General features: G+C 27.5%; 48 protein-coding genes, 3 riboswitches and 1 other annotated feature. Of the genes, 15 read left to right on the forward strand and 33 right to left on the reverse strand.

Annotated elements, in window-relative coordinates; genetic code table 11:
• Positions 1 to 241: 241 nt before the first annotated feature.
• Complete coding sequence (locus KGF42_RS11835) at positions 242 to 523, reverse strand: hypothetical protein (protein WP_003420428.1); 282 nt, start codon at positions 521 to 523, stop codon at positions 242 to 244.
• 314 nt (positions 524 to 837) lie between these two features.
• On the opposite strand from KGF42_RS11835, the gene KGF42_RS11840 reads away from it, so the two are divergent.
• The 5 genes from KGF42_RS11840 to KGF42_RS11860 all read left to right on the forward strand — a co-directional run bounded on the left by KGF42_RS11840 (position 838) and on the right by KGF42_RS11860 (position 4,019).
• On the forward strand, positions 838 to 1,647 hold the full coding sequence (locus KGF42_RS11840; RefSeq protein ID WP_227826390.1) for a response regulator transcription factor: 810 nt from the start codon (positions 838 to 840) through the stop codon (positions 1,645 to 1,647).
• Between the two features lie 41 nt (positions 1,648 to 1,688).
• The gene (locus KGF42_RS11845) at positions 1,689 to 1,955 is read left to right on the forward strand and encodes a DUF3795 domain-containing protein (protein ID WP_054273715.1); all 267 of its coding nucleotides are present in this window, start codon (positions 1,689 to 1,691) and stop codon (positions 1,953 to 1,955) included.
• 262 nt (positions 1,956 to 2,217) lie between these two features.
• Positions 2,218 to 2,982, forward strand: coding sequence for a lysophospholipid acyltransferase family protein (locus tag KGF42_RS11850; RefSeq protein ID WP_054273714.1), 765 nt, complete (start codon positions 2,218 to 2,220; stop codon positions 2,980 to 2,982).
• Between the two features lie 62 nt (positions 2,983 to 3,044).
• On the forward strand, positions 3,045 to 3,329 hold the full coding sequence (locus KGF42_RS11855) for a hypothetical protein (RefSeq protein ID WP_054273713.1): 285 nt from the start codon (positions 3,045 to 3,047) through the stop codon (positions 3,327 to 3,329).
• Between the two features lie 147 nt (positions 3,330 to 3,476).
• Complete coding sequence (locus KGF42_RS11860) at positions 3,477 to 4,019, forward strand: DUF1697 domain-containing protein (RefSeq protein WP_227826391.1); 543 nt, start codon at positions 3,477 to 3,479, stop codon at positions 4,017 to 4,019.
• A gap of 162 nt (positions 4,020 to 4,181) precedes the next feature.
• Here KGF42_RS11860 and KGF42_RS11865 read toward each other — a convergent pair whose 3' ends face one another.
• The 19 genes from KGF42_RS11865 to recQ form a co-directional block, all read right to left on the reverse strand.
• Complete coding sequence (locus tag KGF42_RS11865) at positions 4,182 to 5,726, reverse strand: hydantoinase/oxoprolinase family protein (RefSeq protein WP_227826392.1); 1,545 nt, start codon at positions 5,724 to 5,726, stop codon at positions 4,182 to 4,184.
• Positions 5,727 to 5,746: 20 nt separating this feature from the next.
• Positions 5,747 to 6,826 (reverse strand): DUF917 domain-containing protein, encoded by a 1,080-nt coding sequence (locus KGF42_RS11870; RefSeq protein WP_227826393.1) that lies wholly within the window; start codon positions 6,824 to 6,826, stop codon positions 5,747 to 5,749.
• A 53-nt stretch (positions 6,827 to 6,879) separates the two neighbouring features.
• Positions 6,880 to 8,169, reverse strand: a complete 1,290-nt coding sequence (locus KGF42_RS11875) for a cytosine permease (RefSeq protein ID WP_054273709.1) — start codon at positions 8,167 to 8,169, stop codon at positions 6,880 to 6,882.
• A gap of 162 nt (positions 8,170 to 8,331) precedes the next feature.
• Positions 8,332 to 8,543, reverse strand: a binding site (T-box leader).
• A 337-nt stretch (positions 8,544 to 8,880) separates the two neighbouring features.
• Positions 8,881 to 9,315, reverse strand: coding sequence for an MOSC domain-containing protein (locus KGF42_RS11880; protein WP_054273708.1), 435 nt, complete (start codon positions 9,313 to 9,315; stop codon positions 8,881 to 8,883).
• A gap of 34 nt (positions 9,316 to 9,349) precedes the next feature.
• Positions 9,350 to 9,820: a cyclic pyranopterin monophosphate synthase MoaC gene (gene moaC / locus KGF42_RS11885; protein WP_054273707.1), complete on the reverse strand. Its 471-nt coding sequence runs from the start codon at positions 9,818 to 9,820 to the stop codon at positions 9,350 to 9,352.
• Between the two features lie 3 nt (positions 9,821 to 9,823).
• On the reverse strand, positions 9,824 to 10,783 hold the full coding sequence (gene moaA / locus KGF42_RS11890; protein WP_054273706.1) for a GTP 3',8-cyclase MoaA: 960 nt from the start codon (positions 10,781 to 10,783) through the stop codon (positions 9,824 to 9,826).
• Positions 10,784 to 10,829: 46 nt separating this feature from the next.
• The gene (locus KGF42_RS11895; protein WP_054273705.1) at positions 10,830 to 11,333 is read right to left on the reverse strand and encodes a molybdenum cofactor biosynthesis protein B; all 504 of its coding nucleotides are present in this window, start codon (positions 11,331 to 11,333) and stop codon (positions 10,830 to 10,832) included.
• A gap of 470 nt (positions 11,334 to 11,803) precedes the next feature.
• A complete protein-coding gene (locus KGF42_RS11900) occupies positions 11,804 to 12,142 on the reverse strand; it encodes a heavy metal-binding domain-containing protein (protein WP_227826394.1) in 339 nt (112 codons plus the stop codon).
• Between the two features lie 158 nt (positions 12,143 to 12,300).
• Positions 12,301 to 12,672, reverse strand: coding sequence for a CoA-binding protein (locus KGF42_RS11905; protein ID WP_054273703.1), 372 nt, complete (start codon positions 12,670 to 12,672; stop codon positions 12,301 to 12,303).
• A 47-nt stretch (positions 12,673 to 12,719) separates the two neighbouring features.
• A complete protein-coding gene (locus tag KGF42_RS11910) occupies positions 12,720 to 13,337 on the reverse strand; it encodes a molybdenum cofactor guanylyltransferase (protein ID WP_227822163.1) in 618 nt (205 codons plus the stop codon).
• Positions 13,338 to 13,352: 15 nt separating this feature from the next.
• Complete coding sequence (locus tag KGF42_RS11915) at positions 13,353 to 14,720, reverse strand: GTP pyrophosphokinase (RefSeq protein ID WP_227822164.1); 1,368 nt, start codon at positions 14,718 to 14,720, stop codon at positions 13,353 to 13,355.
• A 662-nt stretch (positions 14,721 to 15,382) separates the two neighbouring features.
• Positions 15,383 to 16,777 (reverse strand): YfcC family protein, encoded by a 1,395-nt coding sequence (locus KGF42_RS11920; protein WP_009889640.1) that lies wholly within the window; start codon positions 16,775 to 16,777, stop codon positions 15,383 to 15,385.
• A 177-nt stretch (positions 16,778 to 16,954) separates the two neighbouring features.
• Positions 16,955 to 17,653: a thiamine phosphate synthase gene (locus KGF42_RS11925; protein WP_227822166.1), complete on the reverse strand. Its 699-nt coding sequence runs from the start codon at positions 17,651 to 17,653 to the stop codon at positions 16,955 to 16,957.
• Positions 17,654 to 18,757, reverse strand: a complete 1,104-nt coding sequence (thiH, locus tag KGF42_RS11930; RefSeq protein ID WP_227826395.1) for a 2-iminoacetate synthase ThiH — start codon at positions 18,755 to 18,757, stop codon at positions 17,654 to 17,656.
• A gap of 16 nt (positions 18,758 to 18,773) precedes the next feature.
• Positions 18,774 to 19,544: a thiazole synthase gene (locus tag KGF42_RS11935; RefSeq protein ID WP_227822168.1), complete on the reverse strand. Its 771-nt coding sequence runs from the start codon at positions 19,542 to 19,544 to the stop codon at positions 18,774 to 18,776.
• Positions 19,545 to 19,606: 62 nt separating this feature from the next.
• A complete protein-coding gene (gene thiF / locus KGF42_RS11940) occupies positions 19,607 to 20,410 on the reverse strand; it encodes a thiamine biosynthesis protein ThiF (RefSeq protein WP_227826396.1) in 804 nt (267 codons plus the stop codon).
• A complete protein-coding gene (gene thiS / locus KGF42_RS11945) occupies positions 20,403 to 20,597 on the reverse strand; it encodes a sulfur carrier protein ThiS (RefSeq protein WP_227822170.1) in 195 nt (64 codons plus the stop codon). The genes thiF and thiS overlap by 8 nt, the downstream gene beginning before the upstream one ends.
• 43 nt (positions 20,598 to 20,640) lie before the next feature.
• A complete protein-coding gene (gene thiC, locus KGF42_RS11950) occupies positions 20,641 to 21,942 on the reverse strand; it encodes a phosphomethylpyrimidine synthase ThiC (protein WP_054273695.1) in 1,302 nt (433 codons plus the stop codon).
• A 141-nt stretch (positions 21,943 to 22,083) separates the two neighbouring features.
• Positions 22,084 to 22,195: riboswitch (TPP riboswitch) on the reverse strand.
• A gap of 74 nt (positions 22,196 to 22,269) precedes the next feature.
• Positions 22,270 to 24,768, reverse strand: coding sequence for a DNA helicase RecQ (recQ, locus tag KGF42_RS11955; RefSeq protein WP_227826397.1), 2,499 nt, complete (start codon positions 24,766 to 24,768; stop codon positions 22,270 to 22,272).
• 187 nt (positions 24,769 to 24,955) lie between these two features.
• A riboswitch (FMN riboswitch) is annotated at positions 24,956 to 25,077 on the forward strand.
• Between the two features lie 130 nt (positions 25,078 to 25,207).
• On the opposite strand from recQ, the gene ribD reads away from it, so the two are divergent.
• From ribD to KGF42_RS11975, 4 genes are all read left to right on the forward strand, one after another.
• Positions 25,208 to 26,320 (forward strand): bifunctional diaminohydroxyphosphoribosylaminopyrimidine deaminase/5-amino-6-(5-phosphoribosylamino)uracil reductase RibD, encoded by a 1,113-nt coding sequence (ribD, locus tag KGF42_RS11960; protein ID WP_227826398.1) that lies wholly within the window; start codon positions 25,208 to 25,210, stop codon positions 26,318 to 26,320.
• Positions 26,321 to 26,352: 32 nt separating this feature from the next.
• Entirely contained in the window at positions 26,353 to 27,018 is a 666-nt protein-coding gene (locus KGF42_RS11965; protein ID WP_227822173.1) for a riboflavin synthase, read from the forward strand.
• Between the two features lie 22 nt (positions 27,019 to 27,040).
• Complete coding sequence (locus KGF42_RS11970; RefSeq protein WP_227826399.1) at positions 27,041 to 28,237, forward strand: bifunctional 3,4-dihydroxy-2-butanone-4-phosphate synthase/GTP cyclohydrolase II; 1,197 nt, start codon at positions 27,041 to 27,043, stop codon at positions 28,235 to 28,237.
• Positions 28,238 to 28,547: 310 nt separating this feature from the next.
• Positions 28,548 to 28,976, forward strand: a complete 429-nt coding sequence (locus KGF42_RS11975; protein WP_227822176.1) for a hypothetical protein — start codon at positions 28,548 to 28,550, stop codon at positions 28,974 to 28,976.
• 207 nt (positions 28,977 to 29,183) lie between these two features.
• On the opposite strand, the gene KGF42_RS11980 is transcribed toward KGF42_RS11975, so the two are convergent.
• Positions 29,184 to 30,635, reverse strand: coding sequence for an alanine/glycine:cation symporter family protein (locus tag KGF42_RS11980; protein WP_227822177.1), 1,452 nt, complete (start codon positions 30,633 to 30,635; stop codon positions 29,184 to 29,186).
• A gap of 467 nt (positions 30,636 to 31,102) precedes the next feature.
• On the opposite strand from KGF42_RS11980, the gene KGF42_RS11985 reads away from it, so the two are divergent.
• Together KGF42_RS11985 and KGF42_RS11990 are read left to right on the forward strand one after the other, a co-directional pair.
• Positions 31,103 to 32,368, forward strand: coding sequence for an ArsB/NhaD family transporter (locus tag KGF42_RS11985; protein ID WP_054273689.1), 1,266 nt, complete (start codon positions 31,103 to 31,105; stop codon positions 32,366 to 32,368).
• A gap of 38 nt (positions 32,369 to 32,406) precedes the next feature.
• Positions 32,407 to 32,862: a hypothetical protein gene (locus tag KGF42_RS11990; protein ID WP_227822178.1), complete on the forward strand. Its 456-nt coding sequence runs from the start codon at positions 32,407 to 32,409 to the stop codon at positions 32,860 to 32,862.
• 124 nt (positions 32,863 to 32,986) lie between these two features.
• Here KGF42_RS11990 and KGF42_RS11995 read toward each other — a convergent pair whose 3' ends face one another.
• The 12 genes from KGF42_RS11995 to KGF42_RS12050 form a co-directional block, all read right to left on the reverse strand.
• A complete protein-coding gene (locus tag KGF42_RS11995) occupies positions 32,987 to 33,358 on the reverse strand; it encodes a NifB/NifX family molybdenum-iron cluster-binding protein (RefSeq protein WP_227822179.1) in 372 nt (123 codons plus the stop codon).
• A 2-nt stretch (positions 33,359 to 33,360) separates the two neighbouring features.
• Positions 33,361 to 33,729 carry an ArsR/SmtB family transcription factor gene (locus KGF42_RS12000; RefSeq protein ID WP_227822180.1) on the reverse strand — a complete coding sequence of 123 codons (369 nt, stop codon included), beginning with the start codon at positions 33,727 to 33,729 and terminating at the stop codon, positions 33,361 to 33,363.
• A gap of 273 nt (positions 33,730 to 34,002) precedes the next feature.
• The gene (locus KGF42_RS12005) at positions 34,003 to 34,881 is read right to left on the reverse strand and encodes an NAD(P)/FAD-dependent oxidoreductase (RefSeq protein ID WP_054273685.1); all 879 of its coding nucleotides are present in this window, start codon (positions 34,879 to 34,881) and stop codon (positions 34,003 to 34,005) included.
• A gap of 16 nt (positions 34,882 to 34,897) precedes the next feature.
• Positions 34,898 to 35,215 carry a thioredoxin gene (gene trxA, locus KGF42_RS12010; RefSeq protein ID WP_054273684.1) on the reverse strand — a complete coding sequence of 106 codons (318 nt, stop codon included), beginning with the start codon at positions 35,213 to 35,215 and terminating at the stop codon, positions 34,898 to 34,900.
• Positions 35,216 to 35,369: 154 nt separating this feature from the next.
• Complete coding sequence (locus tag KGF42_RS12015) at positions 35,370 to 36,602, reverse strand: sensor histidine kinase (RefSeq protein ID WP_227822181.1); 1,233 nt, start codon at positions 36,600 to 36,602, stop codon at positions 35,370 to 35,372.
• Entirely contained in the window at positions 36,592 to 37,263 is a 672-nt protein-coding gene (locus KGF42_RS12020; RefSeq protein ID WP_227822182.1) for a response regulator transcription factor, read from the reverse strand. Before KGF42_RS12020 ends, KGF42_RS12015 begins: the two co-directional genes overlap by 11 nt.
• Positions 37,264 to 37,278: 15 nt before the next feature.
• Complete coding sequence (locus tag KGF42_RS12025; RefSeq protein ID WP_227826400.1) at positions 37,279 to 38,115, reverse strand: hypothetical protein; 837 nt, start codon at positions 38,113 to 38,115, stop codon at positions 37,279 to 37,281.
• Positions 38,116 to 38,141: 26 nt separating this feature from the next.
• Entirely contained in the window at positions 38,142 to 38,816 is a 675-nt protein-coding gene (locus KGF42_RS12030; protein ID WP_227822184.1) for a DNA-binding protein, read from the reverse strand.
• A 13-nt stretch (positions 38,817 to 38,829) separates the two neighbouring features.
• The gene (locus KGF42_RS12035) at positions 38,830 to 39,558 is read right to left on the reverse strand and encodes a DNA alkylation repair protein (RefSeq protein ID WP_227822185.1); all 729 of its coding nucleotides are present in this window, start codon (positions 39,556 to 39,558) and stop codon (positions 38,830 to 38,832) included.
• A 125-nt stretch (positions 39,559 to 39,683) separates the two neighbouring features.
• Entirely contained in the window at positions 39,684 to 40,373 is a 690-nt protein-coding gene (locus tag KGF42_RS12040; RefSeq protein ID WP_227826401.1) for a radical SAM protein, read from the reverse strand.
• An 8-nt stretch (positions 40,374 to 40,381) separates the two neighbouring features.
• Positions 40,382 to 40,945 carry an ECF transporter S component gene (locus KGF42_RS12045; RefSeq protein WP_107594065.1) on the reverse strand — a complete coding sequence of 188 codons (564 nt, stop codon included), beginning with the start codon at positions 40,943 to 40,945 and terminating at the stop codon, positions 40,382 to 40,384.
• A gap of 1 nt (position 40,946) precedes the next feature.
• A complete protein-coding gene (locus KGF42_RS12050) occupies positions 40,947 to 41,915 on the reverse strand; it encodes a nucleoside hydrolase (RefSeq protein ID WP_227822187.1) in 969 nt (322 codons plus the stop codon).
• A 100-nt stretch (positions 41,916 to 42,015) separates the two neighbouring features.
• Positions 42,016 to 42,059: riboswitch (PreQ1 riboswitch) on the reverse strand.
• A gap of 369 nt (positions 42,060 to 42,428) precedes the next feature.
• Between KGF42_RS12050 and KGF42_RS12055 the strand changes: the two genes are divergently transcribed.
• The 4 genes from KGF42_RS12055 to KGF42_RS12070 are packed head-to-tail and all read left to right on the forward strand — an operon-like array spanning position 42,429 to position 43,924.
• Positions 42,429 to 43,058 (forward strand): TetR/AcrR family transcriptional regulator, encoded by a 630-nt coding sequence (locus KGF42_RS12055; RefSeq protein WP_227826402.1) that lies wholly within the window; start codon positions 42,429 to 42,431, stop codon positions 43,056 to 43,058.
• Complete coding sequence (locus KGF42_RS12060; protein ID WP_227826403.1) at positions 43,033 to 43,362, forward strand: FMN-binding protein; 330 nt, start codon at positions 43,033 to 43,035, stop codon at positions 43,360 to 43,362. Before KGF42_RS12055 ends, KGF42_RS12060 begins: the two co-directional genes overlap by 26 nt.
• 11 nt (positions 43,363 to 43,373) lie before the next feature.
• Complete coding sequence (locus KGF42_RS12065; RefSeq protein ID WP_227826405.1) at positions 43,374 to 43,445, forward strand: hypothetical protein; 72 nt, start codon at positions 43,374 to 43,376, stop codon at positions 43,443 to 43,445.
• A 2-nt stretch (positions 43,446 to 43,447) separates the two neighbouring features.
• Entirely contained in the window at positions 43,448 to 43,924 is a 477-nt protein-coding gene (locus KGF42_RS12070; protein WP_227826404.1) for a flavodoxin domain-containing protein, read from the forward strand.
• Positions 43,925 to 44,117 lie beyond the last annotated feature (193 nt).

Below are 44,117 nucleotides of genomic sequence, written 5' to 3' on the forward strand. Positions count from 1 at the left end.
AATAAGTTTTTTTAATATTTCGTTTTTGTTAAACATAAAAAGTGTGCACCTTCCTTTATATAGTGATATTTAATATTTTAATTATCACCACTTTTTAGAAGAATACACACTTTATTTTAAAGACCCCACATCTATAAACTATAAATGTGTATTCTCTACTATTTTCAATAATAAGATGTACTTTTTTACTAATCTTCAGTTCTCTGTAACCATTCCAAAATAAAATTCATATAAATTAGTTCTACTGTACGATTGAAACTTTAATAATGTCTCCATTTTTTCTCTCCAAGTGAACTACTTCTCCAGTTAAATCATAATCAAATGCTTTTACTAATATTTCAGTCACCTTTTTACCATCAACTACATCATCTTTTCCATTAAATAAGTCCAAAGCATTATTCTCAATCATTCTCTTTGCAAAGTTTACAGGTAACTTTATATGTATTTTATCACCTGTATGTGATAAGACTCTTATTCTTAAAAACTTTTCTAAATTGTTTCTCGGTGTTTGTTTTGATGCCATGCTATTAAATCACTCTCCTTTATTTTTTATTTAATAATAAATTTTATTCTTAAAAATATCTTTATATGTATTTATTATGAAAGTAACACTATTATTTTCTAATTTTGGTTTACACCTATTCTTCTTTAATATATTTATTTGATGAATATCTATAATTTATAATAATTGTATATTTTGAGATTTTACTTTACAATTATTATATCTAAATTTAACAAAATATCTTATTAGAATATTTTAATTAAATCAAAATTTGTTTATTATATATCAAAAATAAATTAGTATATTTATTTTTGATATGTCAGGAGGATATATTTATGAATGAAATAATCAATAACATTTTAAACACTTGCAAACAGTATACATATATTTTGCCACATAAATTGTTAAAACCATATATAGCACACTATACAATATCCATTCCAGATACAAGTATTAAAGAAAATCTTACATTAATACCTGATGCTAGTGGATGTATGATATTTAAATTTGATAAAAAAGGTATGGAGAGTGAATTCTGGGGAGCTACAACAAAAACTACTATTGTAAAAAATGATATAGAAAATGTACTTTTTAGAGTATTTGTTGAGTTTAGTCCAGGTGGTGTATATTATTTGACAGGTCTTTCTCAAAGAGAATCTACAGATTTAAAAATTACACTTGAAGATTTTAATACGTTATTTAACTTAGAGATTAATTCCATTTTTGAAAGAACAGGTACTATAAAGGAATTAGTAGAACAATTAGATATGTTATTTTTATCATACTTATTGAAATCAAATATAGTAGATATGACTATACCAATTCTTGAAAATGCCAGAAAACAGAACTCTATTATGTCTGTCAAAAACATTTCCCAAATCAGTTGTTATAGTGAACGGCATTTAAACAGGATTTTTAATAATTCTCTTGGCATGAGTGTTAAATCCTATCTTAGATTACTTCGTATAAATATTGTGCTACAAGAAGTACAAAATAATAAAACACCATTTGCAACTTTAGCACAAGATATTGGTTATTATGACCAATCCCATTTTATAAATGATTTTAAATCTATCTGTGGTGTTAATCCAACAACCTATATAAAAAACTTGTCCGATTTTTACAATGAAAAGTATAAATTTTGATATACAATCATATAAAATTTATATTTAAGGAGTGACTTAGAATGATAGAATCAAGATGTGGAATTTTATGTTATGAATGTGAGTACAAGGAAAAAGTTAATTGTATAGGATGTACATGTATTGAGAAACCTTTTTGGGGTGAAGAATGCCCTATAAAATCCTGTTGTGAAGATAAAAACCTTACACATTGTGGTCTATGTGATACATTTCCATGTGAAATGCTTAATCAATTTGCATATGACAAAGAACAAGGTGATGATGGAAAAAGAATTGCTCAGTGCAAAAAATGGGCTGTTGTAGCCTTATAATATAATTATTATAAAGTAAGTCTTTTAAACTGTTGTAGAGCAATCTGCAACAGTTTTTATAATTAAATTTAAAGGTTATTTAATTAATTTAATAGAATAGTAATCTATTGATTCGGTCTGATTACTAAAATTAGAAGCATAAAACCTTAATATCTGTCTACTTAAAATACATGTTACAAAATGGAATTAAAATAGACTTAAATTTTGTTTTATGTTAAAATCTTTACAGTAATAAACAATTTTATTTTAAGGAGATAATTTTATGAATAATTACTTAAAATTTGCTACATATCAACTTATAGGCTTTACATCTTCTATACCTAGACTCATTAAAATTAAAAAGAATCCTGATAAATTTAGCTTAAAAGAAAAATTTGAATTTATGCAAAAACAAGCTAGAAAATCTTTAGATATAGTAAATATAGAACTTAATATAATTGGTAAGGAGACACTACCAAAAGAACCACTTCTATTTGTTGTAAATCATTCTAGTATGCTTGATAGCTTCATATTAACAGCAAGTGTAGAAAGACCAATTGGATGTGTAATTGCAGATGAACCAGTGTGGAGAAATATACCTATATTTAAAGAATGGGCAAAGTTACTAAGATGTGTATATGTAAACAGAAAAAACAATCGGGAAGGTATAAAAAGTATTGCTGAAGCCTCTCAAAATATACTTACAGGTCAAAGTATGGCAGTATTTCCAGAAGGAGATTTAACATGGATTAAAGAGCCAAATTCACTAGTTTCAGATTTTAGAAGTGGAGCTTTAAAAATAGCATATAAAGCAAAATGTCCTATTGTTCCACTAGTAATAAAAAATTCAAAAGATACTTATGAAGGATACCAACCTATTGGCAAAATTAATTCTGTTCCTGTTGAAGTCGAATTTTTAGAACCAATTTATGACCATATTGAAAATCCTAGACTAAAGTCTTCTGTACTAGGTGAAAATATAAAAAATAAGATGATAAAGACAATAGAAAGTTTTAGAAAATCAGATAAAACATTTAAAGAATTTTAATATTAAAATTTATTGACTAAAAAAAATTTTAATGTTAAAATTCTTTTTAAGAGGTGATTAAAGTGGCAAAAAATACAAAGCAAACAACGGTTCATATTGATGAAACGCTACTTAAAGAAGTTAAGAGAATAGGAATTAATGAAAATAAAAGTATATCCCAGATAATAAACGAATCAATAATAGATTATGTATTAGTATACAGAGAAAACGAAGATAAAGAAAAAAATGAACATGATAAGAATCTAAATGAAACAATAAATGCATTTAAAAAAGAAGAAGAAAAAAGAATTCAAGCAAAAAGTGCTGCTAGAGCTATAGCAGAAGCAAAAAAACGAGTTCTTTACTAAGAAAAACAAAAATCGGTACAAATTAAGCACCGATTTTTTTATATTAAAAAAATTACATATGAAGAAGTTTTGAAAGAATTATAAAAGATGCAAATTCCAGTTTGTACTACATAGAAAAATATGAATGTTTAGAGGTGAAATTATTATATGAAAAAGTATATCGCATTATTAAGAGGTATCAATATAAGTGGTAAGAACAAGATAATTATGTCTGAATTAAAAGCAAGCTTTGTAGAACTTGGTTATTCAGAAGTTTCTACATACCTTAATAGTGGTAATGTTGTCTTTTTAAGTGATGTAGATGACAGCAAGGTTATCTCAAATACAATAAGATTAATGATAAAAAAACAGTTTGAATTGGAAATACCAGTTTTTATTATTTTACAAGAGGAGTTAAAAGATATACTAAATAATGCTCCTAATTGGTGGGGAGATAACAACAAAGAAATATATGATAATCTTATTTTTATGTTTCCTGACTTATCTTATGACGAGTTTTATGATGAGGTTGGAAATCCTAAAGAAGAGTATGAAAAAGTATATCATTATAAAAATGCTATCTTTTGGTCTTTTAGTCGTAAAGATTATAAAAAGACAAATTGGTGGTCAAAGACTGCCAGTTCAAATGTAAGTGATAAGATTACAATTCGTACAGCAAATACGGTAAGAAAAATAGTTGGAATGCGATAAAAGATAACAAACAGCCGATAAACCTCAAAAAATAGGTATATATCGGCTGTTCGGAAACTTATAAGAATATAGTCAAAAGTTATGATGTTTTTATTGATAAAATAAATTTAAAAATGAGTCCAGAAATATTTATATGATTCTGGAAATACTTATATTTATTCTTTAAATTAAATCACCAACAACTTTTACTTTTATAAGAAGTGCATTACCAGGAAGGTATGCAAGCGGAACATCTTCTATATTTAATACTTCTACAGTTTCTTCTTTAGCACCTGCTTTTAGAGCTTTATTTACAGCCTCTTTTTTTGCATCTTCTATGGCATCTTCCCTAGACATTTTATCTAAACTGTATACTTTTTCTACATCTCCACTTATTTGTCCTAAAGCTGCACCAATAGCATTTGCAGCAGTATAGTGAGGAGGTCTTATAACATTACTTATACCTCTTAGTTTTTCAGGAACAATTATACTTCCTCCACCAGTTAAAACCAATTCAACATCATCTTGACTAGTCTTCATTTGGTCTACAGCATCTTCTAATTTTAAAATAACTTCCTTATATACCTCATCACAATACTCTTTATCTAAATTTTCAACATTACTTTTTCTATCTTCAAATGCCATATCTAACTTTGTAACAACATCTGATAAAGTTAAAGTATCTCCACCAAATATTATTGCATCTTCAGTTATTCTATATCCCACACTTTCAGGACCTATCTTTATATTGTCTTTTTCGCCTTTTACACATGTACCACCAGCAAGACCAATAGTTAAAACATCTGGCATTCTAAAATTTGTATGTACTCCCCCAATTGTAACTGGAATTGATGATTCTCTAGGGAATCCATTGTATAGTACACCTAAGTCACTTGTAGTTCCTCCAACATCTAGTACTATTGCATTTTTTACTTCTGATAAGAAAGAAGCCCCTCTTATAGAATTTGTTATTCCACATCCAATTGTAAAAATCGGGTATTTCATTGTATACTCTAAATTCATTAATGTTCCATCATTTTGACTGAAATATATTTGTGCATCTATACCTAAATCTTTAAGTGCTTTTTCAAAGCCTAAAGATACAGCTTTGCCTACTTGAGATAATGCAGAATTTAAGATAGCTCCATTTTCTCTTTCTAATATACCTATATTTCCTATTTCATTTGATAAAGATATAGGTATATCCCCTAAAATTTCTCTAACCCATTTTGCAACTTCTTCTTCTTGTTGTTTATTTACTGGAGCAAATACTCCACTTATTGCAACGCTTTCCACTTTATCTTTTATTCTATTGCAAAATTCTACAACTTCATCTTTACAAAGTTCATTTATCTTTCTACCATCGAACTCGTATCCACCAGATACCAATATTGAATCTAACTCTATTTTTTCTCTTAAATCTTCTGGCCAATCTATAAAAGGAGGAATGGCAGTAGTTGCTGGTTTCCCTATTCTTATCATAGCCACATTATTAAGTCTTTTTCTTTCTACAATAGCATTCGTACAATGAGTTGTACCAAGCATAGCATATTTTATTAATGAATGGTCAATTTTACTTTCATCTATAACTTTTTTTAAGGCATTGTAAACACCAGTTTCAACATCTTTTGTAGTTGCCACCTTAACTGAATGAATTACTTTTAATTCCCCATCCAGTATACAAGCATCTGTATTTGTTCCTCCAACGTCAATTCCTACACGATACATCAAAATTTCCTCCTAAACTTTTATTTTCCTTGTAATTCTTCTACTGTTTTATATTCAACATCATATCCAAAGTATCCAGGTCCAACTGTCTCAATTCCTTTTTCTGTTCTCCATTTTTCATTACAAGGAAAAGCTACTACCATAACACGAGAACCGTATTTTATTCTTTCTGTAGTTATTGGAAATCCAGTTTCTAAATCTAATACTGCTATCAAGTCTGGTGTAATACAAAGTGGTGTATCACCTTTTTTTGCAATTAAATTCTCATTTTGGAATAATATAGAATACTCTCCATCATATTCATTAATTCCAGCAAAAAAGGCATGTCCTCTAGTAAATCCACCTTTCAACTCTCTCTTAATATCAATTACTTTTCCTTCAAACAATTTGTATCCATTTAATTCTTTTAGTATACTTTCAACAGCACCTTTTGAATCGGATTTATTTTCAAGTAAAAATCCTCCTATAGTTTCAGCTATTGTAAGTGTATTACCTATAGCAGCTTTTTTAACTTGAGCCCCACTTAAATTATAGTCACTAATAGAAGAACTTCCTCCCATTTCTACAGTTAAGGTTCTAGCCAGTCTTTCTGACCAAATTCCATCCACAGGATAAAGAATAGCAGAATTACCTTTTTCATCAGACATTACAGCAGGAGATGCCTCATATCCTTCAAGATAAAAAGTTACCATTTGAGCTTCAGGAAAAGCTCTCCCCATAGAATCTGCGTCTAAGATAGGAAGTCCTTTTTTTGCAGCAACTGCTATTGGCATAAGTGAATTTATGCCACCTATTTCTATAGGAATTATAACATCTACTTTTCTATTTAATAATTTTTCCATTATCTCTAAAGGTGTAGTTAATTCCACTTCAGAAAGTAATTTTTCTATTGTAATTACAGGAGAACCCATACCAGATACTGGAACTACTAGAGCATCATCATCAAGTTCATCCAAGCTTATTACTTTTACAGGACCATACTTTTTAATTGCTTGTTTTGCAACTAATTTACCTACATATGGGTCACCTCCACCTCCAGTTCCAAGTACTGCTGCACCAACCGCTATTTTATCTACACTTTCTTCTGTTAAAAATCTCATGTTACTTTCTCCTCATATTTCAATTTTATTTTATACTTTATAAACAAACTTCATTATACTGCTTTGTCTATTTCTTGCTTATTTTTCACTGAACAAAGCACTTTTCCAATAATAGATTGTACTATAAATCCTGCTATAAATCCATCTAAAGGAGCTATAGTAGTAAGAGTTATAAATCCATATGTTGAAAGGTAAGTTATTAATATACCAATTATCCAAGACACTATTGAACGTTTAACTATTGGTTTATATAATACACCTTTATCAAAACCTTTAAGCTCTTGCTTTACTATGTAATATTCTGCTGTATATACACCACCAACAGGTGCAATTACAATTCCAAGTAAATTCAAAAATCCTATAAAACCTTCATATATTCCAAATACAGCTAATAATGTAGCCACAATACCAAGAACTATAGTTAATACTTTCTCAGGAGCTTTCTTAAGTACAAGAGCTATACTTAGTGATGCTGAATATACATTACTTGTATTTGTAGTCCATTGAGCTAATGTAAGTACAATTATACCTGGTATAGCAATTCCTAATGTAATAAAAATTCTCATAATATCAGAAGTCCCCATACATTTTACTAATATTATTGAAACTATTATCATAAAAGCATTTCCAAATTGTATTCCTAAGAAACTTGAAAGTGCACAATCTCTTCTACTTTTAGCCCAACGGCTTATATCAGGAGATACTATTGCACCAACTATTATTATACTCATTGATAAAGAAACTCCACCTGCAAATGTCATAGTGGATTTCATATTATCATCAACTGGAATTCCATTTGCTCTAAAGGCTAAAAATATAGTTAACATCATAAGAATTAATAAGAATGGTACTGAATATACACTAAGCTTTTCCATTGCCTTATATCCATAAATTGCAGTACTCATCATCAAGAGACCACCTATAAGACTTAAAATCTGCATACTCACATCTAGATTAAATATATCTTTTATTATTATCTGTGCATTTTGGGCAAAGAAACCTACTTGAACTCCAAACCACCCTAATAGAGAAACCCCTATAACTAGAGAAAATATTTTTGCTCCAGCTTCTCCAAATACATACTTTGTTATCATAGATGTAGATAAACTTGTAGATGAACCAACCAAAGAGCATGTAGTATACAAAATTGCAGAAAAAAATGAACCAACAATTACTGACAATATTGCTTGTTTCATTGGCATACTCTGTGCCAACTCAGCCCCTAAGATAACAGATGATAAATCCACACCTATTGCTACTAAAACTGAAAACATAGCTACCCAACCACGTTTTTGATTCTCTGGAATCTGTTCCAGAGCATAGTTAATTTTTTCTTCTTCCATTTTCATCCCTCCATTTAAATCGTAAAGCCACTGACTTTAGCATATTTTACAATTTTCTAATTTATAAATTTATTAACTATCATATTTTTATACTTTTCATTTAATATATAGTTTTAAATTTTCTGAAATAAGTTTATAATAAAAAACGCCTCTTGGAAAAATCCAAGAGACGAATATAGATCCGTGTTACCACTCTTATTAGTAAAAATTAATTTTACTCACTCATTTTCTTAAGGCGAATTAAACCACTATTATAATATAATTACAATAGTATTCTCCAAAGTCCTTTTCACATAAATTCCAATATTAGTTCTCAGCCAAATCTAACTCTCTGTAAAATTCCTTTATGCTACTTTCTTCTTCTACGAATATATAATATTGATTTGTAGTTAATTTATGATTTATATCATAATATATATGCAATATTTTGTCAACTTAAAAAGTCAATTACTTGCATTTTTTAGTTTTATATGTAATTTTTTATATTATTACTATACTTATATTATGTATTTTTTTTAATTTCATCAAAATTTATCTTTTTATACTTTATCATCTATAAATTTACAGCATGAATAATATACACTTAAATAATTAATTTTATATAAAATATCTTTCAAAGTATATAAAAAAAATATTATATTTTAAAATTACAAAACAAAAAGCTATGATTTTACGTTCATAGCTTAATATAATTATATTTTAATAGTAATTTTATTGAATTATATCTATTGAATCTTCAACTTTTATAATACCTTCCTTTATAACTTTTACAAAAATTCCCTCTCGTGGCATTACACAGTCTCCTGTCAATTTTTTAATTTCACATCCACTGTGACACTTTTTTCCTATTTGAGTTACTTCAACTTCACATTGCCCTATTCTCAACTTTGTACCAATAGGTAGTGAAAATACTTCTATTCCCTCTGTAGTTATATTTTCAGCAAAATCTCCAAATTTTAATTGGTCAAAACCCCTCATTTTCATTTTATCTATACTTTCTTTTCCAAGTAAGCTTATTTGACGATGCCAGTTCCCTGCATGTGCATCTCCAACTATTCCATGATTTACTTTTAATTCTGCACATTGTACAGGAACCTTAATTACACCCTTTTTCTCACTTATATTTATTGATACTACCTTAGCCATATTTCCTCCAAATTTTCACCCATATATTATTAATTTACTCGAACTTAAAATCTCCTGATTTTCCACCATTCTTCTCCACAAGATGTATATTACTTATAACCATTTTTTTGTCAACTGCTTTACACATATCATAAATTGTAAGTGCTGCTAAAGAACATGCACTTAAAGCTTCCATTTCTACTCCAGTTTTTCCAAGAGATTTACAAGTTGCATATATCTTAATAGCAGACATAGAATCATCTATATCAAACTCCAAATCACATCCAACTAATTTAATCTGATGGCACATTGGTATATTTGAAGATGTATTTTTAGCTCCCATTATACCTGCAACTTGAGCTACAGATAAAACATCTCCTTTTTTTATCTGACCATTTTTTACTTTTTCTAAAGCTTCTTGGCTGAGAGTAATTGTAGCTGTTGCCACAGCTGTTCTTTTAGTATCATCTTTTTCACTTATATCCACCATCTTGGCATACCCTTTTTCATTTATATGTGTTAACATTGCTTATCCTCCAATTTCATACATACGCCTATTTGTATCACTACATTTATTTTCTATTAAATGATGCTTTTCTGGTTTTTGTTTTATTATATCTTTCATAGATTCTCTAAATAACAATGGTTTATGTAAAAATGGTTTTATATCTATCTCTTCTTTTGAATGGAGACATAATTTTATTGCACCACTAGAAGTAAGTCTAATACGATTACAAGTGTTGCAAAATGAACAGCTTAATGGAGTTATAATTCCTATTCTTCCTTTAGCTCCTTTAAACATATAATATTCTGCTGTGCTTTTCTCATCATTTTTAACTTTATATAAACCATATATTTTTTCAATCATTTCTTTTACATTAAAATAACCCTTTTTATAAACTCTATTAGCCTCACCTAATGGCATCAGCTCTATAAATCTTACATCAATTGGTGATTTAACTGTTAAAAACATAAAGTCTTTAAGTTCATCATCATTAAATCCACTTATAGCAACACAATTTAGCTTTACTTTTATGCCTAAATTTAAACACGATTCAATCGATTTTAAGACATCTTTTAAATTTCCACCTCTTGTTACAGATTTATATTTATATTCCTTCAAAGAATCTAAACTTATATTTACTTTATTTAAACCACATTTTTCAAGCTCAAATATTCTATCAGAAAGTCCAATAGCATTAGTGGTCATTCCAATATTATTTATTCCACATTCTTCTTTTGTAAATTTTATAAGTTCATTCAAGTTAGGATATAAAAGAGGTTCTCCTCCAGTAAATCTAACTTTTGTTATTCCTTGCTCTGCCATAGCCTTTATAATAAATTTGTAATCTTCAAAACTTAAATTTTCATTTATATAATTTTTATCAAATTTTACATCTGGTGGCATACAATAAACACACCTTAAATTACACTTATCTGTAAGTGAAATACGAAGGTAGTCTATTTTTCTTCCATAATTATCAATCATACTCTATCTACCTCTTTGTCTATTTTTTATCTATCTAAATTATGTACTATTCACTTTTTTTAGTGGCACATTCTGTAGCTTCTCCTCTTAAAATCTCTATACCATGGTCTAAAACATCAATGATAAAACTCAGATTTTCAACTGCACCTTTTGGACTTCCAGGTAAATTTATTATTATAGAATTTTTTCTTATTCCACTTACACCTCTACTTAGTATAGCTTTTTTGGTAATTTCTGTAGATTTCATTCTCATATATTCACTAAGACCTGGTATCTCTTTTTCTAACACCTCTTTAGTTGCTTCTGGAGTTATATCTCTTTTTGAAAAACCAGTACCTCCATTAGTAAGAATTAAGTCTATTTTATTGCTATTACAAAGTTTTATAATATTTTCCTTTAGCATTTCCTTATCATCTTTTATCAATATGTATTCAATAACTTTGTAAACTCCTGTATTTTCAACAAATTCAGTTAATTTTTTTCCTGTTATATCTTCTCTTTTTCCTTCATATCCTTTATCACTAAGTGTTATAATTGCAACATTAAACATATAATTTCACCCCTCTATACATTGATTACGCCCCTATAAACACAAATCCATTTAATAAAATCTACTCTATTTTATTTACTTTTTCCTCAGTAATATAACATATTATATTTATTTTTTTAATTATATCACCTATTAATACATACATTTTTTATTATTCCAACGTTCTCAAAATGAAAGATATTACTTTATAACTATATCAAATACAAAACTAGTATATATGTAATTTATATAACAAATGTGCGAGTACTTTCAATTTCTATAATTATTATAACATTATTAATATTTTTCTCTACCAATAAAATTTTTAAAGTCTATACCATATATTATATAATATAATTTTACTTATTTATATAATATCAGCCTAATTTTATTGTCATAATGATTAAAATTCTCTCTTATATTAGTTTTTTCAAATAAAAAAAGGCACCCATAAAATTTTTAAAAGATGCCTCTTTTTAACTATTTATATTTTATTTTCCAACCACATCATTATCATCTTCTAAAATAACTGCTGTTCCATAAGCAAGAATTTCTGCTGCACCTTGCATAACTGAAGCTGAAGACAGTCTGAATGCTATTACTGCATTTGCACCTTTAGCTTCTGCATCTTCAACCATTCTACCTATGGCAATTTGTCTTGCTTCTGTAAGCATTTCATTATATCCTGTAAGTTCTCCTCCAACAAGATTTTTAAAACTTGCTCCTATATCTTTTCCAACATGTTTTGCTCTTATTGTACTACCTCTTACTAGTCCTAAAACTTCTGATATCTTTTTGCCTTCTACTTTTTCTGTAGTTACTATTAACATAATATATCAACTCCTTAGTATCCTATTTAATATATTATATCATGTAATCCATAATCTTTTAACAAATATTGTAACTTAATGTTTCATTAGCAAATCTATACTATAAAATAATATGTTCTATTAACTAGTTATATCTTTTATTATTAAAATATATAATCTTATCTAGTCAACTCATCATACAAGCTTAAATTATATTCTACATTTAATTTTAAGTCTTTAGTCTTTTTAATCATCATTTCACTAAAGCTTCCTTTTTCAAACCATATATTTTGTATATCCAAAAGTTCTACTTCTTCTAAAATTACATCCATCTTAGACTGTTTGTCAATAATGGCTACAACATCAATATTGTGTGGAACATCTTTTAAGCACTCATACACATCTATACCATCAATAGGTTTCTTCTCTTCATCTATAGCAACAACTTTATACATATTCTTTTTAAGTTCATCTAATATTTTATATGCTTTGCTTTCTTCATCGCTATTATTTAGTATTACTGCCCAAGAATCGCATTTAAGTAAATTCATAAACTCTCCTCCATATAAATCCTACTCTATTTTACAATCATAGCTAATTAAACTCTAGTTAATTTTTCATACTCATCAATAGTGTTTACATTTAAAAATAAATCTTCTTCATCAAAGTATATATAGCTTTTATCTATTTTGTCTATAAGGCTTCTGAGCTTTAAATCATTTTCCCCTATACATAAAGATACCTTATTTATTATACTCTTTTTATATCCAGAACACAATGGTTGTAACTTTCCATTTGTCACCGAAATCACACTTTTGTCATCCATTTCATTAGCTATTCTTTCAACCACTTTATTATTTAGATATGGCATATCACATGCAACTGTAACTATATCATACTTTGCATATTCAAGAGCAGTATATATTCCTCCAATTGGACCAACATTTTTTACTATATCATTATAAACTCTAATATCATATTTAGAATATAATTCTTCATTATTAGATATTATTATTACCTCATTAAAATTTTTAAATATCTCTATTGCAATTTCAATAAAAAGCTTTTCATGTAGCTCAAGAAAGGCTTTATCTCTCCCCATTCTAGAATTTTTTCCTCCAGCCAAAATCACACCTGTTCTCTCTATACAAATCGCCTCCTCTAAAATAATTTTATTTAATTCATATATATTTGAAAAATGGCGCACTAGCGCCATTTCAACATTGACTTATTACTCAAAGATTTGAATAATTTTTTCTTTAAATGCATTCATAAGCTTTTCTTTTTCTTCTAAATATTCACCATAGCATTCATATTCTCTACATATGCAATTTATAATTTCACTTGATGTGAAGTTTATTTTTTCAAGATTATAGTTATATAAAATTTCAACACTATCAATCTCACTTATACTATTAAATATATAAGTATACATATCTTCAATTATAAACTTACTGTCTTCTTCAAATTGGCATAATAGTTGTTCTCTATTCTCCTCTAGCAATACATTTTCTTTTATAAACTCTACAAAGTTTTCAAAGTCTTCTGTATTGTTACATGGCTCTATTTCAAATAATATTCTAAAAAATAAATTCCATGGAAATTCCGTATTTAATCTACTTCTAAAATGATTTCCTAGGTCTTTACAAAATTTATCATCAAATGTTGGTTCTCTTTCAAATTCTATTTGATCATTAAAGTTTATATCCTTATTTACAATTTCATTTAATCTTGCAAACTCATCAAGCATAAAATTGCCTAAAACTTCATCACTTATATCTTGTTTATTAAAAGAATAACTTAATATAGTTTCACATGGTTTTTTAAAATCCACAACGAAGCCTATACTTTTGTTCATTTTTTCAGAAAAAGCATCGTATACTAATTTCGCAAACAACTTTTCAATTTCTTTTTTGCTTACTTTCATATTAAAAGCTTTTCCTGAGTGAAAGTTTTTATAAATGCTTAAAAGCTGATTATCTATCATAGTAAGATTATTCTTTATAGAGTCCATCATATCCTTTATAAATTTATCAGCAAGTAAATATGTATTATTTTTATAAATTATTTTATGTTCAATTTCACTCCAAAACACATTTACAAGAGATTTAATTTGAAGTTCAAATTTTACTTCTCTATCTAAATATGCAAAAACACCATCTATTTTATATATTTCAAATCCATTTTTTTGCTTATTAGGTTGCCTTTCAGACAATTTTAATTTAATGTTCTTATTTTCTTTATTATAATAGTTTATTTTGTCATCTGTTTTATTAAAATATCTTCTTAAAAGTCTATATATCTTGTTTTCATCTTCAATAAATCTGCACTCAATTCTTAAACCTATTAAGTCAGAAACATTATGAATAAGGTTACTTGCTTCTCCATATTTCTTTAAATATCTATTTCTAATTATCTTTTCCCTTAAACTTGATTCTGATTTTATTCTAGAGTTTACATTTATATATTCTTGATTCTTTTCATCCAAAATATTTTCAAAATACTCTTCTATTTCATCTGATATAGTTTCTAATGTTGGAGACATTGTTCTCAACATATCAATAGACTCTTCAATAAAATCAAATTCTTTTAATCCCATAAATTTTTACACTCCTATGTTTAATAACTGTTAGCTATTTCAGTCCTTTATATTTAATTACACTCTTATTTTAACATTTTTTCCTACCATAAGTAAGTATTCTCCAAAAACCTTCATATATATTTCAAATTAATATTAATTTATTTAGCTTTTTGACTTTTATTTTTATTTTTTTACTAATTTAGCATATAAAACAATAGTCAGTAGTCTAAATGAATATAATTCAATAAATTAGACGAGAAAATATATATTTATTATAATTTTTTGTCATTTTTTATATAAAATTATTTTTATACAAATATATAAAAATAACAAATCAATACTTAATCAAACAAGAAATATAACAATTAAGACTATGTCTAACTAGATAATAACTCAAAACATCCTTAAACATCCTTTTAACTTGTGTAAAGTAATTAAAATTAGATAGCTAAATTTGTTTTATATAATTGAATTTTTTATATGTACTTAAAAATACTTATTAGAAATTTACTAAATTTATAAAATTTTTCTCATGAACAAGTTGCTAAATTACTTAATGGCAATTTATTTCTGATTCCAAAAAATAAATTGCCATTAAGTAATTTAGTGGCAATTTATTTAAAAACATCTTTTTATTCTTTTATATAATTTCTAAATATATTAAATAAAACTATCTTTAACTAAAACCCTATATATATACCTATTGTTAAAAATACTAGAGATACAGCTGTTAAAATCAACAATATAGGCATTATAAATCTTACCCATTTTGAAAATGGAATATGAGCCACTGCAAGTGCTCCCATCAGTACTCCTGAAGTTGGAGTTATAAAATTTGTAAGACCTACACCAAACTGATAAGCAGTTACTATTACTTGAGCTGATATGTTAACCAAATCACCAAGAGGAGCAAGTACAGGAACTGTAAGTGAAGCAAGACCTGAAGATGATGGAATTAAAAATGCCAATGCAGCTTCCAAAAAGAATGATAAATATACAAATATAACCTTTGGAAGTCCTCCTAAAAAGGCTGCCGCGGAATTTAATATAGTATCTATTATAAATCCATTTTGAGCAATTATTACGATTCCACGGGCTAAAGCTATCGCAAGAGCTGCTGATGCTAAATCTTTTGCTCCATCTATAAAACTTTCTGAAATTTCAATTTGAGATAATCTACCAACTAAACCAGAAAGTACACCTATCGCAGCAAAACACATTGATATTTCTGGAATGTACCATCCTTGACTTAAAACACCCCAAATCATTATTGCCATCCCTATTCCAAATATAGCAAGAACAGACACTTCTTTAAAAGTAAACTCTTTTATTTCTGTTGAAGTTTGGTTAAGTATTGATTTATTATTTTTATCTATTTCATATACTATTGAACTTTCAGGATTTTCCTTTACTTTCTTAGCATAATACATGACAAACGCTATACTGATTAATATATATGCTATAAAAATAACTACTCTGTATGTTACTCCTGAACCAGGAGCAAGTTGAGCTAGTGCCTGTGCAATACCAACTGAAAATGGGTTTATTGTTGAAGCAGCGGCTCCTGCTGCTGCGCCTATAAATACAATTGCTATGGCGGTTAGAGAATCATATCCTAATGATGTCATAAGTGGAACAAATATCATATAAAATGGTAATGTCTCTTCTGCCATCCCAAATGTAGTGCCTCCAAGTCCAAATAAAATCATTGATATTGGAATTATAAGAAGTTCTTTTCCTTTAAATTTAGATATAACTGATGCTATTCCTGCCTCTATAGCTCCAGTTCTATTTACAATACCAAAAGCACCTCCAACTATTAAAACGAAGCCCACTACCTCAGCTGAATCAATAAAACCTTCTATTGGTGCTTTAAAAACATCTGCAAATCCTTGAGGATTACTTTCTACACTTTGATAAGTTCCTGGTACAACTACCATTCTACCTTCTACATCTTCTCTACTAAATTCACCACTTGGTACTATCCAAGTCAATATTGCCATTAAGACTATTAGTAAAAATATTATTGTAAAAGTGTGTGGTATAATAAATCGTTTCTTTTTACTGTCAGTCATTATAATGTCCTCCATACTTTACTAAATTTTAAATCTTTCTAGGATATTATTTAATCTCTCTGACTAAAGTTTTCCCTTTTTATAAATTTTTATTAGTAAAGATACAAAATAAAAAGCTAGCTTTTAAAACTAAAGAGCTAGCTTTTTCATTTTTCTTTAAATTAAGGATTCCACATACTATTTTACTAATTCAATTTTTTCATTATAATTTAAGATTGTTTTTTTAATATCTTTAGATTTCATTATAGTTGACATTACAGCAAAATCATCACAGTATTTTAATGTTTCTTTGACATTAGATGGTAAAATTCCCCCAAGTGCAACTATTTTAATATCAGTAATCTCCTTCGCTTCTTTTAAAAGTCTAATTCCTTTTGGATTTACTCCTTCTTTACATTTAGTTTCATATATATGTGATAATGTTATGTAATCTATTTTTATGTTTTGATTTCTTATTAATTTTTCTAAAAACTTTACTTCCTCTATTTTGTGTAAAGATAATCCTAGTATTTTATTTCTATTAAAATTACACTTATTTTCAATTAAATTCAAGAATAACTTAAAGGGAAGATGAATACCTTGACAATCTACTTTTTCAAAAAATTCAATATTACTATTTATTATAAAGTTAACATTAAACTTATTCCCACTTTCTTTCTGATTTATATTAGTTTTCAAATTTTCATTCGATATTTGCTCTTGAAAATCTATACAATTGATTTTGGTTTTTATTTTTATATATAATTTTTTTAATTCTTCATATTCTAAATCTTTTTCTCTTATTATGATATTTTCTACACCACTCAATATAGACTCTTTAATAACTTCTAAATATCGTTCTTCGCTACACAACTTTCTATTTGTTATCAAATACATTTAAAATCTTTCCCAATCTTTAAATACATGCTGATAACCAATTGAGTTTAACATTTTCTCTACATCTTTAACAGTACTTTCATCATTTATCTTAAATTGAGCAGTATCATGTTCATCTTGAGAGTGACCTCCTATATCAGTAGATACACCTGCACTCAACTTAGTTACTCCTAAAGGTATTATATGACTTCTCATTTCCAAATTCTCTCTAGTCGATATATTTATGGCTGCATGAGGGTCAAATAATCTCATACATACCATAGCTTGGACTAAATCAGTATCACTTATATCTACTAATTCTTCAAAACAGCCTTTAAAAGGTCTCATTCTTGGTGTTGAATATGAAAGCTCAATATGAGGATATTTTGTTTTTAAATATTTCCCATGCAATATTGTAAAAAAAGTCTCTTTTCTAAAATCATTTAACCCTAAAAGTGCACCTATTGATAGAGTCCTCATACCTGCTTTTGCACCTCTTTCAGGAGCATCTAACCTAAATTTATAATTTGATTTTGGCCCTTTTATATGGACTCTTTTATATATTTCCTCGTCATAAGTTTCTTGATATACTGTTAGTCCTTCAACACCTTTATCTACAATATACTTATATTCCTCTACTTCCATTGGATAGACTTCTATACCTATAGATGGAAATTTATCTCTTAATATTTCTATAGCTTCACCTATATATTCTACACTTGAGTGAAAACTACTTTCCCCAGTCAAAACAAGTAAATGTTTAAAACCTTCCTTTGAAATTGCATTTCCCTCTTCTCTAATTTCATCCATAGTTAATTTTTTTCTTTTTATTCCACTTTTTATATTATAGCTGCAATAAACACATTGATTAACACAGTAATTTGCTATATACATTGGCGTATATAAACATACAGTTTTTCCAAAATATTGAACACTTAATTTATGTGCTTTTTGTGCCATAGCTTCTAGATGTTTTACAGCAGTTTTAGAAAGCAAATTTAATACATCAAAATCTTCAAGCTTGTCTTTTGATAAACTTCTTAAAACATCATTATCTGCAACATTATTTAAATATCCATCAAAATCAAAATCTCTATATTTTTCTATTACATCATAAAAACTCATAACCAATCACCACTTTCTATAAATTGCCTAAAAAACCTGTTAAAGGAGAAGACGCATTTGCAAATTCTGATACACTTCCTGTTTTTGCGAGATATGCTTCTCTTCCTCCTTCCACAGCTAGTTTGAATGCTCTAGCCATCTGTACAGGGTCTCCTGCTGAAGCTATTGCAGTGTTGACAAGTACTGCATCAGCTCCCATTTCCATAGCTTCCATAGCTTGAGATGGCTTTCCAATACCTGCATCTACTATTATTGGTATATCCAACTCATCTATCATTATTCTTATCATTTCCTTCATTTGAAGACCTCGATTTGAACCAATTGGTGCTCCAAGGGGCATAACTGCTGCTGCATTAGCTTCTATAAGTCTTCTTCCAGCATAAAGGTCTGGTGTCATATATGGAAGGACTATAAATCCTTCATCAGCAAGTATTTTTGTAGCTTTTATAGTTTCTTCATTATCAGGAAGTAGATATCTAGTATCTGATATTACTTCTATTTTTATAAAATCTCCACATCCCATTTTTCTAGATATTCTAGCTATTCTTACAGCTTCTTCTGCATTAGTAGCTCCTGATGTATTTGGAAGTATTGTCATTTCTTTTGGGATGTATGTTAATATGTTTTCTTGTTTGTTATCTAAATCCACTCTTCTAAGTGCCATTGTTATTATTTCGCTTCCACTTTCTTTTATTACCTCTGGTAATATATTATTTGAACCATATTTACCTGTTCCAACCAATAATCTGCTACTGAACTCATGTCCAGCAAGTACCAATTTATCCATATTCTTTCCCTCCATGTTCAATTTTTTTAATATTCAATCTTTTTAGTATCTAATTTTAATATTTACATATCTATAAGTATTTGTGTTGCTAAATTTGCCATGTGATTTGCACAGATAGCAACTCTTGGACCCATAAGACCTTCACCAAATTTAGCTTCATTTACAAAATCTCCACATATATAAAACTTGTCTTTTATTTTCTTAGTAGTTATTATATTTGAATCATAGTAACCTGCCATACCTGATGATGCTATTAGGTATTTATCTTTAAAATTTATCAATACATAATTACAAACCTGTGCCTTACATGAAGCATCATCAAAGGCTTCAATTATCAAATCTGAATCTTTAATAACATCCATATTATGTTTGTTTAAAAAAATATCTCGTTTACTTAATTTTATAAACGGATTTATTTTTTTTATATTTTCTATCATAGCATCAGTTTTTAGTTTTCCTATATCATCTATAAAATACTGCTGTCTATTTAAGTTAGATGGCTCTACGACATCATAGTCTATAAGTAAAAGTTCTCCTACTCCAATTCTAGCTAAAGAGATAGCTATATTGGAACCAAGTCCCCCTAATCCCAATATAGCAACCTTCCCTTTTTTTAACTTATTATGCACATTTGGAGTATGTCTAGCAATCAACAAGCTTTCCAACTCATCAAATGATGGTTTAATTCCCTTTTGTATAAGTGTTAACTTATCATTTTCACAAAGTGGCATATCTGCTTTAATTGGATACCCATTCAACACTAACACATCACAGTTTTGCTTATAACTATCTCTAACTTTGTAGGCAGTTGTATTTTCTTCAACATTTGTTAATACTTCATTTACAAATATTTTTATTTTAACCACCTCCAATAAAGCTAATAAGTTCTACAATATCCTCATCTTTTAATACATATGTACTGTAGTTAGATTCTTCAATTATGTCTAGATTTACTTCAACTACGACTCTATCACTCTTTAAATTATACTTATTTAATAAATCTATTACAGTCAATTTTTCTTTAAACTCAATATCTCTTCCATTAACCTTCACTAAATCACCTCCTCTTTTCAACTTTTTTTATTCTAGTCACAAATTATATTAAATTAAGTTCTTCATTGTTTAATATTTTCTTAACTGTTCTCATTGAACACATTTTTCCACACATAGTACAGCTATCTTCATGAGTAGGAGTTGATTCATCTCTGTATCTCTTAGCCTTTTCAGGGTCTATTGCAAGTCTAAACATCTCACACCAGTCTAAATCAGCTCTAGCTTTACTCATCTTATTATCCCATTCACGAGCACCTTTAACATTTTTAGCTATATCTCCTGCATGAGCAGCTATCTTTGCTGCTATTATACCTTCTTTCATATCATCTAAATTAGGTAGTCTTAAGTGCTCTGCAGGAGTTACATAGCATAAAAAATCTACTCCTTTAGCACATGCTAAAGCTCCTCCTATTGCACTTGTTATATGGTCATAACCTGGTGCTATATCTGTAACCAATGGTCCAAGAACATAAAAAGGTGCTCCATGACACAATCTCTTTTCTAATACTACATTTGCTTCTATTTCATCAATAGCCATGTGACCAGGTCCTTCTATCATTACTTGTACATTTCTTTCCCATGCCCTTTTAGTAAGTTCACCTAATACTACAAGTTCTTGAATTTGAACACCATCAGTAGAATCTTTTATACAACCTGGTCTACAAGCATCACCTAAACTCAATGTAACATCATATTCCTCACATATATCTAATATTTTATCAAAATTAGTATAAATAGGATTTTCCTTATTATTCAGCTCCATCCATGCAAATAATAAAGAACCTCCACGAGATACTATATGAGTTAATCTTTCATGATTTTTTATTTTTTGGCAAACACTTCTTGTAAGACCTGCATGTATAGTAATAAAATCAACCCCATCAATAGCATGTTGTCTTATTACATTTAAAAATTCTTCTTCTGTTATATCTTTTAATTCTTTTTCCAAATATCCCACTGCATCATACATAGGCACTGAACCTATCATTGCAGGTGACATTTCAACTACCTTTTCTCTAAATTCTCTAGTTTTACCATAGTTACTTAAATCCATTATAGCTTCAGCTTTCATGTCTATTGCTACTTTTACTTTTTCAAGTTCTTTTTCTATATCCTTACAATCTCTTGAAATTCCTAGATTTACATTTATTTTTGTTCTTAAATTTTTACCTACACCTTCTGCACTTAAAGATTTATGATTTTTATTAGCAGGTATAACAACTTGTCCATTTGCTATTAATTCTCTTAATTCATTCACATCTACTTGCTCTTTTTGAGAAACGATTTCCATTTCTTTAGTTATTATACCTTTTCTAGCAGCATCCATTTGTGTTGTATAGTTCATATTACAATCCTCCAAGATTAAAGTTATAGTTTTTGAAAATAAAAAAAGTGCTTTTCCTTGTTTGGAAAGCACTCTTATAATCATATATACACTCAGACAAATTTACCCTAATATTGAATAATTTGTCTATTTATATAACAAAATTATATTAAAAAGCTTCCCTTCGCAAGCATTATCTTGATCAGGTTATTAGGGTTTGTAAGTTACGGCTTTATCTCTCAGCTAGCCAATTCTAGCGCCCCTAGCTCTAAATTTTTCATCATTTTTACAAATTCAGTATAACACAGCAAAAATGTTAGTTCAACACAATAATACAAATTTTATTTTTTAGTCTGTTAAAAATTGCTCTGCTATAATATTATTTTTTAAGTTTTCAAGATAAGAGTCAAGTATCACAGCCCTTATATTTTCATACTTTATTGAATCTGGAAGTTTTCTTTTTATATTATTTAAATTATCATAACCTACTTTTTCACAAACATCTAAAATCATTTTCTTTTTATCTTCATTATAAAAATTTTCTAATCCTAATTCAAATGATATGCTATGCCCATCCTTTACATAGTCATATACATATCCGATAATGGTTGACAATGAAACTTCTATCTCTTGACTTATACTTTGTATATCTTTTCCTTGATTCAGCAAATCTAATGCTATTTCATTATTTTTTCTACTTTCTCCATCTAGTATTAACTTCCTTTTACCTTTTTTCTCCCAAATAATATTAATATCATTTTCTTTCACATATTGTTTGACTTCATCCAATATACTAGCTCCATACTTTTCAATTTTTACCTCACCTATACCAGAAATATCTTTTAATTGTTCTTCATCAAGTGGATACCTTCCACTTATTTCTTTTAATGCTTTATTGGCTAAAACCATGTATGGAGGTAATTTTTCCTTCGTTGCATATTCTTCTCTAATGACTAATAGTTTTTCATATAAAGCTTTATCTGTATTGACCTCAAGGAAGTCACTATTAACACTTTCTAAATCGACATTTTTTTCTTTATCTTTTTTATTAATGTTATTTTTTTCGACATATTCTTTAATTACTGTTTCAAAATCTTTACCATATTTTTGATACTTAATTTCTCCTACTCCAGAGATATCTAGCATTTCTTCTTTATTAACTGGATAACTACTAGACATAGCTCTAAGTGTACCATCTCCAAATACCATATATGGAGCTATCCTTTCTTCACTTGCAATTGAGTGTCTAAGTTCTCTTAAAACACTATATAACTCATTTTCAACTTCTAATGATTTTGTCATCACAATTTCCTTGAATTCTACTTTCACTTGACCTTTTAAAACTTTCATAGACATCTCATTCAATCTTATAGTTGGAAAACTCCCTCTATTTCCATTACCTAAAGTCTCCACTAAATCTAAAAAACCATGAGAAACCAATGTATTTATAAAATTCTTTAAGTCTTCGCTTGAATAATCTCTCATAATGTTATATGTAGATAAAGTATTCAATCCAAGTTGTAAAATCTTTTTATTCTTAGACCCTCTAAGGACATCTACAATTGTAGTGACACCATAACTTCTTTTCATTCTAGCTACACATGAAATAACTTTTTGAGCATCTACAGTTTTATCTACTATTTCACCTTCTACTAAACAGTTACTACAATTGTTACAATTATCTATATAGTTTTCTCCAAAGTAATTCAATATTGTCTTTCTATAGCATGAATTACTGTAAACTAAGTCAATCATATATTGAAGCTTCTTATGTTGAAATAATTTTCTTTCAGGATTTTCAACGCCAATATCGATTAAATATTTTTGTATATGTACATCTCCTGGAGAAAATAAAAGTACACACTCACTTTTTTCTCCATCCCTACCAGCTCTACCTATTTCTTGATAGTAATTTTCTATACTTTGAGGCATATTGTAGTGTATAACCCATCTTATATTAGGTTTATCAATACCCATTCCAAATGCGTTTGTTGCTATCATTATATCTACATCATCATTTATAAAATCTTCTTGATTTTTACTTCTTTCATTTTTAGATAGACCTGCGTGATATTTTGACACAGATATATTTCTTTTAGATAACCCATTATATATATTTTCAACTTCCTTTCTAGTCGCAACATATATAATTCCAGACTCATTTTTATGATTTTGAATATAATCTAAAATATATTTATTTTTACTAGATGATTTTACTATATTTATTGATAAATTCTCTCTATCAAATCCAGTTATATAATAGTCTGGATTTTCTAAGCACAATAAATTTATTATATCAGTTCTTACTTCTTCTGAAGCTGTTGCTGTAAATGCTGTAACTATAGGTCTTTTAGGTAAACTCTTTATAAAATCAGAAATCCTTCTATAACTCAACCTAAAATCATGTCCCCATTGAGATACACAATGCGCTTCATCTATTGCAATTTGGCTTATATTGTTATTATTTATTAGTTCAAGAAACTCCTGCGCATCTAATCTCTCTGGAGCAATATAGAGCATTTTATAATTATTTTTTCTAATATTACTTAGTATTTCATTAAATTCTTTGCTACTTAGTGAACTATTTATAAAAGCAGCGTTAATTCCCATAGTTTTTAAAGCATCTACTTGGTCTTTCATAAGAGATATCAGTGGAGAAATTACTATTGTCATTCCTTCTAACATCAATGCCGGAAGCTGATAGCATATTGATTTTCCTCCTCCTGTTGGCATTATAGCTAATACATCTTTTTTGCTCAAAATAGAATTTATTATAGACTCTTGACCTTTTCTAAAGCTTGTATATCCATAGTATTTTGATAGTATTTCTAAAAGTTTTTCATTCATATATTTCTCTCCTAATTTAAATTAATTAGACTTCTTTCCTGATTATGTTCAAATTTTTATTTTTATATTCACAATCGCGGTATTCCAAAGTTTATAAACATTCTATATTATATATTAACATATATTTTGAAAAAAATAGTTTGCAAAGTAAAATAATTTATGATACATTCTAAATATAAATTTAATACTTAATCTTCGGGGTAGGGTGAAATTCCCAATCGGCGGTATAGCCCGCGAGCTAAGGTAGAACTTGGTTGATTTGGTTAAATTCCAAAGCCGACAGTAAAGTCTGGATGGAAGAAGATATATTTAATAAGTGTTTTTGTAGAGCAGTTTTGTTGTACACTTATTAATTTATTGTAGATTATTCTAAACCCTGAGTTAATTCTCAGGGTTTTTTGTTTAAAAAGTATCTAATTAAACAGGAGGTGTATATATTTTGAATTTTGTGAATCAAAAGGAAAAAGACATTTATTATATGAAAAAAGCTCTTGAACTAGCTAAAAATGGAGAAGGTTTTGTAAATCCAAATCCGTTAGTTGGATGTGTAATTGTTAAAGATAGTGATGTAATAGGCAAAGGATATCATGAAAAATTTGGTTCTAATCATGCTGAAGTAAATGCTATAAACAGCGCTAAACAAAGTCTAAAAGATTCTACTCTTTATGTAAACTTAGAACCATGTTCTCATTATGGAAAAACACCTCCTTGTGTAAATAAAATTATACAAAATAAGATTAAGAGAGTTGTAATATCCACATTAGACCCAAACCCACTTGTTTGTGGTAATGGAGTAAAGAAATTGAAAGATAACAACATTGATGTTACTGTGGGAATATTGGAAAAAGAAGCAAAAGAATTAAACGAGGCATTTTTTTATTACATAAAAAACAAAAGACCTCTTTGTATTGTAAAATCAGCCGTGAGTCTAGATGGTAAAATTGCTACAAAATCACTAGAATCAAAATGGATATCTAATGATTCATCAAGATATCTAACTCATAAATACAGAAATAAATACCAAAGTATAATGGTTGGCATAAATACAGTTTTAAATGATAATCCTTTACTAACTTGTAGACTTAATCAAAAAAAAGTATCTCATCCTACAAGAATAGTAATAGATACACATCTAAAATTACCAATTGATAGTAATTTGGTTAAGGATAAAACCAGTAAAACTATAGTTTTCACATGTTGCAAAGACAGTAACAAATTATCTATGTTAAAAGAAAATAATGTTGAAGTCATAATTTCTCCTTCAAAAAATAACTTAGTAGATTTGGAATTTGTAATTCATAAATTAGGAGAACTAAACATTGATTCTGTTCTAGTCGAAGGTGGTGCTACACTTAATGATAGCTTATTTAGAAATAAGTTAGTTGATAAAGTCAAATTATTTCTATCACCTAAAATTATAGGTGGTAAAGATGCACCTACATTCGTTTCTGGAGAAGGAATAAAACACCTATCAGATTCAACACAATTAGTAATCAATAATGTAACTTTAATAGATGGAGATGTTTTGATAGAATCTGATGTTTTAAATTAAATTCTGTGAATACATGTATATAGGAGGTTAGAATGTTTACTGGTATAGTAGAAGAAGTTGGAATACTTAAAAAAATTACTGCTAATGGTAAAAGCGGAAAAGTAACCATACTATCAAACAAAATATTGGATGACACAAATCTTGGAGATAGTATAGCTGTAAATGGGGTTTGTCTAACTGTTTCAAATCTTGGGAAAAATGAATTTACAGCAGATGTTATGATGGAAACAATTCGTTCCACAAATTTAGGTTCACTAAATGCAAATGACAAGGTAAACCTTGAGAGAGCCATGAGTCTTTCTTCAAGATTTGGTGGTCATATAGTGACAGGTCATGTTGATGGTAAAGGTACTATTTGCAAGTTTGAAAAAGATGAAAATGCAGTTTTAGTAAGCATACGACCTGATAAAAAACTTTTATCAGCAATAATACCTAAAGGTTCTGTTGCTATTGACGGTGTGAGTTTAACTATATCATATTTGGATGATGAAATATTTAAGATTTCTATTATACCTCATACTAAATTTAACACTACTCTCTTAACAAAAAATATTGGAAACTTCGTTAATTTAGAAAGTGATGTAATTGGAAAGTACGTTAATAATTTTATAATTAATAACTACAAGGAATTAAATTCTAATAGTAGTAATTATAAATCAAATATAGATAAAGATTTTTTATTTAAAAACGGTTTTTAAAAATAATAAAGGAGTGAATTGCATGTTTAATACTATTGAAGAAGCTATTGAAGATATAAGAAATGGGAAAATGGTAATCGTAGTTGATGATGAAAGTAGAGAGAATGAAGGAGATTTGCTTATGGCAGCTGAGATGGCTACTCCTGAATCAATAAATTTTATGGCTACATATGGCAGAGGTCTAATTTGTCTACCTGCTACTGAAAAGAAATTTAAAAGTTTAAACATACCTCTTATGGTTAGAGAAAATACAGATACATTTCAAACAGCATTTACTGTTACTATAGATAGTGCAGATACACTGACTGGTATATCTGCATATGAAAGAGCTGAAACAGTAAAATTATTCTGTGATGAGAATTCTACAAGTAAAGATTTCAAAACTCCTGGTCACATTTTTCCTTTAATTGCAAAAACTGGTGGAGTTCTTGTTAGAGATGGTCATACAGAAGCTTCAGTAGACCTAGCTAGACTTGCAGGTTTTAAAGAAATTGGCCTTATCTGTGAAATAATGAAAGATGATGGTACAATGGCAAGAGTTGATGACTTAATGATTTTTAAAGAAAAGCATAATTTAAAAATCATCACTATAAAAGACCTTATAGAATATCGTAAAACAAATGAAACTACTATAGAAAAAGTATCTAGTGCTTTTCTTCCAACAAAATATGGTAATTTTGAAATCATAGGATATAGAGATACTTATTCAAATGAAGAACATATTGCTCTTACCTATGGAAATATAAATGGAGAAAATACTCTAGTTAGACTTCATTCTGAATGTTTAACAGGTGATGTGTTCCACTCTTTAAAATGTGACTGTGGACTGCAATTAGAATCTTCTATGAAGAAAATTGTAGAAAACGGAAATGGTGTTTTAATTTATATGAAACAAGAAGGTAGAGGTATTGGTCTTTTAAATAAAATTAAAGCTTATAAACTTCAAGAAGAAGGTTATGATACTGTTGAAGCAAATTTGATGCTTGGATTTGAAGAAGATATGAGAGATTTCTATATGTCTGCTCAAATACTAAAAAATCTGAATATAAAAAGCATAAACCTTTTAAGTAATAACCCTGATAAAATAAATCAATTAGAGAAATATGGAATAAAGATTGAAAATAGAGTTCCTATTAATGAAGAAATTAATGACTTTAATAAGCTATATCTAAAAACTAAGAAAGATAAAATGGCAAACCTATTTAAAGCTCTAGATTAAATACTACCATTTCAACTCCTCCACTTCTTACTGAACAATTTGCATACCTCCTCTAAAATTATATACTAATCATCAAATCTACTTTCAAAATCTTAAAATAATTAAAAATATGACTCTAAGTATAAAATACCACAAAGCTATATAGATTACTATTAAGGTTATTGTTTTTATTTATAACATGTATTAATACTATACTAATTATCTATTTTATTATTTTTTTAATTTACCATACAATATAATTAAGAGTAAGTAATAATAAAACACTATGATTTAATTGGTACTTATTAAATATTTATGAGGAGAATAAATTATGAAAACATATTCTATACAAGATTTAACACTAGATAAACGTAAGCTTATAAAAAAATATTCTCTTACTTTAAATGAGAATTTAATTTGGGAGTTTAGACATGATAAATACCACACTATAAAATACTTCACACACAAGTTTGCAGTTAAAGAATCTATGCTTGCACTTTTGTTCAATATACATAAATTGTGCTATGCTAAAATAAAATATTTTGAGTCAAATTTTTCAAAATATGAACCTTATAAATATACTTATCAAGATGGATTTGTTAAATGTGAAATGTATGATATGAATTTTATGTTGCATAAATACAGTAATATAATGATAGATTTGAGGAATTTGCAAGAAATCAAAACTATAGAAGAGTTTAGATTATTTTGTGATTATCTAGAAAGCTTTGAAGATAATTTACAGGATTTAATTATATAGTATTTTGGAGAATAAACTTAAAGATAAAATCTATAATAAATAATCTATCTTCAATAATAAAAACTTTTAATAAAACTAAATCACATAATAAAAAATATTACTGGAATTAAAAATTCCAGTAATATAAATTAATTAAATATTATATTCATATAAAGTATATACATCATCTAGTCTTTCAAAATGATTTCATAATTTTATACTATTTTTTTATCCTAAATGTTCCTCAGGTAATTCACTATGCCACTCTGATACATTTTCTAGACCTTCTATTTCATCTGCAATAAACACAGGGTCTTTTATTCCTGATTTTTTTTGACTTGTATAATCTTTTAAAGCAATAAAGGCATATTTCCCTAAAAGTGCTATTGCTATTAAGTTTATTATCGCCATCAATGCCATAAATAAGTCTGCTAGATTCCAAACTACATCTACTTGAGTAAGTGAACCAAATAAAACCATACCTACGACAAAAACTCTAAATATATTAAGTTTAGTCTTACTTTCACTCATAAACTCCATATTTGATTCACCATAATAGTAATTGCCTACTATAGAACTAAATGCAAATAAGAATATACAAACTGCTATAAATATATTTCCAATTGGTCCTATATGATGAGTTAAAGCTTCTTGAGCTAATTCAATTCCAGTTGCTCCACTACTAGCATAATCTGAATATAATAATACCATGAATGCTGTACAGCTACATATTATTATAGTATCTGTAAAAACACCTAAAGATTGAATTAGACCTTGTTTTACAGGATGAGTTACATGTGCTGTTGCAGCAGCATTAGGAGCACTACCCATACCTGCTTCATTAGAAAATAGACCTCTCTTTACTCCAGTCATTACAACTCCCATAAATGTACCAATTGCCATTCCTTTAAAATCAAATGCACTTTCTACTATTAATGCTATAACGCTTGGTATCTCTGTTATATTCATTGCAACTATAGATAAAGCAACTAATATATATAATCCTGCAAATACAGGAACTATTATTTCAGAAACTTTTGCAACTCTATGCACTCCACCAAAAATAACTATTGCAGTTAATATTCCAAGACCTATTCCCATAGTCATTTTACTTATTCCAAATGCATTACTAAATGCAAGTGAAACAGTATTTGCTTGAACTGCATTAAATACAAAACCATAACATATAGTTATAAGTATTGAAAACAAAACACCCATCCATTTTTTATTTAAGCCTTGCTCCATATAATATGCTGGTCCACCTCTAAAGGCTTGACCATTTTTTACTTTATAAATCTGAGCTAATGTACTCTCAACAAAACTTGAAGCAGAACCAATCAATGCTATAAGCCACATCCAAAATACAGCACCAGGTCCTCCTGCTACTACTGCAATTGCTATTCCAGCTATATTTCCAGTCCCAACTCTTGAAGATGTACTTATACAAAATGCTTGGAATGAAGATATTTTTCCTTCTTTTTTTGCATTTTTATTTGCTGTACCATCACCTAGAAGTCTAAACATTTCTATAAAATATCTGAATTGTACAAAATTTGTTTTAATAGTAAAGTAAATACCAATTACAACTAACATTACAATTAAGATGTAAGACCATAAGTAATTGTTTACAAATACTACTGCATTATTAATACTAGTTAAAATACCATTGAAAAAATCCATTATATTAATTACCCCCCCTATTTAATTTTGTTTTCTCAATAAATCTTAAAATCAAAAAAATGAATAATTCCTTGTTAAAAATTCATTAATTTAATTATAATATTTATAAAATCAAATTACAAGGCTTAAAATGAATAATTTTTTTAATATATTGCAGTTTTATATTCAGATTCAACCTTTTTTATTACTTTTATAATATATATATTTAATATTTTATAATTGTTATTAGATATAATAAATTCTACTTTTAATGGTATATTTTTTCGTTTGTCGTTTAATATTATTAGTAATAGAATAATTTTAAAATTTATTTAAATAACAAAAATTTTCTTTAAATTCTATCAATTTTTCAAAAATTTTGTTAAATAATATACTTTTATACATCCATTGAAAAAACAATAAAAAAGTAATACTATATATAGTACTAGCATTAGACACAAAATAATACAAATGGAGGTACTTATATTATGGAATTTCAACAAATAATAGCTATATGTATATTTTTAATAGTTATGGCAGCTATTATTACAGAAAAGGTAAACAGATCTGTAGCAGCTGTTGGTGGTGCACTATTAATGATAATATTCAATATACTTACACTTGATGAAGGATTAAGCCATATAGATTTCAATACTATTGGTGTATTAGTTGGTATGATGCTATTTGTTGCTGTTGTCAAAAATTCAGGACTATTTGAATACATAGCTATCTGGACTGCAAAGAAAGCTAAAGGTGACCCTTGGAAGATAATGATTTGTTTTGCTATTATAACAGCTATTTTATCAGCTGTATTAGATAATGTTACAACTGTCTTACTTATTGGTCCAATGACTATAGTTATTACACAAATATTGGGACTCAACCCAGTTCCATTTTTAATAACACAAATTTTAGCTTCAAACATAGGAGGAACATCTACTCTTATAGGAGACCCTCCAAATATTATGATTGGTAGTGCTGCTAACCTTAGTTTTATGGATTTTGTAATAAATTTAGGTCCTGTTGTTATAGTAATACTTGCTATAACTATAATATGTTTCAAATTTATTTATGGAAAAGAACTTGTTGTAAATGAAAAATCTAAGATTGCAATATTAAAACTTGATGAAAAAAAATCTGTTAAAGATAAACCTTTACTTATAAAAAGCCTTATATTAATAGCATTCATACTTTTAGGTTTTATGTTCCACAGCACAATCCATATAGACTCTTCTGTTGTGGCACTAACAGGAGCATCTATAATGCTTCTCATAGGAAAACAAGATGTAGATGAAATTATGGCAGGTATTGAATGGTCTACAATTTTATTCTTTATGGGATTATTTGTAGTAGTTGGTGGATTAGTAGAAGTTGGCATAATAAACAAATTGGCTCAAGCATTGATTGGACTTACAGAAGGACATCTTGTATTTACAATGTTGTTGATATTATGGTTATCAGCAATAGTTTCTTCTTTCTTAGATAACATTCCATTTGTTGCAACACTAATTCCACTTATTTTGACTATGCAAGCTGAAGGAATTGATGTAATGCCATTGTGGTGGGCAACATCTCTTGGAGCTTGTCTTGGAGGAAATGGTACACTAATAGGAGCATCTGCTAATGTTGTACTAGCAGGCATAGGCAATAAACATGGGCATCCTATATCTTTTAAAGAGTATTTCAAAATAGGTTTTCCACTTATGATTATATCTATTATTATATCTACTGTTTATTTAATTATAAAATTTTAAAAAATATAGTATAATAATACTAAAGGGGATGTGTATATATGAATATTAATACTGTTCAAGGAGATTCAATTGAAGTTCTCTTAAGACAGCTTGGAGCCACAAAAATATCAAAAGTAAGTAGTACATTGTATTTTATCAAGTTTGATTTAGGAGACGGTTGGGAAGTATCTTATACTTATAATATTAATGCTAAAGATCAATATTTTTTACAAAGAATTGAACCATATCCTATTGGTAGAGGCCTGTTTAATGATGAGTATGAAATAGTATCATTTATATCAAAGGATTTAAAAAAATTTCTAAATGCTAAGAATAGTAGTAACTTTAAAACCTTTGTTGAAGTTACTAGAAAAGTCAATTCTATCATTGATAATGTAGAAGAATTATTTTTAAACTACAATGTAGATGGTGATGATTTAAAAACACTTAATAAGGAACTTAATGACATACTAAATGATATTGACTATATAGAAAAACATACAAAAAAAATCTAAAAGTAGTAAATTTGTAAACTTTAGACATTACCAAAGACACTATCCAAAATCATAAAAAGCTAAATTTTAGTTTTAAAAGAATAAAATAGCTGATGAAGCATATGTTTCATCAGCTATTTTGTTTTTAATGATGTCCACATCCATCATGTGAACAAGTATGATTTGATGGAAACTCTACTAATTTTCCATCTTTAAGTAGGTCTAAATTAGCACTTATAGTATCAGCTTCTGCTTTGTAAACTTTTATTCCCATGCCACTTAATTTAACTATAGCTCCTTGTCCTATCCCTCCAACTACTACTGCATCTACAGCTGTACCTGATAATGCTTTTAATGGTTGACATTTTCCATGTTCATGGTCTAAATCTCCATTATCTAAAGATTTAACTTCTCCACTTTCTAAATCACACACAACAAAAATTGGAGCAGAACCAAAATGCCCATATGGTTTGCTATCCAACCCTTTATTTTCTTCTACTGGTATACATACTTTCATTATTATTTCTCCCTTCTCTTACAACATTTTTTTATAGATTTACATTCTTTGCTGCATCCTAGATGTATTGTATTTACGTCAAATACATCTATAAAGCTTTCACTAGAATTCCTTAACATAGAGTTTATAAAATCTATACATATATTAAATGATTCTTTATTAATATGATATAAAACATAGTATCCTTCTTTATGCCCTGTTATTATACCAACATCTTTTAATATTTTTATATGTTGTGAAACAGCAGAATCTGAAATTCCTAGATATTTAGAAATCCCTTTTTGGCATATATTTCTCTTAGATACTAATATAAGTATGTTAAGTCTAGTTTCATCACTCAATGCTTTAAATATTTTAACCAAGTTTTCCATAAGTACCTCTTTTTAATTAAGTAATCACTTAATTAAATTATAGTACTCTTAATTAATTTTTTCAACCATTATTTTGAAATTTTGTAATATATTATAAATAGTTATAATATTTTCTAAAACACTTTTGGAAATTTTTCAAAATGAGAGTACTCAAATATGTTTTAAAATATTTTAAGTAAGAATAATTTACAAATAAAAAACTGTCTTAAAATAATTAAATTATTTTAAGACAGTTTTTTATAAATATATTTAAAAGGTTAATTAATACAGATATTAAGCCCTTTTTAATTTATCTAAATAGTAAACAGCATTTAATGCTGCTATTTGTCCTTGCCCAGCTGCCTTTATATAAGAATATGGTTTTCCAACACAATCTCCAGCAGCAAAGCATCCTTCTATACTAGTCTTCATATTATTATCAACTTTAATATGAATACCATCAATTTCTATTCCAGGAATCAATGCACTTGGAGCTGTACTATCTTTTATAACGAATACTCCATCAACTTCAATGTGGTTTTCTTTAAAAGATACTTTATTTACAAGTTTATCTCCAACTATTTGTACTGGTCTGTCATGTATAACTTCAATGGACTCATCTAGGTTATCTGAACTTCTCATAAGATTTTCTTTTTTGTACATAGGTATAAAATAAGTCTTTGAAGTGAGTTCACTTAAAAAATTTGCTTCTTCTTTAGATTCTTCATTATATCCTATAACTGCTACTTTTTTATTTCTATAAAGTGGTGCATCACATGTAGCACAATAACCTACACCTCTTCCTAAAAATTCTTCTTCACCCTTTATTGGTCTAGTGTATTCTACCCCAGTTGCAAGGATTACAGTAGTAGCTTCATACATATCATTTCCAGACATTATTGCAAAGTATTCTCCCATAGCATAAATATTATTTATTCTTTTATTTTCAATTGAAATGTCCATACTATCTATATGTGATTTAAACTTGTCTTTTAATTCATCACCACTTATATCATAGAAGCCTAAATAATTATCTATTGAAGGAGCTTTAACAAGCTTATTACTTAAATTATCATTACCAAACATGATAATTGTTTTATTTCTTATTTTTGCATTTATAGCAGCAGACAGTCCAGCTGGACCACTGCCTATTATAGCTATATCATATCTCATAATACTCACCCATTTTTTATAAATATGATTTTACTTTCATTTCAATTTTGTTCTTTGGCATGAATCCAATTAAAGTTTCTACTGGTTTTCCATCTTTAAATATAATCATAGTTGGCACTGTAGATACACTAAACTGTTGAGCTATTTCTAAGCTCTCATCTATATCAACTTTTACAAATCTAGCTTCATCTTTCATCTCTTCACCTAATTCTGCAAATACAGGTCCTAACATGTTACAAGGTCCACACCAAGTTGCAAAGAAATCTACTACAACTACTCCCTTACTACCTTCAACACTACTTCTAAATTCAGATGTATTTATAACTTTTGCCATTTTTTAAACCCTCCTATAAACTTTATTATCCCTATATGATTATACTATGAAATTCATAAATATAATTTTACTTTTATAAGGTTTTTTTATATTTTGTTTTATACTAATTAGTATACCCATTCTTGATTTCTAAAAACAAGTTTTTATATTTTTATTATTTTAACTTTTTTGGTATTGATAATTCAAAGGTAGTTCCAACACCTATATCAGAAGTTACATTTACCTCAATAGACAAATTCAGACTAATCATACGAGCTATTGAAAGCCCTATTCCAGAACCTTCTAAATCTTTATTTCTTACATTTTCACTTCTAAAAAATCTATCAAATATAAGTGGTATTTCTTCTTTTTTTATGCCTATACCAGTATCACTTATAAGTAAAATCACCTCATCTTCTATCTCTTCTTTTAATTCTAATACTATTTCATCACCCAGCTTTGTATATTTAAAAGCATTATCAAGAAAAATCAATATAAGCTGTCTTAATTTATTTTTATCTGTTGTTATAACTTTGTTCTTCAGTTTAGAATTAAATACAAATCTTTTTTCTTGAAATTCAGCGATATCAATATAATCCTCTGATACCTCTTCCAATAACTTTTCTAAGTCTACTTCTTCTAAATTGATTTTAACAATAGAATCTTCTTTAGTAAGAGACAATAAATCAGTTATCATTTTTTTAAGTCTTCTAGTTTCCTTCATTGCAGTAGCTATTGTTTCAACTTCATCATTCACTGTACTTTCTGGGGATTTTAACATACTTTCTAATTTTGATGAAACTATTGTTATCGGTGTTCTTAATTCATGAGAAGCATCTTGTATAAACTTAGCTTGATTTTTCCATGCTGTTTCTATTGGAATTAAAGCTTTTCTAGTAAGATATACAGCAACAAAATAAGTAATTATTACAGAAATCAATATTCCAATTATAAGAACAGATGTAAGCTGTTTTAAAGAATTCATCTCAGAATCTATATTTCTAATTATCTGTATTTGGTATCTACCTACATCCACATTTAATTCTCTAAAAGTATATCCGTTTTCTGTGTATTTAAAAAATGAATTTTTTTTATCTAGTCTTCTATCTGGAAGCAACTCATCAAAATATTCATTTTGAGTATAATAACTTATTCTACCATCTTCATATACATATACCATATCTTTAGGGTCTTTGAGTCTTATTGGGTCCAAAAATGATGTTCTTTTAAATTGAGAAACTATATATTCAAGTTCATCATTTATCTCACTATCAATTCCACTATATGTAAGTCCTCTAAAATATGAATATATAAATATAGAAAAGATTATCAAAAAGCTGCCTACTACAACAATATACATTTTTATTAGATGATTTTTAGTACTAGTAAATACATTCTTATTTATCATCGAATATATATCCTACCTTACGTTTAGTTTTAATATATTTATCATATCCATATTTACTGAGCTTTTTTCTTAGATTACTTACATATACCTCCACTATTTCAATGGTTGCATCTGAATCAATTCCCCATATTCTATCATAAATTTGTTCTTTTAACAAAATTGAACCTTTATTTAATACAAAATACTCAAGCAAGTTAAACTGCTTGTTTTGAAGTTTTATTTCTTCTTTTTCAATATATACTCTTTTCTCTAATGTATCTAAATATAAAGATTTAAATTGTAATCCATTTCTTTCTTTTATCTTTCCATTAGTTCTTAGTATGGCGTAAACTCTCGCTACTAATTCTTCCATATAAAAAGGTTTTGTCAAATAATCATTAGCTCCTATAGTAAATGCTTCTACTTTGTCGTCTAAGGCTTCTTTAGCTGTCAATATAAGTACAGGCGTATCTATATTATTAACTCTCATCTTCTTTAGAATATCAATTCCATTTATATTAGGAAGCATTAAATCTAAAATAACTAAATCATAGATATTTTGATTCACCAAGTATAAGGCTTCTTCTCCATCTTCACACTTTTCAGTTTCAAAATGTTTGCTAAGTTCTTCTACTACACTTTCTAAAAGTATCTTATTATCTTCAACTATCAAAACCTTCATAAATATCCCCTACCTTTATTTGTCTATCTTAACTTTATGAGATTTTAAGTCAATATCTACATTGGCTTTTTCTTTTATATCATCATACGTATATCCTACTATTTCAACACTTTTTGCTTTTGTTGAACACAATATATCTATATCTGTCTCTTCTGAAGCTTTTAAAATCTTATATGATGGTACACGATTTACCATTAAATATTCTCCATTTTCATTAACTTCTGCTGTTTTAAGGATAGTATTTCCTAAATCTTTTGAAGATGAATTTTTTACTTTTATTTGATATGTAATTCCCTCTTTTGATTCATTTATTTTTTTAAGTTCTGATGTAGATATTACCTCATACTGACTACTGTTTTCTAGCTTAATATTATTATTTCTTATATCTATAGTATTTTTTTTTAAATTAACATAAACAATCTTGCCCTCTGCTTCATATTCATATGCATAAACTTCTACACTCTTTGCAAAAGTTTTATGCCCATATTCTATATAAGCAACTTTCCCAGGCATTAGAGTCATATCCAACAAAGCCTTACTATCTGAAGAAATAATTTTTTTATTCTCATCATATTCATTATATATTAACTCAACATTTGATACATTAAAAGTTGAATTATTTTCTATCTTTGTGGATGTGTCTACTTTATCACCTTCATCTATGTTTATAATTTCTGATTTCCCTATATTCAATACTTTTGCATTTCCCTCATCTATTTTTACCTCATTATTATCTTTTGTTTGAATGTCGACTGTATCAGGTTGTTCCTCTTTTTCACATGCTGTCAATGTAAAAGTAAATATTGTTAATGTAATCATTAGAAATATTGATTTTTTTACTATTTTATTCATATTAAGCACCTCATATAGTAGTATTTTTATAGTAGATTCTTATATTTTTTCATAAATTCTTTCAATGCTTGTGTAAATATTTGATGTTTTTCAAAATTTGAATTACTACATAACCTTTCAAAATCATTCCATGTTTCTTTGTCTATACGTATTCTTGTTGTTTTTAATTCATCTATGGTTTCATTATCTATATGTATATCTTTTTTATTAGATGCTTTTTTAGGCTTTATATTGTAATCTTTTACTTCTAAATACCAATCATATACTTCACAAAGCTTATCTAAATCTTCTTGAGTTATATTTATTTTTCTATCTTTTTTAGGCTTAACATTTTTTTTTGGTTTTGTATTTTTTAAATCTGTGCTATTAAACTCAATTTGTTCAACACTTTTGCTTAAAATCTTTTCATTAGAAATCTTTTTTTTGGTGCTTACTTTTTTTCTATTACTTGTATTATTCTTTTTATTTTTTTCATATTCTTTAGCTTTTTTCTCTTCCAAGTTTCCATTGTCTAAGTTTTCATTATAATTTAATTCGTCTTTTAATATGTATTTACCTTTTTCTGACTTATATCCTTTTTTATTTAAAAAGGTTCTTAAAGTACTTTGACTAATTTTTAGATTTTGAGCTATCTCTGCAAATTTAATCCCTTTGCTTTGAAGTTCTAAAAATTTATCAATTCTTTCCTCGTTGTTATTCATTAACATTCCTCCGTCAATATCTTCTTGTCTTTCTTTTCATACTTCTTATTATATTCTTCTTTTTTGAATCTACTCTATTTGATTCAATTATTTTTTGTAGCGTTTTATTGTAAGTAAAATCATCTAAATTATTATTTTTTATATAGAAAAATGTTTCTTCTTCATATTTAATAAAACAAATTGACAGCAACCATGCCATACCCATTTTAACATAATATTCTTTACTTTGTATATTATTACAGTATTCAAAAATTTGTTTAATATGTTTATCATCAACATAATATATTAAAAACATAACTAATGCAAATCTAATTTCCCACGGATTTTCTGAATAAACACATTGTTTAAGTATATCATACATGTTTTCTTTATATTTTTTTGTATATTTTAAACCAGAACAAAACCCGTCACAAACTGACCAATTATTTATTTTAGGTACAAATCTTTTTATATAGTATAAAGTTTCTTCAAAGTTACTATTTATATTGCCAATTATCATACCTTGTAGTACAACTTCTTCATAATATGTATCCTCTGCTATTTCTAAAAACTCTTTCCAATTTCCTTTGCTTATTTCTTTTGATAACTTTCTTAAATTAGGAATTCTAATACCTATTATATTATCTGCCCCAGGTATGATCTTTTTATTAAAATCTCTATATCTGATATCTTGTATAGACTTCATATATTCTAAAAGTTCATTATAATCCAAATTATCCCATTTTTCCCTATTAAATATCACTTATTTACTCCTTAATTCCTTTTTCTTATTGTAACATAAAACTCTACAAAAAAAGCTTCTAACTATCAGAAGCTTTTTAAAAAATATACTAAGTTTTTTAAAAGAAAATTTCAACAAAATTAATGCTAATCTCCTACACCAAAGTCTGTATTGTTGTATAAAACTTCTACATTTGGATTTTCATCCAAAAATTTATACTTACTAATAAACCATTTTACTAACTCTTCATCTCTTTTTATACTAGAAGAATTATTTATAAAAACATTCACTGTTGCTTTTTCAAAAGTATTTAATATAATCTCTATATCTTTGTCTATCATCTCTTTTGTTTGCCCTTCAATCCCAACCATAATACATGGCGAATCAAAATAGTCTTTTACATCTTGTGGAGTCTTAAATTTTGCATTTTTATTTAAAACATTATTTCTAAAATCATTGTCAAAGGTTTCAACACCAATTTTAAATACTATGGGAATTTCAAAATAGTCTCTCATTTCTTTAAGCCTGTTCTTATAAGACCAATGACTTTCTAGAAATAATTTTTTTATATTTTTCTCTTTTATAATACATTTTATTTGTTCTAAAGTATCCTTAGGTAGTTCAAAACAACTGCCAGAATTTATGACCTCAAGGACTCCATATTTTCCAGTTATGTTCTTTAAAACCTCCAGATTTAATTTGTTCATCTCTTCTTCTAAATTAGAATTATCATCTATATAATCACAAAAAGAACACTTTCCCCATATACAAGGAAATCCTTTAAGTAAAACAATTTCTCTTTGATTTTTATTTGTTATCTTACTGTATCTATCCATTTTTTCTCCTATCTTTCTCCAGTCAATGATACCTTTAAAGTTTTGGGAACTGCATTTAATCCTATATTCACTAAAACAACTGCTACCAACTTATCTGCATAGTCAGTGAAAATTTGAGTTACAAATACACTAAAGACATCTCCTAGCCCTAATACTTTCAAGATTTGTACTATATAAGAAGAACCTGAGGATGTCATACCTCCAAACAAAAAAGCTGAAATTATTGAACTTATTATCGATGTTGGAATAGCAAATAATAGTACTCCTAATGGAGTTTTTATACCATTTAAAAAATTTTTTTTAAATGCTATTCCAGCAAGTAAGCCTGTTGATATTTGAACTGGTGCAAAATAGAGAGAATATACATCAAATGTAACTCCACTTATTAGGCTTCCAAACACACCTGTAATGACAGCATATTTAGGTCCTAAAAGTGAGGCTATCATTATAGTTCCTATTGAATCTAAGTATATAGGTAATCTTAATCCCATAGCTATAAATGCACCTATTATATTTATAGCTATACCAAAAGCTATAAGAGTAATAGTTTTTATACATATTTTTGGTTTCACACTATATCACTCCTTTCACAGAGTCTATAATGTCTTCATAACCTTTAAAAAGCCTCTTTAAAAACATGTACATAAACTTCTTCTCATCAACTTCATTTAGAACAATTGCATTAGGACGTTTTTTATAGAAATCGAAAGAATCTACTATAGATTGACCCATAGCTATTCCATCTTCTACAATCTCTACATATGATTCAAACCCTTCACATATACTTCTATCTATAAAGTATGCTACTGCTAGAGGGTCATTTATCACACAACCAATTATTCCTTCCTGTTCCCAATGGAAATCAATATAGAATCTAGTTATTTCAGTTATGTACTTTGCTATTTCTTTATCAAGTCTATTTATAAACTCAATAATGTTGGGAGTAAGTACAATTTTTCTAGTTACGTCTAAACCTACCATGTGAATTTTTTTAGATAAATGCTTGTAAACATAATCTGCTCCGTGTGGGTCTACCCAATAGTTAAATTCTGCTACTGGAGAGCAATTTCCATGAATTCTAAATGCTCCTCCCATAGATACAAATTCATCAAGATTTTCAAAGGCTTCTTTATCTTTCATAAGTGCTTTAGCTATATTTGTAAGTGGTGCAAGTGCTATTATTGATACTTTTTCATGATTATGTAAAGTACTTATTATAAAATCTACTGCTCCATTGTTTGCCTTAGCTTCCATCACTTTTTGATAAAAGTTTTCTCCAATACCATCTTCTCCATGTGTATCTTGAGCTGTTACAAGTTTTCTTTTTAGTGGTGCTTCTTCTCCTATATATACTGGTATATTTAGTGAAGAACACATTTGGAGTGTTTTTAGTGCATTTTCTGCACCTATATTTGCTGGAACATTTCCACAACATGTGGTAATTCCTATTACTTCTAGCTCTGGTGAATTTAAAGCCAGAAGGATTGCCAAAGAATCATCAATTCCTGGGTCACAATCAATTATTACTTTTCTTTTTTCCATTTTTTATCCTCCTTGATTTGTGGTCGAGGAGAACTACACATCTTTTTTCCACTTTCAAAAAGGTGTGTCTAAGGGTATTAATTATATACTGCCACTATATAATTCCTTAGTTTTTTATACTTGGAGTTCTCGAACAAGTACAGATGTTAAATTCTAATTTTAGGCTATTTATTATAGACTATAAAAAAACTTCAAACATCTGATTTAATAACTATAAAATAAATTTTATAGTATAAAAGAATTTATTATATTTTAATGTATTTTATTAAAATTTGTTTAAAGTTATGAACTAACTTTAACAAAATGTGGCACGTTTAAACCGATTATCATTATACAACAATACCGCAAATATTACAATTAATAACTCTAACTTATTATCTATAAAAATATATTAACTTATATTATTAATAGTTTACTAACAGCATAAAAAAATAGTTTATTGACAACATTAAAATTTAAACATATAATAACAGTGTAAATTAAATTAATACTGTTAAGTTATGAGGTGATTATATGAGTATTAAAGAAAGACGTAAAAATGAAAAAGCAGAAATGAAGAAAAAAATTATTGATGCTAGCATTGAAATTATCAATCAATATGGATATGAAAATTTATCGATAAGAAAAATTGCTACAAAAATAGAATATTCTCCAACTACAATTTATCTTTACTACAAAGACAAAGCAGAGATTATCAGTGATATGACCAATAAGCTTTATAACACAATAGAAAGTAACACTATTGACCTTATGCATAATTCTTCTTCTCTACCAATAGATATACAAATTATAAAAATTATGACTAGCTTTATAAAAACTCTCTCTAGTGAACCAGAGATGTCAAAAGCCATTATGCATAGTAAAATGAATTTTATATTTGCATCTGAAAATATAAATAGTACACCTAGTAATAATGGTATAAAAATGCTCGATGAACTCCTTTCCATTGGGATTAAGCAAGGAATATTTAAGCAAAATGTAGATAAAACCTCATGGATGCTTATAAGTGCACTATTAGGATTCGTTTTATGTATTGTAGAAAATCAATTGTATTCTTTACATAATTTTTCTCAGATTATAGACAATTTCTTAGAAATTTTAGTTGGAGGACTTTATAATGAAAACTCAAAACGAAGTTACTAATAAGAAGAAAAAATCTTTAAAAATTTTAAAAATATCAGTGGTTCTATGTTTTGTATTTGTATTTATTATTATTTTAATTGCAAGTAACTTAAAACCAGAAAAGTTAGTGGTGAAAAATATAAATCTCGCTAACGTAAAAAATGGCATTTATACTGGAAGTGCTGATAATAAACTAGTAAAAGCTACTGTATCTGTTGAAGTTAATAATGGGAGAATCCAAAATATTAATATACTAAAACATGACAATCTTTTAGGTAAACCTGCTGAAAAGATTATAACAAATATTATTGAGCACAGTCTTTAAATGTAGATGCTATAAGTTCTGCAACTTATAGCAGTGATACTATACGAAAAGCTGTAGAAAATGCTTTAAGAAAAGGAGAATAATTATGAATACTATTATTATATATTCAAGTAAATATGGTTGTACAAAAGACTGTGCGAATATACTAAAAAATAAACTATCGGATAATGTCACTATTGTTGATATTAACAATAAGAATATTAAAATTGAATTATCAAAATTTGATAAAATTATTATTGGAAGCTCTATATATGTTGGTTCAGTTTCAAAAAAAATCCGTATATTATGTAACGATAACATAGAATTATTAAGCAAAAAACAAGTTGGTATCTTCCTTTGTTGTGGCTTTTCTGAACAAGCAGACAAATATTTAAAATCAAACTTTCCATCATCTTTATTAGAAAGTGCAAAGGCGATTGGAATTTTTGGTAGTGAAGCTCGATTAGAAAAAATGAAATTTTTAGATAAACTTATTATGAAATCTGTTACAAAAGGTAATTATGACAGTTTTAGAATATCACAGGATAATATAGACGATTTTTTAAGAAATTTTAATAGCTAAAATAAAATTACTTATCTCTATAATAAACTCTTTTTATTTATAAGTAATATTGCCAAAAATAGTCTTTAATCTTTACCAAAATTTTATTATTCTTAGTGAAATCTAATGAAATTAGTACTTAACATATATTTTATTCATTATAATAAAAAAGGAGCTTATCTCTATTTTGAGACAGCTCCTTTTTATAATATCT

This window comes from Clostridioides sp. ZZV15-6383 (assembly GCF_020657735.1).
Lineage (GTDB): Bacteria > Bacillota > Clostridia > Peptostreptococcales > Peptostreptococcaceae > Clostridioides > Clostridioides difficile_D.

What these genes read in the sequence shown, in the direction of transcription:
- moaA (WP_054273706.1), bottom strand. Translation starts at nt 10,783, where the DNA reads ATGATTGATAATTATGGAAGAAAAATAGACTACCTTCGTATTTCACTT.
- KGF42_RS11990 (WP_227822178.1), top strand. Translation starts at nt 32,407, where the DNA reads ATGAATATTAATACTGTTCAAGGAGATTCAATTGAAGTTCTCTTAAGA.
- KGF42_RS11980 (WP_227822177.1), bottom strand. Translation starts at nt 30,635, where the DNA reads ATGGATTTTTTCAATGGTATTTTAACTAGTATTAATAATGCAGTAGTA.
- KGF42_RS11995 (WP_227822179.1), bottom strand. Translation starts at nt 33,358, where the DNA reads ATGAAAGTATGTATACCAGTAGAAGAAAATAAAGGGTTGGATAGCAAA.
- KGF42_RS11900 (WP_227826394.1), bottom strand. Translation starts at nt 12,142, where the DNA reads ATGTTAATAGTAACTACAGAAAAAGTAGAAGGCAAAAAGATATCAGAA.
- KGF42_RS11975 (WP_227822176.1), top strand. Translation starts at nt 28,548, where the DNA reads ATGAAAACATATTCTATACAAGATTTAACACTAGATAAACGTAAGCTT.
- recQ (WP_227826397.1), bottom strand. Translation starts at nt 24,768, where the DNA reads ATGAATGAAAAACTTTTAGAAATACTATCAAAATACTATGGATATACA.
- KGF42_RS11860 (WP_227826391.1), top strand. Translation starts at nt 3,477, where the DNA reads ATGAAAAAGTATATCGCATTATTAAGAGGTATCAATATAAGTGGTAAG.
- thiC (WP_054273695.1), bottom strand. Translation starts at nt 21,942, where the DNA reads ATGAACTATACAACACAAATGGATGCTGCTAGAAAAGGTATAATAACT.
- KGF42_RS11895 (WP_054273705.1), bottom strand. Translation starts at nt 11,333, where the DNA reads ATGTTTAATGTTGCAATTATAACACTTAGTGATAAAGGATATGAAGGA.
- KGF42_RS11985 (WP_054273689.1), top strand. Translation starts at nt 31,103, where the DNA reads ATGGAATTTCAACAAATAATAGCTATATGTATATTTTTAATAGTTATG.
- KGF42_RS11910 (WP_227822163.1), bottom strand. Translation starts at nt 13,337, where the DNA reads ATGGCGCTAGTGCGCCATTTTTCAAATATATATGAATTAAATAAAATT.
- KGF42_RS11850 (WP_054273714.1), top strand. Translation starts at nt 2,218, where the DNA reads ATGAATAATTACTTAAAATTTGCTACATATCAACTTATAGGCTTTACA.
- KGF42_RS11915 (WP_227822164.1), bottom strand. Translation starts at nt 14,720, where the DNA reads ATGGGATTAAAAGAATTTGATTTTATTGAAGAGTCTATTGATATGTTG.
- KGF42_RS12000 (WP_227822180.1), bottom strand. Translation starts at nt 33,729, where the DNA reads ATGGAAAACTTGGTTAAAATATTTAAAGCATTGAGTGATGAAACTAGA.
- KGF42_RS11880 (WP_054273708.1), bottom strand. Translation starts at nt 9,315, where the DNA reads ATGGCTAAGGTAGTATCAATAAATATAAGTGAGAAAAAGGGTGTAATT.
- KGF42_RS11835 (WP_003420428.1), bottom strand. Translation starts at nt 523, where the DNA reads ATGGCATCAAAACAAACACCGAGAAACAATTTAGAAAAGTTTTTAAGA.
- KGF42_RS12055 (WP_227826402.1), top strand. Translation starts at nt 42,429, where the DNA reads ATGAGTATTAAAGAAAGACGTAAAAATGAAAAAGCAGAAATGAAGAAA.
- KGF42_RS11870 (WP_227826393.1), bottom strand. Translation starts at nt 6,826, where the DNA reads ATGAGATTTTTAACAGAAGAAAGTGTAGATAAAATAGCGGTTGGTGCA.
- KGF42_RS11920 (WP_009889640.1), bottom strand. Translation starts at nt 16,777, where the DNA reads ATGACTGACAGTAAAAAGAAACGATTTATTATACCACACACTTTTACA.
- KGF42_RS12025 (WP_227826400.1), bottom strand. Translation starts at nt 38,115, where the DNA reads ATGAATAAAATAGTAAAAAAATCAATATTTCTAATGATTACATTAACA.
- KGF42_RS12020 (WP_227822182.1), bottom strand. Translation starts at nt 37,263, where the DNA reads ATGAAGGTTTTGATAGTTGAAGATAATAAGATACTTTTAGAAAGTGTA.
- KGF42_RS12070 (WP_227826404.1), top strand. Translation starts at nt 43,448, where the DNA reads ATGAATACTATTATTATATATTCAAGTAAATATGGTTGTACAAAAGAC.
- KGF42_RS11965 (WP_227822173.1), top strand. Translation starts at nt 26,353, where the DNA reads ATGTTTACTGGTATAGTAGAAGAAGTTGGAATACTTAAAAAAATTACT.
- KGF42_RS11875 (WP_054273709.1), bottom strand. Translation starts at nt 8,169, where the DNA reads ATGGAAGAAGAAAAAATTAACTATGCTCTGGAACAGATTCCAGAGAAT.
- KGF42_RS11905 (WP_054273703.1), bottom strand. Translation starts at nt 12,672, where the DNA reads ATGAATTTACTTAAATGCGATTCTTGGGCAGTAATACTAAATAATAGC.
- KGF42_RS11925 (WP_227822166.1), bottom strand. Translation starts at nt 17,653, where the DNA reads ATGTATTTGATAACAAATAGAAAGTTGTGTAGCGAAGAACGATATTTA.
- trxA (WP_054273684.1), bottom strand. Translation starts at nt 35,215, where the DNA reads ATGGCAAAAGTTATAAATACATCTGAATTTAGAAGTAGTGTTGAAGGT.
- thiH (WP_227826395.1), bottom strand. Translation starts at nt 18,757, where the DNA reads ATGAGTTTTTATGATGTAATAGAAAAATATAGAGATTTTGATTTTGAT.
- KGF42_RS12040 (WP_227826401.1), bottom strand. Translation starts at nt 40,373, where the DNA reads ATGGATAGATACAGTAAGATAACAAATAAAAATCAAAGAGAAATTGTT.
- KGF42_RS12005 (WP_054273685.1), bottom strand. Translation starts at nt 34,881, where the DNA reads ATGAGATATGATATAGCTATAATAGGCAGTGGTCCAGCTGGACTGTCT.
- KGF42_RS11845 (WP_054273715.1), top strand. Translation starts at nt 1,689, where the DNA reads ATGATAGAATCAAGATGTGGAATTTTATGTTATGAATGTGAGTACAAG.
- KGF42_RS12015 (WP_227822181.1), bottom strand. Translation starts at nt 36,602, where the DNA reads ATGATAAATAAGAATGTATTTACTAGTACTAAAAATCATCTAATAAAA.
- KGF42_RS11970 (WP_227826399.1), top strand. Translation starts at nt 27,041, where the DNA reads ATGTTTAATACTATTGAAGAAGCTATTGAAGATATAAGAAATGGGAAA.
- KGF42_RS11865 (WP_227826392.1), bottom strand. Translation starts at nt 5,726, where the DNA reads ATGTATCGTGTAGGAATTGACGTTGGAGGAACAAATACAGATGCTTGT.
- KGF42_RS12050 (WP_227822187.1), bottom strand. Translation starts at nt 41,915, where the DNA reads ATGGAAAAAAGAAAAGTAATAATTGATTGTGACCCAGGAATTGATGAT.
- KGF42_RS12060 (WP_227826403.1), top strand. Translation starts at nt 43,033, where the DNA reads ATGAAAACTCAAAACGAAGTTACTAATAAGAAGAAAAAATCTTTAAAA.
- moaC (WP_054273707.1), bottom strand. Translation starts at nt 9,820, where the DNA reads ATGTTAACACATATAAATGAAAAAGGGTATGCCAAGATGGTGGATATA.
- KGF42_RS11935 (WP_227822168.1), bottom strand. Translation starts at nt 19,544, where the DNA reads ATGGATAAATTGGTACTTGCTGGACATGAGTTCAGTAGCAGATTATTG.
- KGF42_RS11840 (WP_227826390.1), top strand. Translation starts at nt 838, where the DNA reads ATGAATGAAATAATCAATAACATTTTAAACACTTGCAAACAGTATACA.
- KGF42_RS12030 (WP_227822184.1), bottom strand. Translation starts at nt 38,816, where the DNA reads ATGAATAACAACGAGGAAAGAATTGATAAATTTTTAGAACTTCAAAGC.